Source organism: Ruegeria arenilitoris (genome assembly GCF_013030265.1).
GTDB classification, from domain to species: domain Bacteria; phylum Pseudomonadota; class Alphaproteobacteria; order Rhodobacterales; family Rhodobacteraceae; genus Ruegeria; species Ruegeria arenilitoris_E.
Genome location: NZ_WPZQ01000001.1, coordinates 111,642 through 167,713, shown reverse-complemented (window position 1 = coordinate 167,713; position 56,072 = coordinate 111,642). Strand labels below are relative to the sequence as shown.

Annotated in this window: 58 protein-coding genes and 1 other RNA gene (2 of these 59 cut by a window edge); 30 read left to right on the top strand and 29 right to left on the bottom strand. The window is 55.3% G+C overall.

What is annotated here, in order from left to right:
* Positions 1-250, top strand: partial view of a pantetheine-phosphate adenylyltransferase gene (coaD, locus tag GOX61_RS00885; protein ID WP_155147047.1) — the 3' portion only. Its footprint begins 242 nt before the window's first position; 250 of the gene's 492 nt are visible here — the last part of the coding sequence; the start codon falls outside the window, past its left edge; it ends in the stop codon at positions 248-250.
* Here coaD and gap (GOX61_RS00880) read toward each other — a convergent pair.
* The 3 genes from gap (GOX61_RS00880) to gap (GOX61_RS00870) all read right to left on the bottom strand — a co-directional run bounded on the left by gap (GOX61_RS00880) (position 242) and on the right by gap (GOX61_RS00870) (position 2,557).
* The gene (gene gap / locus GOX61_RS00880; protein ID WP_170330558.1) at positions 242-1,246 is read right to left on the bottom strand and encodes a type I glyceraldehyde-3-phosphate dehydrogenase; all 1,005 of its coding nucleotides are present in this window, start codon (positions 1,244-1,246) and stop codon (positions 242-244) included. The two genes, coaD and gap (GOX61_RS00880), sit on opposite strands and share 9 nt — an antisense overlap.
* 94 nt (positions 1,247-1,340) lie before the next feature.
* Positions 1,341-1,484 (bottom strand): hypothetical protein, encoded by a 144-nt coding sequence (locus GOX61_RS00875; protein ID WP_170330556.1) that lies wholly within the window; start codon positions 1,482-1,484, stop codon positions 1,341-1,343.
* 71 nt (positions 1,485-1,555) lie between these two features.
* On the bottom strand, positions 1,556-2,557 hold the full coding sequence (gene gap / locus GOX61_RS00870) for a type I glyceraldehyde-3-phosphate dehydrogenase (RefSeq protein WP_155147045.1): 1,002 nt from the start codon (positions 2,555-2,557) through the stop codon (positions 1,556-1,558).
* Positions 2,558-2,738: 181 nt separating this feature from the next.
* On the opposite strand from gap (GOX61_RS00870), the gene GOX61_RS00865 reads away from it, so the two are divergent.
* Both GOX61_RS00865 and GOX61_RS00860 read left to right on the top strand, forming a co-directional pair.
* Positions 2,739-3,710, top strand: coding sequence for a DUF808 domain-containing protein (locus GOX61_RS00865; RefSeq protein ID WP_170330554.1), 972 nt, complete (start codon positions 2,739-2,741; stop codon positions 3,708-3,710).
* A 70-nt stretch (positions 3,711-3,780) separates the two neighbouring features.
* A complete protein-coding gene (locus GOX61_RS00860; protein WP_170330552.1) occupies positions 3,781-4,581 on the top strand; it encodes a thioesterase family protein in 801 nt (266 codons plus the stop codon).
* A gap of 78 nt (positions 4,582-4,659) precedes the next feature.
* On the opposite strand, the gene tkt is transcribed toward GOX61_RS00860, so the two are convergent.
* Complete coding sequence (gene tkt, locus GOX61_RS00855; RefSeq protein WP_170330551.1) at positions 4,660-6,681, bottom strand: transketolase; 2,022 nt, start codon at positions 6,679-6,681, stop codon at positions 4,660-4,662.
* Between the two features lie 235 nt (positions 6,682-6,916).
* Here tkt and GOX61_RS00850 point away from each other — a divergent pair, with 235 nt between their 5' ends.
* From GOX61_RS00850 to GOX61_RS00840, 3 genes are read left to right on the top strand one after another with little or no spacing between them, the layout of a single operon-like run.
* Positions 6,917-7,774, top strand: coding sequence for a hypothetical protein (locus GOX61_RS00850; RefSeq protein WP_170330549.1), 858 nt, complete (start codon positions 6,917-6,919; stop codon positions 7,772-7,774).
* The gene (locus GOX61_RS00845; protein ID WP_170330547.1) at positions 7,774-8,169 is read left to right on the top strand and encodes a cell division protein ZapA; all 396 of its coding nucleotides are present in this window, start codon (positions 7,774-7,776) and stop codon (positions 8,167-8,169) included. The genes GOX61_RS00850 and GOX61_RS00845 overlap by 1 nt, the downstream gene beginning before the upstream one ends.
* Entirely contained in the window at positions 8,166-8,516 is a 351-nt protein-coding gene (locus GOX61_RS00840) for an MliC family protein (RefSeq protein ID WP_170330545.1), read from the top strand. Before GOX61_RS00845 ends, GOX61_RS00840 begins: the two co-directional genes overlap by 4 nt.
* A 7-nt stretch (positions 8,517-8,523) precedes the next feature.
* Here GOX61_RS00840 and grxD read toward each other — a convergent pair whose 3' ends face one another.
* From grxD to GOX61_RS00800, 8 genes are all read right to left on the bottom strand, one after another.
* Positions 8,524-8,886: a Grx4 family monothiol glutaredoxin gene (grxD, locus tag GOX61_RS00835; RefSeq protein ID WP_155147033.1), complete on the bottom strand. Its 363-nt coding sequence runs from the start codon at positions 8,884-8,886 to the stop codon at positions 8,524-8,526.
* Between the two features lie 45 nt (positions 8,887-8,931).
* Positions 8,932-9,180 carry a hypothetical protein gene (locus GOX61_RS00830; protein ID WP_170330543.1) on the bottom strand — a complete coding sequence of 83 codons (249 nt, stop codon included), beginning with the start codon at positions 9,178-9,180 and terminating at the stop codon, positions 8,932-8,934.
* A complete protein-coding gene (locus tag GOX61_RS00825; protein ID WP_170330541.1) occupies positions 9,177-9,398 on the bottom strand; it encodes a hypothetical protein in 222 nt (73 codons plus the stop codon). Before GOX61_RS00825 ends, GOX61_RS00830 begins: the two co-directional genes overlap by 4 nt.
* An 11-nt stretch (positions 9,399-9,409) precedes the next feature.
* Positions 9,410-9,646: a BolA/IbaG family iron-sulfur metabolism protein gene (locus tag GOX61_RS00820; RefSeq protein WP_155147029.1), complete on the bottom strand. Its 237-nt coding sequence runs from the start codon at positions 9,644-9,646 to the stop codon at positions 9,410-9,412.
* 142 nt (positions 9,647-9,788) lie between these two features.
* Positions 9,789-11,948, bottom strand: a complete 2,160-nt coding sequence (gene purL / locus GOX61_RS00815) for a phosphoribosylformylglycinamidine synthase subunit PurL (RefSeq protein WP_170330540.1) — start codon at positions 11,946-11,948, stop codon at positions 9,789-9,791.
* A gap of 88 nt (positions 11,949-12,036) precedes the next feature.
* On the bottom strand, positions 12,037-13,149 hold the full coding sequence (locus tag GOX61_RS00810; RefSeq protein ID WP_170330538.1) for a BamA/TamA family outer membrane protein: 1,113 nt from the start codon (positions 13,147-13,149) through the stop codon (positions 12,037-12,039).
* Positions 13,150-13,219: 70 nt separating this feature from the next.
* Entirely contained in the window at positions 13,220-15,472 is a 2,253-nt protein-coding gene (locus GOX61_RS00805; RefSeq protein ID WP_155147023.1) for a mechanosensitive ion channel family protein, read from the bottom strand.
* Between the two features lie 278 nt (positions 15,473-15,750).
* Positions 15,751-16,659: a LysR family transcriptional regulator gene (locus GOX61_RS00800; RefSeq protein WP_155147021.1), complete on the bottom strand. Its 909-nt coding sequence runs from the start codon at positions 16,657-16,659 to the stop codon at positions 15,751-15,753.
* Between the two features lie 169 nt (positions 16,660-16,828).
* Between GOX61_RS00800 and GOX61_RS00795 the strand changes: the two genes are divergently transcribed.
* From GOX61_RS00795 to GOX61_RS00750, 10 genes are all read left to right on the top strand, one after another.
* A complete protein-coding gene (locus tag GOX61_RS00795; protein ID WP_170330536.1) occupies positions 16,829-20,248 on the top strand; it encodes an indolepyruvate ferredoxin oxidoreductase family protein in 3,420 nt (1,139 codons plus the stop codon).
* Between the two features lie 78 nt (positions 20,249-20,326).
* Positions 20,327-21,205, top strand: coding sequence for a lysophospholipid acyltransferase family protein (locus GOX61_RS00790; protein ID WP_170330534.1), 879 nt, complete (start codon positions 20,327-20,329; stop codon positions 21,203-21,205).
* 8 nt (positions 21,206-21,213) lie between these two features.
* A complete protein-coding gene (locus GOX61_RS00785; protein WP_155147015.1) occupies positions 21,214-22,023 on the top strand; it encodes a glutamate racemase in 810 nt (269 codons plus the stop codon).
* Between the two features lie 95 nt (positions 22,024-22,118).
* On the top strand, positions 22,119-23,147 hold the full coding sequence (argC, locus tag GOX61_RS00780) for an N-acetyl-gamma-glutamyl-phosphate reductase (protein ID WP_170330532.1): 1,029 nt from the start codon (positions 22,119-22,121) through the stop codon (positions 23,145-23,147).
* A 7-nt stretch (positions 23,148-23,154) separates the two neighbouring features.
* Positions 23,155-23,601 carry a cytochrome c maturation protein CcmE gene (gene ccmE / locus GOX61_RS00775; protein WP_170330530.1) on the top strand — a complete coding sequence of 149 codons (447 nt, stop codon included), beginning with the start codon at positions 23,155-23,157 and terminating at the stop codon, positions 23,599-23,601.
* 129 nt (positions 23,602-23,730) lie between these two features.
* Positions 23,731-24,342, top strand: coding sequence for a holin-associated N-acetylmuramidase (locus tag GOX61_RS00770; RefSeq protein ID WP_155147010.1), 612 nt, complete (start codon positions 23,731-23,733; stop codon positions 24,340-24,342).
* Entirely contained in the window at positions 24,333-24,911 is a 579-nt protein-coding gene (locus GOX61_RS00765; protein WP_170330528.1) for a holin family protein, read from the top strand. Before GOX61_RS00770 ends, GOX61_RS00765 begins: the two co-directional genes overlap by 10 nt.
* A gap of 75 nt (positions 24,912-24,986) precedes the next feature.
* Positions 24,987-26,951, top strand: coding sequence for a heme lyase CcmF/NrfE family subunit (locus GOX61_RS00760; protein WP_170330526.1), 1,965 nt, complete (start codon positions 24,987-24,989; stop codon positions 26,949-26,951).
* Positions 26,948-27,403 carry a cytochrome c-type biogenesis protein gene (locus GOX61_RS00755; protein ID WP_170330524.1) on the top strand — a complete coding sequence of 152 codons (456 nt, stop codon included), beginning with the start codon at positions 26,948-26,950 and terminating at the stop codon, positions 27,401-27,403. The genes GOX61_RS00760 and GOX61_RS00755 overlap by 4 nt, the downstream gene beginning before the upstream one ends.
* A gap of 73 nt (positions 27,404-27,476) precedes the next feature.
* Positions 27,477-28,253, top strand: a complete 777-nt coding sequence (locus GOX61_RS00750) for an enoyl-CoA hydratase-related protein (protein WP_170331074.1) — start codon at positions 27,477-27,479, stop codon at positions 28,251-28,253.
* Positions 28,254-28,264: 11 nt separating this feature from the next.
* Here GOX61_RS00750 and bmt read toward each other — a convergent pair whose 3' ends face one another.
* Entirely contained in the window at positions 28,265-29,281 is a 1,017-nt protein-coding gene (gene bmt / locus GOX61_RS00745; protein WP_170330522.1) for a betaine--homocysteine S-methyltransferase, read from the bottom strand.
* Between the two features lie 123 nt (positions 29,282-29,404).
* Complete coding sequence (locus GOX61_RS00740; protein WP_155147000.1) at positions 29,405-29,722, bottom strand: DUF1476 domain-containing protein; 318 nt, start codon at positions 29,720-29,722, stop codon at positions 29,405-29,407.
* Positions 29,723-29,909: 187 nt separating this feature from the next.
* Between GOX61_RS00740 and purC the strand changes: the two genes are divergently transcribed.
* From purC to GOX61_RS00705, 7 genes are all read left to right on the top strand, one after another.
* Positions 29,910-30,665: a phosphoribosylaminoimidazolesuccinocarboxamide synthase gene (gene purC, locus GOX61_RS00735; RefSeq protein ID WP_155146998.1), complete on the top strand. Its 756-nt coding sequence runs from the start codon at positions 29,910-29,912 to the stop codon at positions 30,663-30,665.
* 150 nt (positions 30,666-30,815) lie between these two features.
* The gene (locus GOX61_RS00730) at positions 30,816-31,484 is read left to right on the top strand and encodes a MarC family protein (RefSeq protein WP_155146996.1); all 669 of its coding nucleotides are present in this window, start codon (positions 30,816-30,818) and stop codon (positions 31,482-31,484) included.
* Between the two features lie 131 nt (positions 31,485-31,615).
* A complete protein-coding gene (gene purS, locus GOX61_RS00725; RefSeq protein ID WP_155146994.1) occupies positions 31,616-31,846 on the top strand; it encodes a phosphoribosylformylglycinamidine synthase subunit PurS in 231 nt (76 codons plus the stop codon).
* 56 nt (positions 31,847-31,902) lie between these two features.
* A complete protein-coding gene (gene purQ / locus GOX61_RS00720; protein ID WP_155146992.1) occupies positions 31,903-32,571 on the top strand; it encodes a phosphoribosylformylglycinamidine synthase subunit PurQ in 669 nt (222 codons plus the stop codon).
* A 36-nt stretch (positions 32,572-32,607) separates the two neighbouring features.
* Positions 32,608-34,386 (top strand): sensor histidine kinase, encoded by a 1,779-nt coding sequence (locus GOX61_RS00715; RefSeq protein WP_170330520.1) that lies wholly within the window; start codon positions 32,608-32,610, stop codon positions 34,384-34,386.
* A gap of 12 nt (positions 34,387-34,398) precedes the next feature.
* A complete protein-coding gene (locus GOX61_RS00710) occupies positions 34,399-35,733 on the top strand; it encodes a sigma-54-dependent transcriptional regulator (RefSeq protein WP_155146990.1) in 1,335 nt (444 codons plus the stop codon).
* 525 nt (positions 35,734-36,258) lie between these two features.
* The gene (locus tag GOX61_RS00705) at positions 36,259-39,144 is read left to right on the top strand and encodes an Rne/Rng family ribonuclease (protein WP_170330519.1); all 2,886 of its coding nucleotides are present in this window, start codon (positions 36,259-36,261) and stop codon (positions 39,142-39,144) included.
* A 58-nt stretch (positions 39,145-39,202) separates the two neighbouring features.
* Here GOX61_RS00705 and GOX61_RS00700 read toward each other — a convergent pair whose 3' ends face one another.
* Positions 39,203-39,433, bottom strand: coding sequence for a sulfurtransferase TusA family protein (locus GOX61_RS00700; protein ID WP_170330517.1), 231 nt, complete (start codon positions 39,431-39,433; stop codon positions 39,203-39,205).
* Positions 39,434-39,538: 105 nt separating this feature from the next.
* Between GOX61_RS00700 and GOX61_RS00695 the strand changes: the two genes are divergently transcribed.
* From GOX61_RS00695 to GOX61_RS00680, 4 genes are all read left to right on the top strand, one after another.
* Positions 39,539-40,291 (top strand): cytochrome c biogenesis CcdA family protein, encoded by a 753-nt coding sequence (locus tag GOX61_RS00695; RefSeq protein WP_155146987.1) that lies wholly within the window; start codon positions 39,539-39,541, stop codon positions 40,289-40,291.
* 77 nt (positions 40,292-40,368) lie between these two features.
* A complete protein-coding gene (locus GOX61_RS00690) occupies positions 40,369-41,583 on the top strand; it encodes a hypothetical protein (RefSeq protein ID WP_170330515.1) in 1,215 nt (404 codons plus the stop codon).
* Positions 41,580-42,929 carry a cytochrome P450 gene (locus GOX61_RS00685; RefSeq protein ID WP_170330513.1) on the top strand — a complete coding sequence of 450 codons (1,350 nt, stop codon included), beginning with the start codon at positions 41,580-41,582 and terminating at the stop codon, positions 42,927-42,929. The genes GOX61_RS00690 and GOX61_RS00685 overlap by 4 nt, the downstream gene beginning before the upstream one ends.
* A gap of 74 nt (positions 42,930-43,003) precedes the next feature.
* Entirely contained in the window at positions 43,004-43,885 is an 882-nt protein-coding gene (locus tag GOX61_RS00680) for a fructose bisphosphate aldolase (protein WP_170330512.1), read from the top strand.
* A gap of 26 nt (positions 43,886-43,911) precedes the next feature.
* Here GOX61_RS00680 and GOX61_RS00675 read toward each other — a convergent pair whose 3' ends face one another.
* From GOX61_RS00675 to fumC, 5 genes are read right to left on the bottom strand one after another with little or no spacing between them, the layout of a single operon-like run.
* Positions 43,912-44,514 carry a DNA-3-methyladenine glycosylase I gene (locus tag GOX61_RS00675; protein WP_170330510.1) on the bottom strand — a complete coding sequence of 201 codons (603 nt, stop codon included), beginning with the start codon at positions 44,512-44,514 and terminating at the stop codon, positions 43,912-43,914.
* A gap of 57 nt (positions 44,515-44,571) precedes the next feature.
* Positions 44,572-44,793: a ribbon-helix-helix domain-containing protein gene (locus tag GOX61_RS00670; RefSeq protein WP_155146977.1), complete on the bottom strand. Its 222-nt coding sequence runs from the start codon at positions 44,791-44,793 to the stop codon at positions 44,572-44,574.
* Complete coding sequence (locus tag GOX61_RS00665) at positions 44,790-44,966, bottom strand: DUF4169 family protein (protein ID WP_170330508.1); 177 nt, start codon at positions 44,964-44,966, stop codon at positions 44,790-44,792. The genes GOX61_RS00670 and GOX61_RS00665 overlap by 4 nt, the downstream gene beginning before the upstream one ends.
* The gene (aroQ, locus tag GOX61_RS00660) at positions 44,963-45,487 is read right to left on the bottom strand and encodes a gamma subclass chorismate mutase AroQ (protein WP_170330506.1); all 525 of its coding nucleotides are present in this window, start codon (positions 45,485-45,487) and stop codon (positions 44,963-44,965) included. The genes GOX61_RS00665 and aroQ overlap by 4 nt, the downstream gene beginning before the upstream one ends.
* On the bottom strand, positions 45,484-46,875 hold the full coding sequence (fumC, locus tag GOX61_RS00655; RefSeq protein ID WP_170330504.1) for a class II fumarate hydratase: 1,392 nt from the start codon (positions 46,873-46,875) through the stop codon (positions 45,484-45,486). The genes aroQ and fumC overlap by 4 nt, the downstream gene beginning before the upstream one ends.
* Before the next feature lie 206 nt (positions 46,876-47,081).
* Here fumC and GOX61_RS00650 point away from each other — a divergent pair, with 206 nt between their 5' ends.
* A complete protein-coding gene (locus tag GOX61_RS00650) occupies positions 47,082-47,645 on the top strand; it encodes a hypothetical protein (protein ID WP_170330502.1) in 564 nt (187 codons plus the stop codon).
* A gap of 42 nt (positions 47,646-47,687) precedes the next feature.
* Here the strand turns inward: GOX61_RS00650 and GOX61_RS00645 are convergent, their stop codons facing one another.
* From GOX61_RS00645 to GOX61_RS00605, 9 genes are all read right to left on the bottom strand, one after another.
* Positions 47,688-48,161, bottom strand: a complete 474-nt coding sequence (locus tag GOX61_RS00645) for an SspB family protein (RefSeq protein ID WP_170330500.1) — start codon at positions 48,159-48,161, stop codon at positions 47,688-47,690.
* A 76-nt stretch (positions 48,162-48,237) separates the two neighbouring features.
* Entirely contained in the window at positions 48,238-49,491 is a 1,254-nt protein-coding gene (gene chrA, locus GOX61_RS00640) for a chromate efflux transporter (RefSeq protein WP_170330498.1), read from the bottom strand.
* The gene (locus GOX61_RS00635; RefSeq protein ID WP_170330497.1) at positions 49,488-50,303 is read right to left on the bottom strand and encodes a chromate resistance protein ChrB domain-containing protein; all 816 of its coding nucleotides are present in this window, start codon (positions 50,301-50,303) and stop codon (positions 49,488-49,490) included. The genes chrA and GOX61_RS00635 overlap by 4 nt, the downstream gene beginning before the upstream one ends.
* A 131-nt stretch (positions 50,304-50,434) precedes the next feature.
* Positions 50,435-50,866 carry an ester cyclase gene (locus GOX61_RS00630; RefSeq protein ID WP_155146962.1) on the bottom strand — a complete coding sequence of 144 codons (432 nt, stop codon included), beginning with the start codon at positions 50,864-50,866 and terminating at the stop codon, positions 50,435-50,437.
* Positions 50,867-50,968: 102 nt separating this feature from the next.
* Positions 50,969-51,315, bottom strand: a transfer-messenger RNA (tmRNA) gene (ssrA, locus tag GOX61_RS00625).
* Positions 51,316-51,351: 36 nt separating this feature from the next.
* Positions 51,352-51,714 (bottom strand): DUF4345 family protein, encoded by a 363-nt coding sequence (locus GOX61_RS00620; protein WP_155146960.1) that lies wholly within the window; start codon positions 51,712-51,714, stop codon positions 51,352-51,354.
* Positions 51,715-51,780: 66 nt separating this feature from the next.
* Positions 51,781-52,431: a hypothetical protein gene (locus GOX61_RS00615; protein ID WP_170330495.1), complete on the bottom strand. Its 651-nt coding sequence runs from the start codon at positions 52,429-52,431 to the stop codon at positions 51,781-51,783.
* A gap of 13 nt (positions 52,432-52,444) precedes the next feature.
* Positions 52,445-53,845 (bottom strand): selenium-binding protein SBP56-related protein, encoded by a 1,401-nt coding sequence (locus GOX61_RS00610; protein ID WP_170330493.1) that lies wholly within the window; start codon positions 53,843-53,845, stop codon positions 52,445-52,447.
* Positions 53,846-53,973: 128 nt separating this feature from the next.
* Positions 53,974-54,705 (bottom strand): FadR/GntR family transcriptional regulator, encoded by a 732-nt coding sequence (locus GOX61_RS00605; protein ID WP_170330491.1) that lies wholly within the window; start codon positions 54,703-54,705, stop codon positions 53,974-53,976.
* Between the two features lie 67 nt (positions 54,706-54,772).
* On the opposite strand from GOX61_RS00605, the gene GOX61_RS00600 reads away from it, so the two are divergent.
* Positions 54,773-55,582, top strand: coding sequence for a DUF2182 domain-containing protein (locus GOX61_RS00600; protein WP_170330489.1), 810 nt, complete (start codon positions 54,773-54,775; stop codon positions 55,580-55,582).
* Between the two features lie 4 nt (positions 55,583-55,586).
* Positions 55,587-56,072, top strand: the 5' portion of a protein-coding gene (locus tag GOX61_RS00595) for a DUF1326 domain-containing protein (protein ID WP_155146951.1). 219 nt of this gene lie beyond the right edge of the window; 486 of the gene's 705 nt are visible here — the first part of the coding sequence; the start codon lies at positions 55,587-55,589; its stop codon lies beyond the right edge, outside the window.

Sequence of the window (56,072 nt, the reverse complement as noted above, 5' to 3'; positions counted from 1 at the left end):
TGCCAGAGATGTCGGTGCCCAGATCATCGTACGCGGCCTGCGTGCTGTTGCTGATTTCGAGTATGAGTTCCAGATGGTTGGGATGAACCGAGCCTTGGATGATTCAATCGAAACCGTATTCCTGATGGCTGAGGCGAGACATCAGGCCATCGCATCCAAACTGGTAAAAGAGATCGCCAGGTTGGGTGGGGACGTGTCAAAATTTGTCACGCCCCGTGTCAACACTGCATTGCGCGAGAGGTTAGGCTAAAGCGCCCATCGCTGCTGCAGTATCCAGCATCCGGTTCGAAAAACCCCATTCATTGTCATACCAGGCGAGAACACGAACCAGTGTTCCGTCGGTGACTTTGGTCTCCGACAGAGAGACGGTCGAACTATGGGCGTCATGGTTGAAATCTACAGAGACCAGAGGACGATTTTCTGCGGCCAATACGCCGGGGATTTTTTCTGCGGCCTCGATGAACAACGCGTTCACTTCTTCTTCAGTTGTCGGACGGGAGACTTCGACAACCAAATCGACCACGGAAACGTTAGGCGTGGGTACGCGGATGGCCTGACCCGTCAGTTTGCCCTGAAGTTGTGGCAGAACCAGACCAACTGCAGAGGCCGCACCTGTCGTTGTCGGGATCATCGACAACGCTGCAGCACGCGACAGGTAGGGGTCTTTTCCAGCCGTGTCATGAACGGGTTGGCTGGCCGTATAGGCGTGCACGGTTGTCATGTTTCCGTGCCGAATGCCCAATCCTGCATCAAGTGCCGCTGCCACCGGTGACAAGCAATTCGTCGTGCAGGACGCGTTTGAAACCACCAAGTCCTCGGCAGTTAGCTCATGCTCATTCACACCGAACACTACAGTTTTGACAGCGCCATCGCCGCGAGCGGGAGCTGAGATCAGCACCTTTTTTGATCCGTTTTGAAAGTGACGCGACGCTGCCTCACGCGTACGGAATACACCAGTGCATTCCAGAACCACATCAACGTCTGACCAAGGCAGGTCTTCCGGATTGCGTTCGCTGGTCAAGCGGATAGGGCCGCGACCGACATCGAACCCAGCGTCACTCAGGGTGACCGTATCTTTATAGCGTCCATGAACACTATCGAATTCGAAGAGATGGGCGTTCATTTCAGGTTTGGCCAAATCGTTGATCGCAACGATCTCTACGTCTTGGCGCCCGGATTCCATTACGGCCCGCAGTACGCCTCTCCCGATACGTCCAAAGCCATTGATTGCCAGTTTCAGTGTCATTTTGCGCTCCGTCTGAATAGCCGTCCGGCTTCGGTTTCATGGTCAGTTAGCGCTAACAAAATCAGGTGAGAGAAAAAGTCAAGCAAAACCTCTGTCAGCGCCAGAAGGCCAGCCAGTCAAGAAAGTCGTACAACTTCTTTCCAAGGAACAATAAATGCTCGGTCCCATAGAGTGTGTAGTCGAGCATGAACCCGCCAAGAATTAGAATTCCGAGCCAGATGGCGAGTTGGTTGGTCATTACGGCCCCGAACAAGAAAGCCCGCTCAGATAACCTGAGCGGGCAATGCTGTTCAAGCAATCAAGCCGATGTCAGTTAAGACGGCCCATTGCGACGGCTACATCGGCCATACGAACCGAAAAGCCCCATTCGTTGTCATACCAGGCCAGAACCCGAACCATGCGATTGTCAACAACGCGGGTCTGATCCGGTGCGAAGATCGAGCTTTCTTCGGTATGGTTGAAGTCGGTCGAAACCAGTGGTGCGGGTTCGTATCCCAGAACGCGCTGCATCGGACCTTGTGCTGCATCCTGAACGATTGCGTTCACCTCTTCTGCGGTGACGTCACGCGACGCGCGGAAGGTCAGGTCAACAGCTGACACATTCGGGGTAGGGACCCGGATGGCCGATCCGTCGAGGCGGCCTTTCAGGTTCGGCAGTACTTCACCCAGTGCCTTGGCAGCGCCGGTGCTGGTTGGAATCATCGACATAGCAGCAGCACGGGCGCGGTACAGATCGCTGTGGCGGCGGTCCAGGGTCGGCTGATCGCCGGTGTAAGCGTGGATCGTGGTCATGATGCCATGCTCGATACCGATGCCTTCGTCCAATACCTTGGCAAGCGGGGCAAGGCAGTTGGTGGTGCACGAACCGTTGGACACCATTTTGTCTTCGGTTGTCAGGTCATTGTGGTTCACACCAAAGACGATTGTCTTGTCTACATTCTTGCCAGGGGCCGAAAGGAGAACCTTCTGGGCACCGCGGTCAAGGTGAGTTTTGGCTTTATGACCATCATTGAATTTGCCGGTGCATTCCAGAACGACGTCGCAGCCATCCCAATCCAGCTCGTTCATGTCGTAGGTAGAGAACATCTCCATCGGGCCGCGGCCCAGATCCATGGTGTTCCCATTGATGGATACGTCACGCGGGAAACGACCATGTATGCTGTCATATTTCAGCAGATGAGCCGAGGTTTCCAAGGGCCCGGTTGCATTGACCTTGATCACTTCGATGTCGTTGCGAGCCGATGCCGCGATGTGCGACAGGGTACAGCGGCCGATGCGGCCAAAACCATTGATACCGACCTTGATGGTCATCAGACGTCTCCAAATGCGCTTGCTTTGCAGGCCATATAGCCGCGAATTGACAATCTCAAAAGGGCAAAAGTGGCATATTTTTAAGGTGTTAGCGCAAACCTGCACCGGTTGCGCTAACGCTTGCGCTAAGCGTTGGATCAGGTAGGTTCCGAATGCGGCAGGTGAAAGGAAAGGAAGCACCATGAGCGGTTTGTTGGCCCTGTTGGACGATGTAGCAGGGATAGCCAAGGTTGCGGCGGCGTCCGTTGACGATGTGGTCGCGGCTGCAGGTAAGGCCGGGGCGAAAACAGCCGGTGTGATCATTGACGACGCAGCCGTCACTCCAAAATACGTTCAGGGATTTGCACCAGCGCGCGAGCTGCCGATCATCTGGCGCATTGCACGCGGATCTCTGTTCAACAAGATTATCCTGTTGCTTCCGGTCGCCTTGCTATTGGCGAACCTGGCACCCTGGCTGATAACGCCCCTGCTTATGATCGGTGGGTCCTATTTATGTTTCGAAGGGGCCGAAAAAATCTTTCACGTACTGTTTCCGCATGGCAGTCACGTGATCGAAGACGACATGAATGTGCGCGATCCCGGCCATCTGGAAGAGCAAAAGGTCAGGGGGGCCATCAAGACCGACTTTATCCTGTCTGCGGAAATTATGACAATTGCGCTGGCGGCCATTGAAGCTCCGAATCTGTGGATGCAGGCAGCAACACTGGCGGTCGTTGGAATCGGGGTTACGCTGGCGGTGTACGGGTCTGTTGCGTTGATCGTAAAAATGGATGACGTCGGGCTGTATCTGGCGAACAACGCACCTACACCAATAGGACGCGGTTTGGGGCGCGGGTTGGTCAAGGCGATGCCAGCTGTAATGAAGGTGCTTTCGATCGTCGGAACTGCTGCGATGCTGTGGGTTGGTGGGTCGATCATCATTCACGGAATGGAAGTGCTGGGCTTTGGCTGGTTGGGCCACCACATCCACGACTGGGCCTATGCCATCGGGCATTCCGTGTCGGATCAGTGGACTGCAGTTGTGGAATGGGTGTCCAAAGCCACGATGGACGGCATTTTTGGTCTGGCTTGGGGGATGGTTCTGATTCCATTGGCCACAAAGCTCATCGCACCGCTCCTGAGCAGCATATCGGGCGACTCTCAAAAGCACTGACGCAAGGTCACAGATGTCCAGGTCATGCCGTGTTCTTATGCTCGGCGTGACCTGAAGAATTGAGAGTCCCATGACCGAATGCACACTTTCGGACGCCCTTGATGCTGTAGAATGCAGCGAGGGGCGCGTTCAATGTCCCTTGCCGCCGAACTGGATGCAGGGACGTACGAGTTTTGGCGGATTTACGGCCGCTATGTTGCTTAACGCTGCGCGTACACAGCATCACGATCTGCCACCGCTTCGCTCGGCCCTGATCAATTTTACGGCTCCTATTGGCGAAGGGCCGTCCATCGAAACCGAGATGTTGAGACAAGGTCGCAATGTCACCACGCTGAGCGCTCGGGCCGACATTAGTGGAAAGACGGCGGCGATGGGAACCTTCTCGTTCGGTGCGGCACAACAAAGCCTTGTCTCGGTTGCGTGTCCGCCCATACCCAGCCCGGCACCAGAGGATACCCTCGGTTATCTGCCGCCCGGCGTCACCAAAGGACCGATCCCGTTTTTTAACAACTTTGATGTTCGGCTTATCGAGGGGGCGCTACCGTTCACCGGTTCAGACAGCGGGTATGTACGGGTCTGGGCTCGTCACAGAGATGAACGAATGCGGGATCGAATCGAAGGGTTGATAGCGTTGGCCGATGTGCTGCCGCCGAGTATTTTCTCGCTGTTGACAAAGCCGGGCGCGAATTCGTCGATGAACTGGATGGTGAACCTGTTGTCCGAGACGGTTCAAACCGACGACGGCTGGTGGCTGATGGAGAACCAACTGACTGCTGGTCGAGATGGCTATAGCTCGCAAGTGATGCGGATGTGGAATACGGACGGAGAGCTTGTGGTAGACGGGATGCAATCCGTCATTATCTTTATCTGACAAGTAATGCATCCATCAAAAAAAGCCCCGGTTGTGACCGGGGCTTTCGATAATTTAGTCTGCCTGCGAAACGCGGGTTTAACCCAGCAGTTCCTTAACCTTGGCCACGGTTGCCTCGACGGTGATGCCGAAGTGCTTGTACAACTCGCCAGCGGGGGCGGATGCACCAAAGCTCGACATGCCAATGAAACCAGCCTTGGCCTCGCGGCCGCGTTCACCCAAAAGCCAGCGATCCCAGCCTCCGGCGCGGACGGCGGCTTCGATGCCGACGCGAACTGCACCCGCTGGCAGAACGCGCTTGCGATAGGCTTCGTCCTGTTCAGCGAACAGTTCCATACAAGGCATGGAGACAACGCGGGTGCCGATACCTTCGGCCTCAAGCATGGCTTTGGCTTCCATCGCCAATGACACCTCGGACCCGGTGGCGATCAGGATCGCCTGACGTTTGCTCTCGGCCTCTGCCAGGACATAGGCACCTTGTGCGGTCAGGTTCTTGGCCTTGTGCTGGGTCCGTACGGTCGGCACACCCTGACGGGTCAGTGACAGGACGGAAGGGCTGTCCTTGAAGGTCAGCGCCAGTTCCCATGCTTCGGCGGTCTCAACGGTGTCTGCTGGGCGGAACACATAGGTGTTCGGCGTTGCGCGCGAGATCGCCAGATGCTCGACTGGCTGGTGGGTCGGGCCGTCTTCACCCAGACCAATCGAGTCATGGGTCATTACGAAGACAGACGGCACCTTCATCAGTGCTGCCAGACGCATGGACGGGCGCGCATAGTCGGTGAAGGCCATGAACGTACCGCCATAGGGGCGGATGCCGCCATGCAACGCCATGCCGTTCATCGCGGCTGCCATGCCATGTTCGCGGATACCGTAGTGGATATAGCGACCCTTGCGGTTTTCGGGCAGGAACACGCTCATATCCGAAGATTTGGTGTTGTTCGAACCGGTCAGGTCAGCCGAACCGCCTACGGTTTCCGTCATGATCGGGTTCACGACGTTCAGAACCTTCTCAGACGATGCGCGGGTGGCTAGTTTCGGTTGATCTTCCGACATCTGCTTTTTGAACGAGCGGATGACACCTGCCAGTTTTTTGGGAGCTTCAAACGCATAAGCGCGGTTGAACTCGGCCTGCTTGCGCTCGGATAGCTGCGCGAAACGCTCTTCCCAGGCAGCGCGTTCGGACGCACCACGGGCTCCGATGGCTTCCCATGCTGATTTCACGTTGGCCGGTACTTCAAACGCGTCATGCGGCCAGCCATAGCCATCTTTTGCAGCTTTCAGCTGGTCCTGATCGGTCAGTGCACCGTGGCCTTTCGACGTATCCTGCGCAGCGTGACCAAGAGCAATGTGGCTCTCGCATGCGATCATCGTCGGTTTGTTGGATTTCTTTGCCTGGATGATCGCCGCATCAATCGCCTTGGGGTCGTGGCCATCGATTTCGATGACATGCCAGCCTGACGCTGCAAATCGACGAACCTGATCCGTACGATCGGCGATATCAACTGTTCCATCGATGGTGATGTTGTTGTTGTCCCAGAAGACGATCAGTTTGCTAAGCTCGTGACGACCGGCAAGGGTGATCGCCTCTTGGCTGACGCCTTCCATCAGGCAGCCGTCGCCTGCGATCACGTAAGTATAGTGGTCAACGACCTTCTTGCCGTAATGCGCGCGCTGAATTTCCTCGGCCATTGCAAAGCCGACGGCGTTGGAAATGCCCTGACCCAGTGGGCCAGTCGTGGTTTCGATGCCATCAACCAGGAAGTTCTCGGGGTGACCCGCAGTTTTGGCGCCCAACTGACGGAAGTTTTTGATTTCTTCCAGCGTAACGTCGCCGTGGCCTGTGAGATACAACAGCGAATAGACCAGCATCGAACCATGGCCAGCCGACAGGATAAAGCGATCACGGTCAGGCCAGTTCGGAGCCGATGCGTCAAACTTCAGGTGCTTTTCGAACAGCACGGTCGCGACATCGGCCATGCCCATCGGCATGCCGGAATGGCCGGAATTAGCAGCGGCAACAGCATCAAGGGTCAGGGTGCGGATAGCCGCAGCCTTGTCCCAGTGTTCGGGGTTGGCAGTACGCAGCGCAGTCAGGTCCACGGGTGTTGTTCCTTTGGATTACAGGCAGATTGCGCGCTCAATACCATCCAACCCTCAAAGTGCAAGCAGAACCGGGCGTGACACGCCGTCCTTGGTTCAACAGTGGTGCTCAAGTACTTGAAAGCAAAGAGTGGGTATTTTCCGGAACATTCCGTTAGACTAGGGACGAGCGGGGCTGGATTCGATTCGGCCAACCGAGCAACAGAATGAACCTTGGTAAAGAGGTGACAGGGGCATGAGTCAGATCGAGGAACTACAGCGCCGTATAGTAGCCGCCATGGAGCGGATCGGTTCGGGCGTCGAGGCATTGGGTGAAGCGGCCCCCGCTGGCGGAAATCAGGATCAGGAGCTGCGCGCAGCACTTGATGAAGAGCGGGTCGCGAATGCTCAGTTAGAAGAACGCCTCAAATCCCTGAAAGAAAGACACGATCAGGAAATCGACGCGATGCGCGCCGATATCGAAACGCTACGGGCGCAACCGGTAGATAGCGCCGAGGCCGATGGCTTGCGTGAGCAGCTTGCTGAAGCCGCCGAAAAGCTGGCCGCAGTTGAGGCAGCGCGTGCCGAGCTGGCCGAAGCTAAAGCAGCGCTGGAAGATCGCGATGAAGTTATGGCGCTCAAAGCCGAAATTGAATCGCTGCGCGCCGAACAAGAAAACGTCGAAGATCCTGCACCGCTACGGGCAGAGTTGGAACAACTCAAGCCAATTGCGGGTAAGGCACAGGAGCTGGAAACCGAAATTGCAAAGCTTCGGTCCGAACTTGCCGACAGCGAAAGGGTCGCGGAACTAAGCGCAGAGCTGGATATGCTGCGGGCCGAACGCGCAAGCCACGGCGCGGCGATGTCTCGCCTTGATGACGATCTTCAGCGACTGCGCAAGGCAAACGATCAGTTGCGCGAAGCGGTAGAGGAACTGCGTGCCGCAGCCGAAGATGGTGTGCCGGATGCTGAGTTGCTGAATCGCGCGACCGTTGCCGAGCTTGAGGCGACACGGGCTGCACGAGCAACGGACGCAGCTGAAGCCCATGCGGTTCTGGCGCGTCTGGAGCCGTTGCTGACCCATGCCAACCTGGCTGAAGGAGAGGTGGAATAATGCCCGAGGTAACCATTCATATCGGTGGACGCGGCTTTGAAGTCTCTTGTCAGGAAGGCGAAGAGGTGTTCCTGCAATCTGCTGCCAAGATGTTGGACGACGAAGCACAGGTCTTGTCGGACCAGATCGGTCGCATGCCGGAATCACGGATGCTGCTGATGGCTGGTCTGATGCTGGCTGACAAAGCAGCGGCCAGCGAGGATCGCATCAAAACCGTCGAATCCAAACTGGCCGAAGTTGAAGCTGAACTGACAAACCTGAAGAATGCGCCTGCGCCCGAACCCGAGCGTGTCGAAGTTGCCGTAGTCCCGCCATCGGTCACCGATACACTGGCTGAGTTGGCCGCAAGGGCAGAGGCGCTGGCGTCGGTTGTCGAGGAGAAATCTGCAAAATGAACATACTGCGCGCAATCGCCTGCGGAGCACTGATGATGGTGCCCGCCACCGCAGCGCTGGCCGAGATTGATATCCTTTCGGTTACCTTTACCTGTGAAAACAACGTGCCGGTGCCAGTAAGCTATTTCAATGCATCGGACGGGTCTGGGGCAGCAGCCTTGATTGTGGACAACAGCCTGGTGGCAATGCGTCAGGTACCTAGTGGCTCGGGCATTCGGTACGAGTCGGTAGGGAGCGACGGAACCTATATCCTTCGCTCCAAGGGCTGGAATGCTACGATCAGCTATCAGGCGGCAGGATCTGCCGCCAATGAGCAGGTCATTTATCAGGAATGTACCAGCCGGTAATGCCTGATCAGGCGTTAGCCTCACGGATTTTGTCGGCTGCTTCTTTGTTGTAGCCGACACCGTTGTCGTCAAACAGGGTATCCAGCTCACCGGACAGCGTCATCTCGGTGATGATATCGCAGCCGCCAACAAACTCGCCTTTGACGTAAAGCTGCGGAACGGTTGGCCAGTCGGAATAATCCTTGATGCCCTGGCGGACTTCCTCATCGGCCAGAACGTTCACGTCAGTGTAATCCACGCCCATATAGTTCAGAACACCCGCCACACGCGAAGAGAACCCGCATTGCGGCATCTCTTTAGTGCCTTTCATATACAGCACCACATCGTTAGCTTTGACGGTTTCGTCGATTTGGGTCTTAACGTCGCTCATTTCGCGTTTCCTTAATCTTACCCGTATGCCCGGGCTGTCATTTCGTCAGAGGGATTGGCGGCTTTGCCGCGAACTCCGTTCTTCTATTTTCTGGTTCGTTTCGTGAACCTTGTCGATATCGGCAACTTTCGTCACCCCGTCAGGCTCCCAAGGTCGGCGTTTCAAAGCCTCAGGGTCCGGACGCATGTCTGATAGCCGGCGTTTGGTGTTGCGCTTCAGATAGGCCTCGATCAGGGCAGCGGCAACCACAAGCGCCAAGATTGCTCCTCCAATCCAGATGATCCAGTTACTCATTTCTTTGGAGTCATGATTTTGGCATACTCCTGAGGGTCTTTGGGGACACGAACCACAATTCCGTGTCCACCACCTCCGCCGGAGTCATAGCTCGCATTTACAAGCTGCTCGCCTTGCCCGGGTTCTATTCCACGCTCCGGTTTGGGATCTGATTTGGCTCTGCTGCGTGCCAATAGGGCCACGAGGATCACAGCTGCTAGAATTCCAGCAATGACCATCGCTGTTTGCATCACTCCGGCACTTTCGTTGTCAATGCCAGCGCATGAAGCTCACCATCGGGGCCGTCCATCTTGCCCTTTAGTGCTGCATAAACCGCACGTTGCTGCTGAACCCGATTTTTCCCGCGAAAGCTCTCGTCCACAACCATTGCAGACATATGAACACCATCATGCCCGCCGACCTGAATTTCCGCATCGGGAAAGGCTTCTCGCAGCAGGTGTTCAATTTCGTGGGCGCTCATCGGCATGTAGGTTTCTCCTGAAGGTCTTTATCAAGATGTAGAGCGATGCAGGAGCCCGTGCAAGGGTGTGCAGTGCTCTCAGAAATAGCAAATCCTGCGCCGTATATTAGGCGCAGGATTTTGAGTTTTCGCTATCTGGTGCCAGCAGTCAGGCCACGGCCTCGGCAAAGCTGGAGCGGAAGGTTGCTGTCAACTCTTCCAAAGGTGCCTCTGATGCGCCGATCTTGACGCTGTCACCGGTGAAGCGACCCACAGATACCAATGGAACACCTGCCTGACCTGCGGCGATCATCAGCGCTTCGGCCTGATCAAAATTGCAGGCAACCAGATAACGCGCCTGATCTTCACCGAACAGGAATTCGGTTGATGCGTCATCCAGGTGAATGCCGACTTTGGCGGCCTCGGCCAGTTCAAACGCTGCCAGAGCAAGGCCTCCGTCACCCAGATCGGTGCAGGCTTTGATCATGTCGCGGTTCGCGCGGATAAATTCGCCGTTGCGCTGCTCGGCCTCAAGGTCAACATGCGGCGCATCGCCGTCTTCGCGATTGAAGACTTCGGCCAGCAGGGCGGACTGACCCAGATGGCCATTCGTTTCTCCAATCACCATCGCAACGTGACCTTCGCGCACTTCATTGCCAATGATTTCATCGGTGTGAGACAGCAGACCAACCGCACCAATGGTTGGGGTCGGCAGGATCGCCTGTCCATCGGTTTCGTTATAGAGCGAGACATTGCCTGACACGATTGGCATGTCCAGAGCAGCTACTGCAGCGCCGATGCCCTGTATCGCGCCAACGAACTGACCCATGATCTCTGGCTTTTCTGGGTTGCCAAAGTTCAGGTTGTCAGTCGTCGCCAGCGGCTTGGCGCCAACTGCTGTCAGGTTGCGATAAGCTTCGGCTACAGCCTGTTTGCCACCTTCTTCAGGGTTGGCCCGGACATAGCGCGGCGTCACGTCCGACGTGAATGCCAGTACCTTGTCGGTTCCATGTACACGGATCATGCCCGCGCCCAGACCCGGCGTGCGGGCTGTGTCGGCCATAACCATAGTGTCATATTGTTCGTAGACCCATTGTTTACCGGCATAGTTTGGTGAAGAGAGCAGGGCGCGCAGACCATCGATCGGATCGATCTGAGGTACTTCTGCCAGTTCTTCAGCCTGGGGTGTCGGCACCCAGGGGCGATCATATTCAGGAGCGGTCGAGGCGAGTTTGGACAAAGGCAGATCCGCTTTGACTTCGCCGTTGTGCATGATCAGAAAACGGTCTTCGGCAATCGTTTCGCCAACGATGGCAAAGTCCAGATCCCACTTTACGAACACCGCGCGGGCCTCGGCCTCAAGCTCGGGCTTGAGAACCATGAGCATGCGCTCCTGAGACTCGGACAGCATCATTTCATAGGCTGTCATGTTCTCTTCGCGCTGCGGTACGGTTTCCAGATCGAGGCGTACGCCCAGACCGCCTTTGTCGCCCATCTCAACGGCGGAGCAGGTCAGGCCCGCAGCACCCATATCCTGAATCGAGATTACGGCACCGGTCTGCATCAGCTCCAGTGTCGCTTCCATCAGGCGTTTTTCGGTGAAGGGGTCGCCAACCTGAACGGTGGGACGCTTTTCTTCGATCGTGTCGTCGAATTCGGCAGAGGCCATTGTCGCACCACCAACACCGTCACGGCCTGTCTTTGCGCCAAGGTAGACGACGGGCATACCAACGCCAGAAGCTGCCGAGTAGAAAATCTTGTCGCTGTCCGCCAGACCGGCAGCAAATGCGTTTACGAGGCAGTTGCCATTGTATGCAGGGTGGAAACGAACTTCGCCACCGACACAGGGAACGCCGAAGCAGTTGCCATAGCCGCCAATGCCTTCGACCACGCCGTTGACCAACTGGCGGGTCTTGTGATGACCCGGCTCGCCAAACGACAGAGCGTTCATCGACGCAATCGGACGTGCACCCATGGTGAAAACGTCGCGCAGGATGCCACCCACGCCGGTCGCCGCGCCCTGATAGGGTTCGATGTAAGACGGGTGGTTGTGGCTTTCCATCTTGAAGACCACGGCCTGACCATCGCCGATATCGACAACACCAGCATTCTCACCGGGACCGCAGATGACCTGAGGGCCCGAGGTTGGCAATGTACGAAGCCATTTCTTGGAGGACTTGTAGGAACAGTGTTCGTTCCACATCGCCGAGAAAATGCCCAGTTCGGTAAAGCTCGGCTCGCGCCCAATGATCTCGAGGATCATATCGTATTCTTCGGGTTTCAACCCGTGTGCAGCAATCAGATCCGGTGTGATGGCGGGCTCTTGCATGGTCTGTCCTGTTTTCAAGGTGGCCGAGTTTGGGCGCCTTTTAGGGCAAGGGCGCGCCGGTGGGAAGGGTCAAGAGCGCGCAGCCCCTTCAGAAGCGCTGTCCGACATAGATATAAAGCTGATCTTCATCCAGATTGTTACGAGCCCAGTCCACTGAAAAATCAACCGGGAACTTCTTGGACACGCGATAACGTGCACCCAAACCAAAGGCGGAATGCGTTCCACCATCTGAAAGATCGGAAAAGCTGTCGCCGGTTTGACCGACACCACCAAACGCTACAGCGCCGATACGCTTGGTGAATTGATGGCGATACTCTACCTGCAGCGAGGCTGAGCGAAAGTCGAGGAACTGGGTCACCGGGAACCCGCGAAAGGCGTCTGTCCCACCTAACGAGCATTGATCAAAGAACGGAGTCTCTTGCGATGCCGCGCACGTTGATACTCGAGCTGCGATAACGCCATTGGGGATGGGGTTGAAGTACTTGGTGAAGTTCACGAACGACTTGGAGTAATCACCAGTAATACCCTCGAGCGTGTAACTATGTGACGCCTCAAAGTTGAGATTGAACCCTTTTGTTGGGTAGATGGTATCGTCGCGGGTATCCCAGTTGGCCACCAAGGCGGGGGTGACAATCTCCATGTTAAGAAACCGATCGAATGGCGGCGGTATCGGTGGCAAGCCTAGACCATCGGGGCTGATCGATGTGTTCAGATAACGAACCGCAATCCCTGCTGAAATATCTGGTGTGAAACCGTATGACAGTTCGAGTCGGCCAAGGTCGCCTTCCTGGGTGATCGGCAGACGCCCGATGGGAGTGAAGAGATCGTAGTTGATATTGGCCTTTGCATAGAGCGATTTGATCAGCCAGCGATTGTTGTCGAAGGCGAAATTTGCGGCGCCACCATAAGCTTCGCTGCCATTGCTGGATCGCAAAGCAGCCAGGCCAATCAGCGAAGGTTTTGAACCTTCATCAATTGTGAACAGATATCCTGCTGCAAGAGTAAGCCCGGAACCAATTGTTGGATCTGAGAAGGGAATGGGTACCACGATGACCGAGCCATTCCCAAACCCTACGGTTTCTTCTTCCTGTGCGTCATCGAAAGTATCGACATTAGGCTCAAGCGTGACCGAACCGGCAATGGTGACAGACGCGCTGCATGCAAGAATTGGCAGAACTAGAGTAATGGCATGAGGTCGCATGCACTTTACCTTATTCGAAAAGAAAAAGGGGCAGCGAAGATATCTCCGCTGCCCCTGAAAGTTGGTTGGGTCAGGCTGGTCCCTGTTCCTTGTTGACCGCATCACTTGCGGCCGCGCCAATTGCGGCCTTTTGCTGGTCGGACAGGTTTTCAGCCTCTTCTAGGCCCGGTATCGCGACGCGCACTTCGCGACGGGCAAAGTCGATGCCGTTTTCCTTAAAGGCCGCTTTGACCCGGTTGAAGATTTCCTTGCGCAGCGTGAACTGCTTACCGGGTTTGGCCATGAATTTACCGCGGATGATCATGCCGACATCGTCAAAGTCGAACACGCCCTGTGACTTGAACGGCTGGAGGAAGCCATCCTTGTGGGTTTCGTCCTCCATCATCTCGGCACCGATCTTTTTGAAAATCTTCTTCACTTTGTTCGGATCCGTGTCGAAAGGAACAGTGAATTTCAGTTTCATGATGACCCAGTCACGGCTGTAGTTGGTCAGCTTCTGAATCTCACCATAAGGAATGGTGTGAACCGGACCGCGGTGGTGACGCAATTGCATCGAGCGGATCGAGATTTTCTCGACCGTACCCGTGGTTCCGCCGACATCAACGTATTCGCCAACACGGAAGGCATCGTCGATCAGGAAGAAAATACCACCAACGATGTCCGAAACCAGCTTCTGTGCACCAAAACCGATGGCCAGACCAAGGATACCAGCACCGGCCAGCAGCGGTGTGATGTCCATGCCTAGTGCGCCCAGCGCGAGCAGGCCGAAGATAACCGCAATTGCGACCTGTGCCGTAACGCGCAGCAGCGGCAGGACAGTTGCAAGGCGTGAACCGCCTGTACCGCCGCCTTCGCCCGCTTCCTCATCGGGGCTTTGGCCTTCGGTCTCTTCTTTCGCTAGTCGGCGGTTGATCCAGAGCGAGACGACCTCATTCAGGATATAGCCGAAGGCAACGAGGATGAAGAATTGGATCACACGTCCGCCAGCATCAGTTCCGGCGCCCGCGATTTCTTGCAGATCCAGATCCCAGGCATTTGCGATCATCAGAACGATGAAGATACCTGCCAGAACACGACCGATGCGAATATAGCTGCGTTTCGTGGATTTGTAGGCACGTTCAGCGATTGCGCCATGTCCCATGATGGGCGGTTGCAAATGCCGTACCAATCCTCTGATCAGCGTGTCGAGCGCTGGCAGGATCAGCAACCAGAACATTGTCGCAAAGTGTGCACCTTCGGCGGCCATCGCGACCAGTTGCGGGTCTTTGGTGGCTGCAAGATATTCAACCACGAACCACATGACGAAGGACACGCCGATTGCGAAATAGGGATAAAATTCGGCTACCCATTCATCAAACTCGGTCCGGTCGGGATCGGTGCCGCGCATCATGTCGCTCAGACCTTTGCGTGCGGTCCAGGCAATCAGGCCGATATAGATATGGATCGATGTGTTCAGCCAGAAACCCAGTCGGGTCTCGCCCATTTCGACACCGTTGAGGGTGTTGAAGCGGATGATGAACATGGTGAACCCTATCAGCAGGAACAGACCGATCAGGTTGCGATGCAGGTATTTGGCCCAATGATCGTCGATGTTAACCAGTCGAAGTTCGGACCTTTCGGGAGCGAGCACGAAACGGGAAATTGCAGCGCCAAGCCTTGGGAACCAGATCAGGAAAAATACGAATGGAGCAACCTGTGCGATTTGCTCGGGGTTCAGCAGTTGACGACCAACAAAGACGAGCGTGTAGTAAAAGACCACTAGGCCCAGCAGTTCCCGGCAAAAACGTTTGATCAGGAACATGACTGCTCCGCGCAAATCGTGTTCGGCATCTCCCGGGACGGCTTTGATCCAGCGACGTGTCCAAATACCAACGATCTTTTCAGCGGCAAAACCTATGGCCAGCGCCAGGAAGGTAAAGCCGAACAAGGTCATTAAGCCGCTTGAGCCAAAAGCCTTGCCAAAATTGGTAATTGCTTCGATCTGCAAGGTTACAAGGGACGGCAACTTTCTGATTACATCCACCCAGGATGCAGCCATTGCTGTGGCTGTTTCGGTGACTCGCGTCACCAGACCCTTCTTTGCAGGCGCCTGAGCCTGTTTGGCCGCAACAGCATCAAGCCGTTCAAGCAGTATCGAGCGGACCTGATCGTCAGACATACGGGCGACGAGATCGTCCACCTGATCGGGCGTCAGATCATCTGGAATGGTGACCGGAGCGGGCGCGGAAGAGGAGGTGCTGGTTGATGGCACCTGTGCGAACGCTGGTACCGCGAAACAAATCGCGGCAAGCAACGCCAGCACAAGGCGTAGTGGGTGGAACATTTGCTTTCCCTCGAAGGCAGAAAATTTGTTTATTTTCCCGCATCATAGCCATACCGGGGGGAAATTCCCAGTGAAATTGGGATGGTGCGACCTTCGAAACTACAAAGTACGAAAAAAAAGGCCGAGCATTAAGCTCGGCCGTAGTCCAACAGGGAGGTATGAAGATGATGAGCGTTTCAGCATCACCGCCTTCGAGTGCTCATTTAGTTATCACTGTATGTACGTTCAAGATTTTTTCACAAACATTGGTACATGTCCGCTATGTCATAGGCGCATAGCTAGAGTTTTCCCAATTGCCTCAGATGCTTGCGGTGCGCGATGATCTCATCCTGAACGAAATCCCGGAAGGCAGCGACACGTTTAGAATGTCTTAATTCTTCGGGATAGGCTAGATAGACAGGTACATCGGCGCTTTCAATGTCTGATAGTATCGGGACCAGATCAGGAAAATCTTCGGTCACATAGTCAGGCAGCACACCAATACCCAGATTGTGCAGTACCCCCTGCAATACACCGAAATAGTTGTTCACGGTCAGCAGCGAGCTTGGGTTACAGGTCATGAGGTGTCGCACCATTGACGCGCCAGCGCCAACCTGTGGCGCTGACGGGGTCTGGCAGATCAAACGATGCTTGGCGATATCTTCGAGTGTCTGAGGCGCGCCACCATGGGTGTCCAGATAATCGCGGGTCGCATAAAGCAGCATTTGAACCGTCATCAGCCGTTTGCGCACCAGATCTGCCTGGCTGGGTTCTTTCATGCGGATTGCAACGTCAGCTTCGCGCATCGGAAGGTCCAGAACACGTTCTTCCAGCATCAGGTCGATGTTGAGATCGGGGTATTGCTCATAAAGCTTCGGAAGGCGCGGGGCCAGCCAAAGGGTTCCAAACCCGAAGGTGGTCGTTACGCGAAGAACGCCGAACACTTCGTCTTCGCTGTCCCGGATGCGCGCAGCAGCTGCATCCAATCGTTTGGACATGGCAGAAGTGGCGTCGAACAGAAGCTCACCCTGTTCGGTCAGAATCAGGCCGCGTGCATGACGGTGAAAAAGGGTGGCATCCAGTGATTCTTCCAGTGCACGAATTTGTCGACTGACTGCAGATTGGGACAGATTCAGCTTGTCTCCCGCATGAGTGAGACTGCCCGCGTCAGCTACTGCGTGAAATATTCTAAGCTTGTCCCAATCCATAACCGCAACTTTCGTTATCCTCACGCAGCCCTATATGAAAGAGGTAACAAATTCCACATTCAAACGGCGAAATCGTTACGCAATAGGGGAAAATCACTATACAGGTCAGCTTTTATGACCTAAAATGTTTACAAATGCAGCACACTAATCCGACGAGGGGAGACGTCAGATGAGTCAGCCGAAAATATCGCTCAACGACCGTTTTGATCTATCCAAAAGCCCTGTTCTTCTGAACGGGACGCAAGCGCTTGTTCGCCTCATGATGATGCAAAAGGCGCGTGACCGTGATGCCGGGTTGAATACCGCCGGTCTGGTCACTGGGTATCGGGGATCACCTTTGGGCGCGGTAGACCTTCAAATGTCGCGGGCGCAAAAGCAGCTTGCCGAGAATGACGTCACTTTTCAGTTTGGATTGAATGAAGATCTGGCGGCGACCGCATTGTGGGGAAGCCAGCAAGCCGGGTTGCGCGGAGACGGCAAGTTCGACGGCGTCTTTGGTCTTTGGTACGGCAAAGGACCCGGGGTTGACCGTTCCGGCGACGTGATGCGTCACGCGAACATGGCAGGAACCGGCAAGCATGGCGGCGTCCTGATGGCCATGGGCGACGACCATACGGGTGAAAGCTCGACTGTGTTGCATCAATCCGAATGGTCATTGGTCGATATGTATATGCCGGTGGTCAGCCCGGCGGGCGTACAGGAAATCCTTGATTACGGCATCTATGGTTTCGCACTCAGCCGGTTTGCAGGTGTGTGGGTTGGCTTGAAGACCATGAAGGATACGATCGAGGTAACCTCGGTTGTCGATGGTCGCCCGGATCGTATGCGGCTTGTCACACCCGAATTCGACATGCCTGAGGGTGGTTTGAACATCAGATTGGGTGACACGCCGCATCTGCAGGAAACGCGGGTCATTGATTACAAGCGCTTTGCGGCTGAGACTTTTTCTCATGCCAATAGGCTGGATCGCCGGGTCTGGGGCAAATCCGGGGCCAAGATCGGTATCGCCGCTGCAGGCAAAAACTGGCTGGATCTTGTCCATGCCATGTCGTTGCTGAACATCGACGAGAATGAGGCCGAACGGCTGGGGATTACCACCTACAAGATCGGGCAGACTTTCCCGCTTGATATGAAGGGGTTCCACGACTGGGCCGAAGGGCTGGACCTGATCATTATCGTCGAAGAAAAGCGCAAGCTGATTGAGGTGCAAGTTAAGGAAGCCATTTTCGACGACCGTCGCGGGCGCCGGGTGTACGGTTGGTACAAGGGTGGAGCAGGCACATTGCATCGTGAGGAGCTGTTCCCGACCCGAGGCGCACTCGACCCGATCATGATTGCGGAAAAACTGGGCGAAATCCTGATTGAGGAGGGGCGTGATACCGATGGTGTCCGTGCCGGTCTGGACCAGTTGAACGAGGCGCGCCGGGCTGACAACGCGCAAGAGATTGCGACCCGTCTGCCCTATTTCTGTTCGGGCTGCCCGCATAACAGTTCGACCAAAGTACCAGATGGCAGCCGTGCCTATGCTGGGATCGGGTGCCACTACATGGTGCAGTGGATGGACCGGAATACGACCGGCTTCACCCAGATGGGTGGTGAGGGTGCCAACTGGATCGGTGAGGAGCCTTTCTCGACCACAAAGCATGTGTTCCAGAATCTTGGCGACGGTACCTACAACCACTCGGGTGTTCAGGCCATTCGCGCAGCTTTGTCTGCAGGAACCAACATTACCTTCAAAATCCTGTTCAATGATGCCGTTGCAATGACCGGCGGGCAGGATAACGAAGGTGATTTGACGGCCGAGCGGATCGTTCGTGAGGTCAAAGCCATGGGCGTGCGCCATGTGGCGGTGGTCTACGACGAGAAGGAAGATGTGAACTTCAAGGCGTTGCCGTCAGACGTGGAAACATTTGAACGCGCTGACCTGATGAGCGTTCAGGAAAAATTCCGCGAGATAGAGGGCGTGTCTGTCCTCGTGTATATTCAGACATGTGCCGCTGAAAAACGTCGTCGCCGCAAGCGGGGCAGCTTTCCTGATCCGGACAAACGGGTATTCATCAATACCGATATCTGCGAAGGCTGCGGTGATTGCGGCGTTCAGTCCAACTGTGTTTCGATTGTTCCAAAAGAAACTGAGCTAGGTCGTAAGCGTGCGATTGATCAGTCAAGCTGTAACAAGGACTTCTCTTGTCTCAGCGGGTTCTGCCCATCGTTCGTGACGCTTGAAGGTGCAAAAATCCGCAAGGAGGCTACAACCGATCTGGACCTGCCAGACTTGCCAGATCCGTCTCTGCCGGTGATCAAGGGAACGCATAATGTGGTCATCACGGGCGTTGGCGGTACCGGAGTTGTCACCATCGGCGCGGTTTTGGCGCAGGCTGCCCAGATCGACGGCAAGGGCGCTGGTATGATGGAGATGGCTGGCCTCGCCCAAAAGGGCGGTGCGGTTCATATCCACTGCAGACTAGCCAACAAACCCGAAGATATTAGTGCCATCCGTGTGGCGACCGGCGAGGCGCACGCGTTGATCGGTGGCGATCTCGTAGTGTCGGCCGGGGCCAAGACGTTGGGTCTGACGCAAACCGGCCAGACAGGCGCAGTGGTCAATAAACACGAAATCATCACCGGCGATTTCACGCGGGATACCGAATTCAACATTCCAAGCGACCGTCTGGAATTGGCCCTCGAGGCCCGCCTGAAAGATGGGCTGGATCTGTTCGATGCCACCGATCTGGCACGTGCGGTGATGGGTGACTCGATCTATTCCAACATGATGGTCTTTGGTGCAGCCTGGCAACGTGGACTGCTTCCGGTCAGCCATGAGGCCATTTTGCAGGCTATAGGACTGAATGGTGCTGCAGTCGAACGGAACAAACGGGCCTTCGAGGTTGGTCGCTGGGCCGTTTTGCACCCAGATGAAGTAGCCAAAATCCTGAAACCTGGCGTGACCGAACTGCCGAAAACACTGGATCAGAAGATTGATCTGCGTGCGGAGCATTTGACGGCTTATCAAGGGAACCGACTTGCCAAGCGCTATCGCAAGCTTGTTGACGCCATTGAGGACCGTGAGGTCAAGGAAGCGGTCGCCAAAGGATATCACAAGCTGTTGTCCTACAAGGATGAATACGAAGTCGCGCGTTTGTTGCTGAGCAGCCGTGAAAAGGCTGCGGCTGAATTTGATGGTGACTTCAAGATGACCTTCCATCTCGCACCGCCGATTCTGGGCGGTAAGGGGTCTGATGGTCGCCCTCGTAAACGCGCCTTTGGTGAATGGCTGTCAGGGCCGCTTAAGCTGATGGCCAAAATGAAGGGTTTGCGTGGGACGCCGCTCGATATCTTTGGATACAGCGCTGAACGGCGAATGGAGCGGGCGCTGATCCGGCAGTACGAAAAGGACATGAAAGAGGTATTGCCGAAGCTTTCGCCCGAGACAAAAGACGCTATTGCAGCTCTTGGTCGACTTCCCTTGGATATCCGTGGGTTTGGCCCGGTTTTGATTGCCAATGAGACCAAGGCTGCAAAACGGCGCGAGGAATTGCTTGCGGCAATTCGGCAAGGTGGCGAAAAGCTCAAGGAGGCGGCTGAGTAGATCGTCACAGGACTGTCATGCAAGCTAGGCAAAACTGTTGAGACAACCTATGTAGCAGGCAGCAAACCGGAGACCTTTATGCCCTCGCGCCGCCACGTTGCTCGTGACATTTCCTATGCCTATTCTGCCGAAACCAAAAGCGGCAGGATGGTCATCAAGCTTATGGAAAACACAACAGGCCGTCTGCGCCTGATCAAGCGTGCGGACGGATATGAGCAAGAGGTGGCCAAGGGTCGTGACTTCTGGTCCGTTATGGTCGAACGTTATGGACTGTCGCTGGATGTGGTCGGGGGATCGCTGACGAACATACCAAAGAACAGGCCTCTGATCCTGATCGCGAACCATCCCTACGGGATTCTTGATGGGCTGATGATGGGACACATCTTGTCTCAGGCTCGTGGCGATTTTCGCATTCTGGCGAACCACGTGTTTCGCAAGGCCGAAGACCTGAACCGAATTATCTTGCCGATCTCGTTTGACGAAACGAAGGAGGCCATGAAGCTGAACCTTGAAACCCGCAAAAACGCGCTGAATTATCTGGGCGAGGGTGGGGCCATCGGAATATTTCCTGGCGGGACAGTCAGCACGGCAGCGAAACCATTCTCACACCCAATGGATCCGGGCTGGCGTGGTTTCACCGCACGTATGGTGGCAAAATCCAATGCTACTGTTGTGCCGGTTTTCTTCGATGGTCACACGTCACGCCTGTTCCAGATCGCAAGCCATCTTCATTACACCCTTCGCATGGGTTTGCTGATCAAAGAGTTCAAAAAGCGTGTTGATACACCTGTAAAAGTCGTGATCGGCGAGCCCATTGGCCGCGACGTATTAGACCCGCTGGCCAAGGATACGCGCAAGATGATGGATTTCCTGCGCAAAGCCACGTATGAGCTGTCTCCAAAGCCGTTGAAGTCGTATGACTACGGTTATGAATTTGAGGAACGGCATCGCGCCTGAAGGGGCAAATGGCAGTAGGTATCTTTGATTCCGGGTTGGGCGGTCTGACCGTCCTGGACGCAGCTCAGAAACGTCTGTCGGACGTTGATTTTCTGTATTTTGCGGACAGCGCACACGCGCCTTACGGCGTGCGTGATGCAGAAGATATCTATCAACTCACCCGCAAGGCAGTGTCTGATCTGTGGTCGCGTGGGTGCGATCTGGTGATTCTCGCTTGCAACACAGCGAGCGCTGCCGCGCTGCGCCGGATGCAGGAAGAAGGTGTACCAGAAGGCAAACGCGTTTTGGGCGTGTTCGTGCCACTGATCGAAGCCCTGACTGAGCGGCAATGGGGCGACAACAGCCCACCTCGCGAAGTGGCGGTCAAGCACGTGGCGTTGTTTGCGACACCCGCAACCGTATCGAGCCGTGCCTTTCAGCGGGAGCTCGCATTCCGTGCAATCGGCGTGGATGTTGAGGCCCAGTCCTGCGGCGGCGTCGTTGACGCGATCGAAGACGGGGACATGATCCTGGCCGAGGCATTGGTCCGGTCCCATGTCGATGCGCTGAAACGCAAGATGCCCGAGCCGCAGGCAGCTATTTTGGGCTGCACCCACTATCCGCTGATGGCCGAGACATTCCAGAAAGCGCTTGGGCCAGATGTACAGGTTTTCAGCCAAGGTGATCTGGTTGCTCAAAGTCTTGCCGACTATCTGCAACGCCATCCAAATATGCTGGGGACCGGCGAGGGTGGATTCGTGACAACCGGTAAACCGGACTTTGTCAGCGATCGCGCAACGCAATTCCTCCGACGACAAATCGCATTTGAGGCGGCCTGACTTAGGTCAAGGAAACAGCCGCATTGATTCTGTAGTTCGATGATCGTCACATCGGCGATCGATACGTATGACACTCAAATACAAAGAGGTCTGACATGACCCATAAAATCGCAATCCTTGGCGCGTCCGGCTATACCGGTGCGGAACTGGTGCGGCTGATCGCCGAGCACCCGAGTATGGAAATCGTGGCTTTGGCGGCCGAGCGCAAAGCCGGTCAATCCATGGCACAGGTCTTTCCCCATCTGCGGCATCTAGATCTGCCGGTGCTGTGCAAAATCTCTCAGATCGACTTTTCCAAGATTGATCTATGTTTCTGCGCGTTGCCGCACAAAACCAGCCAAGAGGTCATCCGTGACTTGCCCAAGACACTGAAGGTCATCGATCTTTCGGCCGATTTCAGGCTGCAGGATGCTGAGGAATACGAGAAGTGGTACGGCAACCCTCATGCCGCGCTCGAACAACAGGAAGAGGCTGTGTACGGTCTGACCGAGTTCTATCGGGAAGAAATCCGCAATGCCCGGCTTGTTGCCGGAACCGGTTGTAATGCCGCAACCGGGCAGTATGTGTTGCGGCCCCTTATTTCTGCGGGGGTTATCGATCTGGATGACATCATTCTCGACCTGAAATGTGCTGTTTCGGGGGCGGGGCGGTCGCTGAAGGAAAACCTGCTGCATGCGGAGTTGAGCGAAGGGGCCAATGCCTACGCCATCGGAGGATCGCACCGGCATCTGGGTGAATTCGATCAGGAGTTCTCCAAGCTGGCCGGGCGGACTGTGCATGTCCAGTTTACACCGCACCTGATTCCAGCCAACCGGGGCATTCTGGCGACTACCTATGTGAAGGGTGATCCGCAAAGTGTTTATGAGACGCTGTGCGCCACCTACGAAAATGAACCATTCATCCAGATGTTGCCATTTGGCGAGGCACCGTCGACCCACCATGTCCGGGGATCCAACTTCTGTCACATCGGTGTGGCTGCGGATCGGATTGAACGTCGCGCCATTGTGATCGCAGCATTGGATAACCTGACAAAAGGTAGCAGCGGGCAAGCCTTGCAGAATGCCAACCTGATGTTAGGTGAGGCTGAGACTAAGGGGCTGATGATGGCCCCTCTATTCCCGTGAGGACGGTATGAAAACACTCAAGAAACGTCGTCGTGTACAGATCATAGTTCTGGCCGTTGTTGCCTTGGCTTTGTCGACGGCGTTGATTGGGTATGCCATGCGGGACGGCATCAATTTCTTCCGTTCACCCAGCCAGGTTATTGCTGAGCCGCCACAACCAACCGAAGTGTTTCGCATCGGAGGACTGGTTGAAGAAGGCTCTATCATCCGCGGGCAAGGTGAAACTGTCCGCTTTGTTGTTACAGACGGGGGCGAGAGTGTCCCGGTATCATTTACCGGGGTGCTGCCTGATCTGTTCTCTGAAAATCAGGGCATGGTGGGTACCGGTAGCTACGTGAACGGTGTGTTCGAAGCCACGGAAATCCTTGCAAAACATGATGAGACCTACATGCCGAAAGAGGTCGTGGATGCGTTGAAAGAACAGGGTGTCTACAAAGAGGCCGATGAGGGCTGATTTTCATCTGAAATCCATGGATGGATGACCAAAGGGGCGTTGCAAGGGATAGCCCTGCAGCGCCCTTACTATTTTGGCTGTCTTAATGAAGTTGCCCGACCGTTTGCAGCGTCAAGCGGAGGTTGTTGCATGCAGACGGTTCGTCAGATCGCCCAAGGAATTGTGGCACGTGAAGGGGGATTTGTGGATGATCCCGATGATCCAGGTGGGGCGACCAAATACGGTGTGACAATTCACACCATGCGGCGGTTGGGTTTGGATCTGGATCACAACGGCATGGTAAATCGTGCCGACGTTCGCGCTTTGACACGCGATCAGGCGGTGGATGTTTTTCTGACCCACTATTATCGAAAGCCACGCATAGAACTGCTGCCCGAAACGCTGCAACCTTCTTTGTTTGACATGTATGTAAACGCAGGCGCGCAGGCGGTGAAAATCCTGCAACGGCTTCTCCGAGAAATGGGGTTTGAGGTGAACGTGGATGGCGCGTTGGGCCCCCAGACCGCTCAGGCATCTCATTCGGCCGCTGATCCAAATCCGATTGCGTTGCGGGATGCGTACGGCGTTGCAAGGCGGAACTACTATTTCAGATTGGCAGACCGCAGACCTGCATCGAGAAAATATGCGCGCAGTCGGTCTGGTGGCAAAGGTGGATGGATCAAACGGGCTGAGGAATTTCTTTCGCCGACTTACCACCTTAGCGACGCAGAGTTTCAAATGAGGGTTTCAGGATGGGATTGATTTCTGGCTTGTTAGGTTTTCTGTTCGGAAACGGGCGCAATGTCGTGCGCGAAACTGCCGAAGTGTTTCGTGAAAATACCGAGGCCGGGGCAGAGCGAAGCGCGACCATGCGGGTGCAAGCCATGACGCAATTCGGGGCAGAATTTCATACGTCCGGAAAGAGTGGCTTTGACCGCTTTATGGACGGCCTGAACCGATTGCCTCGGCCCGCACTTGCCTTGGGGACGCTGGGATTGTTCGGGGCAGCCATGGTGGATCCATTGTGGTTTGCCGAACGGATGCAGGGCATCGCATTGGTCCCCGAGCCTCTGTGGTGGCTGCTGGGGGTGATCGTCTCTTTCTATTTTGGCGCTCGGCATCAGGCCAAAGTACAGGATTTGCAGCGAGAGATCACCGCGACGATGGTCCGCGCGCCAGCTGTGGTGGCCAATCTCGAGGCGCTTGATCGATTGCGCAACGATACTCCGGGTGCTGCAGATCCGGGTCACGATGCTCAGCTAAAAATCAATATAGCGCAACCGGATGCGAACCGGGCACTCGAGGACTGGAGGCAGTTAAGGCGATCCTGAGCCGCGACACTATGTGCGCTGTTTCCGGGCGAAAGTGATTGGCGCTTGCCCGGAGACAGGATTATACCCTTGGCCATGATTACAGAGCTCGGCCACTTCGCACTGATCCTAGCCTTTTTTGTAGCCATCGTCCAAAGCGCAGTCCCCCTGATCGGGGCGGCAAAACGTTGGACTGGCTGGATGGTATTTGCTGAACCTGCGGCAATATCCCAGTTCATCCTGACAGCCTTTGCTTTCGGCGCACTGGTCTGGGCGTTCGTCACATCCGACTTTTCGCTACGTATCGTCGTCGAAAACAGCCATTCGGCAAAGCCGATGCTGTACAAGATCAGCGGCACATGGGGGAACCACGAGGGTTCCATGCTGCTGTGGGTGTTGATCGTCGCGCTGTTTGGCGCCATGGCCGCTATATTTGGAGGGGGCTTGCCGCCAACCTTGAAGGCACGTGTTCTGTCGGTTCAGGCTGCGATCGGAGTGGCGTTTTTCGCGTTTATCCTGTTTACGTCGAACCCGTTCGACCGACTGGTAGTAGCACCCTTTGACGGGCGAGATCTGAACCCTCTGTTGCAGGATCCGGGTTTGGCCTTTCATCCACCATTCCTCTATCTGGGCTACGTTGGCTTGAGTATGGCGTTCAGCTTTGCAGTCGCTGCGTTGATTGAGGGCCGCATTGATGCTGCGTGGGGGCGTTGGGTACGCCCTTGGACGCTTGCTGCCTGGATCTTCCTGACCATCGGTATCGCATTGGGGTCGTGGTGGGCCTATTACGAGTTGGGTTGGGGCGGTTTCTGGTTCTGGGATCCGGTTGAGAACGCTTCTTTCATGCCATGGTTGCTGGCGGCGGCGCTTCTGCATTCGGCGATCGTGGTTGAAAAGAGGGAAGCTCTGAAAAGCTGGACCATCCTGCTGGCGATCATTGCGTTCGGTTTCTCGTTGATCGGTACATTTATTGTCCGATCCGGTTTGCTGACTTCGGTACATGCCTTCGCGAACGATCCTGAACGGGGTGTGTTCATTCTGTTCATTCTCGTGATCTTCATCGGCGGTGCATTGACCCTGTTTGCTGCGCGCGCTCAGGCGATGGAGGCCAAAGGTGTGTTTGGCATGGTCAGCAGGGAAAGTGCACTGATTTTGAACAATATCCTGCTAGCTGTAAGCTGTTTTGTCGTGTTCGTCGGTACGATGTGGCCGATGGTTGCCGAGATGGCTTTTGACCGGAAATTGTCGGTTGGTGCACCATTCTTCAATTCGGCATTTACACCGTTCATGATTGCATTGGGGATCGCTTTGCCGATTGGCGCGATCCTGCCTTGGAAGCGCGGAAAACTGGGACGTGCTGCCTGGTCGCTGCGATATGCGTTCATTCTGGCTGTTGCGCTGGCGCTGCTGGTTTGGGTTATGCAGACAGGGCGCAGCGCTATGGGTCCGATCGGGTTGTTCCTTGGTGCATGGATTACCTTTGGCGCCATTGTTGATCTGTGGAGCCGCACGGGCCGCAATGGCAGTTTCAAGCGCTTGCTGCGCCTGCCAGGTGCTGACTGGGGCAAGGCAGTGGCACATACCGGGCTGGGTGTCACCATGTTCGCAATCGCAGGTCTGACTGCATGGGAAGTAGAGGACATTCGCGTCGTCCAACCGGGACAACCGTTTGAGGTAGGGCAATACACTTTGACCCTGCAGGACGTAAAACGCGTTCAGGGGCCAAATTATTTTTCGACCATGGCCGACATAGTGGCAGAAAAAGATGGTCGTCCGATCGCCACATTGCATCCTGAAAAGCGGGACTACCCGGTGGCACGGATGCCGACGACCGAGGCTGCAATTGACTACCGGTTCCTGCGAGATCTCTATGTCGTGATCGGTGATCAGCAGGCTGATGGCGGTTGGGTTGTGCGTACCTACATAAAGCCACTGGCGAACTGGATCTGGGGTGGATGTATTCTGATGGCCCTCGGCGGCGTGCTCAGCCTGTCTGACCGCAGGTTCAGGGTTGCGGCGGGGGCTCGTAAGTCAACCGCTTCAGGAGTACCGGCGGAATGAAACGTCTTGTCCTGATATTGATGATTGCCGCCACGCCACTGCTGGCGGTTCAGCCTGACGAAGTACTTGACGACCCCGTACTTGAGGAGCGGGCGCGTGATCTGAGCACGGGGCTGCGCTGTCTGGTCTGTCGGAACGAAAGCATCGATGAAAGCAATGCCGATCTGGCGCGCGATCTTCGTTTGCTTGTTCGGGAACGTCTGGTCGCAGGCGATACGGATGAAGAGGCGATCGAATTCATCGTTGATCGCTATGGTGAATACGTCCTGCTGAAACCCACAACGTCTGGCTCCAACCTTCTGTTATGGCTGGCTGGTCCGATTATGCTGTTGATTGCGGCGATTGTAGGGTGGAGCTTTCTGCGTTCGCGCTCAGCCAAACAAGTTTCCGGGAACGTCGACGCATTGAGCGATGACGAAAAAGAGCGCCTGCGCCAAATTCTCGAAGACTGACGCGTGGTTCCACTTTCCCTTCCATGGTAACTGCGTCAGGGTCTGACAAAGCTCTGCGCAGATGAGGTTTTTTATGGAATACGAAGCGATCCTTCTGGATATCACTGATGGATTGGCGGTGCTGACATTGAATCGGCCCGACAAGATGAATGCACTGACAACTCAGATGCGCGCCGAGATTACGCATGCGATGAAACATGCAGCGCGGCATACACGTGCAATTGTACTTACCGGCGCAGGGCCCGCGTTCTGTTCGGGACAGGATCTGGGTGATGCATCCAGCACCGGAAAGATCGATCTTGAGCGTGCCTTGCGTGATGAGTACGAGCCCATGCTCGAAGCCGTTTATGATTGCCCTGTTCCCACCATTGCAGCGGTGAATGGTCCGGCAGCGGGGGCAGGGGCTAACCTTGCATTATGTGCCGATGTCGTGATTGCGACTGAGAGTGCATACTTCCTTCAGGCCTTCGCCCGCATTGGCCTTTTGCCTGATGCCGGCGGTACATGGTTCATGCCGCGTCAGATGGGTTTTGCCAAGGCGATGGGGGCTGCATTGTTTGCGGAAAAGATCAGCGCACGGCAGGCAGATGACTGGGGTTTGATCTGGGAAGCGGTTGCTGACGCAGATTTCGCCACCCATTGGCGCAAGCGCGCAGAGTATCTGGCCAATGGACCAACCGCTGGGTTTGGTGCGATCAAACAGGCGATCCGTGGCACCTATGACAAAACGTTGCCACAGCAATTGGCGACCGAGGCGCATTTGCAGGGCGATTGCGGCCGGACACGTGATTTTGCGGAAGGTGTTGTAGCATTCTTGGAAAAACGCCCCGCGAAGTTCGAGGGGCGTTAATCCAGTAAATTTTAAGCGCGACGGCGTTTACGTGTGCGGCGTTCTGGCGCCGCCGCATCGTCGCCCGTACCGTCCGATGCCGACGAGAACGGCCCAAGCGCATCCGTGATCTGATCTAGGGTCGGGCGTTCACTACGTGGGCGGGTATCGAGTGCTTCACGCATCTTGCGCAGGTGGGTTGGCATGGTGCCACAGCAACCACCGATGATCGTCGCACCTGCATCACGGGCCATAGCGGCATAGTCACCCATAAGCTCTGGCGTGCCATCATAGTGGATATGCCCATCCACATACTTGGGAATGCCCGCATTACCCTTCGAAATGATAGGACGTTCAGTTCCCTGAGCGCCGAAGCCCAGAACCGTTCGCAGAATGTCAGACGCACCGGTGCCGCAATTTGCACCAAAGGCGATCGGTGGGTTGGGCAGGGTTTCGACCAGTTGTGCCAGATCTGCAGAGGTCACACCCATCATTGTGCGTCCCGCAGTGTCAAAGCTCATGGTGCCACACCAAGGCATATTGACCAGTGCGAATGCTTCGGCTGCGGCGCGGAACTCCTCAGGTGCACTGATGGTTTCGACCCAAAGAACATCAACGCCACCAGCTTTGAGCGCTTCGGCCTGTTCATGGAACATCTCGACGGCCTCGCTGTGCGACAAGCTGCCAACAGGTTCCATGATTTCTCCGGTCGGACCAACTGACCCCGCGACGATAATCGTGCGTCCGGCCTTGTCTGCAACCTCACGGCCAAGTTCAGCTCCGGCGCGGTTGAGTTCCGCAACTCGGTTTTGCGCATCATGCAGCTTCAGTCGTGCCGAGGTGCCACCAAAGGTATTGGTCAGAAACAGGTCGCTGCCCGCATCAACCGAACCCTGATAGAGCGCGCGGATTTTATCCGGAGCGTCCACATTCCAGAGCTCAGGTGCGTCACCTGATTGAAGACCCATATTGAAAAGGTTGGTCCCAGTGGCCCCATCCGCAAGGATGGCATCTGTGGATTCCAGAAGTTTGCTCAGCGCGTTTGTCATTGGAGTATTCCGAAAAAGAGGGCGCCATGGCCGATCAAATTTAGAGACGCCCCATGTCTCACGACCGGGGCGTCAAATCAAATTCATAAAACTCATGAAGATCATGAGGAAGGCAGCAAAGCCTTAGTCAACTTCGCTGAGAACCTGCGATTTTGCTTCAGGCAGAAGTTCGGCCATCTTGGCTCGGATCTCATCATCCGATGCCAGGCTGCCCAGATCACCAGCCACCTTGCGCACAACATCCTCGTGCCCGGCTTCTTCGAAATCGGACAACACGACGGTTTTTGCATATTCTTCGGCGTCCGCGCCGGATTTGCCCAATTTTCCTGCAGCCCAAAGGCCGAGCAGTTTGTTGCAGCGGGCCTGCGCCTTGAACTGCATCTCTTCATCATGAGCAAACTTGGCTTCAAAGGCATTTTCGCGTTCGTCGAACGTGGTCATTGGTTAGGGACCCCTTGGATAACGATTTCTTTCCTGATGATATGACTATACGTGAGGCCGGGTGCAAGAGATTTGCGCTGCGTCAAAGCCCCTCGGGCCTGCGAACTTGCGAGAAAGTGGGGCTTGGACTATGAGGGCGCCAAAGGAGAGGGACTCATTCCCACACCCCAGACTGGAAGGTTCGCTTATGGCGCGTCGCAAAAAGATCTACGAAGGCAAGGCCAAGATTCTGTATGAAGGCCCCGAGCCGGGCACGATTGTGCAGTATTTTAAGGACGATGCCACCGCGTTCAACGCTGAAAAGAAGGACGTCATCGACGGCAAAGGCGTTCTGAACAATCGTCTGAGCGAGTTCTTCATGACCGGTCTGAGCCAGATCGGCGTGCCGACCCATTTCATTCGTCGCCTGAACATGCGCGAGCAACTGGTTCGCAGCTGTGAAATCGTGCCTTTGGAAGTGATTGTGCGCAATTACGCCGCTGGTTCGATGTCCAAACGTCTGGGTATTGCCGAAGGCACGCAATTGCCGCGGCCGATTGTCGAATATTGCTATAAGGACGACGCGCTCGGTGATCCGCTGGTTACCGAAGAGCACATTGCTGCCTTTGGTTGGGCCAGCCAGCAGGATATGGACGACATCCTGAGCCTCGCACTCCGCGTGAATGACTTCATGAGTGGTATGATGTTGGCTGTCGGCATTCGTTTGGTCGATTTCAAGATCGAGATCGGTCGCGTATATGAAGGCGATTTCCAGCGTCTGATCATTGCCGATGAAATCAGCCCCGACAGTTGCCGTTTGTGGGACATTGAAACCGGTCAGAAGCTGGACAAGGACGTCTTCCGCCGCGATCTGGGCAATCTGACGGATGCCTATTCCGAGGTGGCGCGTCGTTTGGGCGTTTTGCCCAAAAGCAATGTCGCGAAACCTACACTGATCAACTGATCCGCAAGTGCAAACTTGCAATGATTAAGGTGCCGCCACTTATCAGGCGGCACTTTTCGTATTTTGTATAAGTATTTGACAGATTTGACTGTCATGCAGCATGTTCAGTGCTGACGACTAATCCGGCTTACTAACAAGGTGACACTCGGTATGAGCGAACTGTTCGACCACGCTGTGTTCTTGAAATTTCTCGCGGCTGTTCTGGCCATATTCAACCCGCTATACAATATTCCGATTTTCCTGAGTATGACGAGTCAGTGCACCAAGCCCGAGCGGCGCAGGGTGGCTTTGATCGTGATGATTTCAGTCACTTTGATCGCTTTGATCGCCGTAGGGATTGGAGAAGAGGTTCTGGCGATTTTCGGGATTGATGTTCCTTCTTTCCGCATCGCCGGAGGGATCATCATCTTCGGGATCGGCATGTCGATGTTGAATGCCGAAGACCGTCCCGCAGGTGATCAGGCCGCACTCGCCGAAGGGCAGGAGCGGAAACTCAACTTTGCCGTGGTTCCGCTGGCGATACCTCTGACCATTGGTCCGGGAACCATTGCCATCACCATCGTTTTCTCACATCAGCTTTCGGATGGTGCTGAAATGGTAACTCTGGGCTCTGCCGTGCTGATAGCTTGCGCAATTGTTGGGCTGGGATTGCTGTTTGCGGACCAGATTTCTCGGTTGCTTGGGGAAACCATGATCAATGTGCTGACCCGGATCATGGCGATTCTACTGGTCGCAGTAGCGGTTGAAATGGTTCTGACAGGCACTTTCAATGCCATCGATGCGCATTACCCGGGTCTGACCTCAGGCGCTGACGGCTGATCGACTAATGGGCTGCCTTGGCTGCGGTAATCCGTCCGTCTTATCGAGGGTTGTCCAAATACCATAAGCAGGGTATCTCCCCGCGCAACGGAATTGGCCCCGGGGCGCGGGCCGCAGGTGGAGTTGCGAAAATGAAGGCACGGGTGCATGTGATGCTCAAGAACGGGGTGCTGGACCCGCAGGGCGAGGCGGTTCGTCACGCATTGGGCGCCATGGGTTTCGACAAAGTCGAAGGCGTGCGTCAGGGCAAGGTGATCGACCTGGAACTTGCTGAAGGCGCGACCGAGGCGGACGTGGCTGAGATGTGCGAGAAGCTGTTGGCCAACACGGTCATCGAACGCTACGAGATCGAACTGGTCTGACTTTTTTCGGTCGTGATGCGACCAAACCACTGATTTGTGACCAAGGAGTGCCTGTCATGCGCGCAGCCGTCGTCGTTTTCCCCGGTTCCAACTGTGACCGAGATCTTGCGGTCGCCTTTGAGCAGGCGGGCTTTCAGGTCGATATGGTCTGGCACAAGGACGCCAAACTGCCAGAAGGCATCGACATCGTCGGCGTACCGGGTGGCTTTTCTTATGGCGATTATCTGCGTTGTGGCGCGATTGCAGCGCAGTCGCCGATCTGCAAGGCAGTTGTCGAACACACCGAGCGTGGCGGGTATGCTTTTGGTGTTTGCAATGGTTTCCAGATACTGACGGAAACCGGCATCCTGCCGGGCGCGCTTCTGCGTAACGCCGGACTAAAATACATCTGCCGCACCGTCGGATTGAAGGTGGAAACAAGCGACAGCGCATTCACCGAAGGCTACAATGCGGGTGACGTCATCGGGATTCCGATTGCGCACCACGATGGCAACTACTTTGCCGATGATGAGACTTTGGCAAGACTTCGTGATGAAGATCGCATCGCGTTCACCTACACCGAGAACCCAAATGGTTCCCGCGGCGATATCGCCGGCATCCTGTCGCACAACCGTCGCGTGCTTGGGATGATGCCGCATCCGGAACGGGCTGCGGATGAAGGCCATGGTGGCACCGATGGAACGGCGCTCTTCCGCGCATTGTCAGGTGTTTTGACACCTGCGTGACTTGAGGTCGTGGCCGCTGGGGCTTAGCTTCGGGGGATGAGTTCCGAAGTACAATCAGGCTGGGCAAATTTCATAAGCCGGTTCCGCGGTGCGCCGCTGGGCTGGCGATTGCGATTGGCGATTATTGTACTGCTGATTGCAACGGTTGCCACTGTCTGGATAACCAACAGCCTGCTGACGAACCGGTTTACTGAATCGACGCGAAACCGTGCCGAACTGCGCCTAGCGCTGTATTCCGGTAACCTTCTGAGCGAACTACGTAGAAATGCCATCGTGCCGCAATTGCTTGCGCGCGACCCGACGCTCATCGCTGCACTACAATCCAGCGATTTCTCGTTGTCTACGCAACGCCTGATCTCGTTTGTTGAAGAGATTGGTGCGGCTTCACTCATGCTGCTGGATAGCGACGGCCGCACCGTTGCCGCAACCGACCGTAACCGGTTGGGTGAGGCGCATCGTAGTGCCGCCTATTTTATCGATGCTATTCGCGCAAACTCGACGATATTTTCGGTGATCCCGCGTGAATCCGGCGGCTATAGTTTTGTCTACTCCCGGCGACTTGAAGCTGGCTCTGAAATTCTGGGCGTAATCGTTGTTGAGGTCGATCTGCAGAAGTTCGAGCGCGCCTGGGCGGGGATTTCTGATGCCGTGATGGTGACGGACAGTACAGGCACAATCATTTTGTCGACCGAACCGCAATGGCGTGGCCTTAATGAAAGCGCGGCGATGCTGCGCCAGCCGCCTCAAGGCGCCATTCAACGCGCCATTCGTGCAACGACGGATTGGACGGCTCTACCACCCGACGCTTATTTGCAGGGCGAGGCTGTGATGCGGATGGAAACCCGTATTCCTTTCCGAGGCTGGCAGATGACGTCTTTCACCACCTATTCGTCGATCCGTGAGAAGGTGAATAGTGTGCTGGCCCTCGAAATCATGGGCTTCGCGATTCTCCTGGCGCTGGCGTTTTATGCACTTAGCCGACGCACCGCTTTGCGCGCCGCTTTGTTCCAGCGTGAGTCGGCGGAGCTTCGCGCATTGAATACAAGGCTGCAGCGGGAAATTGCTGAACGCGAACGGGTTGAAAAGACGCTGGAAGTGGCCGAGCAAACACTGGCCCAGAGTTCCAAACTTGCCGCCTTGGGTGAGATGTCTGCCGCAGTCAGTCACGAGTTGAACCAGCCGCTCGCTGCGATGAAAACCTACCTCGCCGGTGCGCGCCTTTTGCTGCGGCGTAATCGTCCCGAAGAGGCGCTGGCCAGCTTCGGTCGGATCGATGGTCTTATCGAACGGATGGGCGCAATCACACGCCAGCTCAAGTCGTACGCTCGCAAGGGTGCGGATGCGTTTTCACCAGTAAATCTTGGTGAGGCACTGGCTTCTAGCCTGTCTATGATGGAACCGCAGCTGCGCCAGCGGCACGTGAAGATTACTCAGATCCTGCCCGAAGAACCTGTTATAGTGATGGGGGATCGGATGCGGATCGAACAGGTAATGGTGAACCTCTTGCGCAATGCGCTGGACGCCACCAAATCTGTAATAGAGCCGGATGTGGAAATCATTCTGGCGGCGGGCGACACCGCCGTGTTGACGGTCCGCGATAACGGCCACGGTATCGAGGATATCGAGAACCTGTTTGAGCCGTTTTATACAACCAAGCGTCCCGGGGATGGCGTTGGACTGGGTCTTGCCATCTCATCCGGGATCGTGAACGACCATGGGGGTCGGCTGACTGCGCGCAACGGACAAAACGGTGGCGCGGTATTCGAAATGCAACTGCCGATACTGGGAAGCGACGGCCTTGAGGCCGCTGAATAACGAGGAAGTACTATGGCACAGGCCATGAAGATAGCCATTGTTGATGACGAACAGGACATGCGCCAGTCGATCAGCCAATGGCTGGCATTGTCGGGATACGACACCGAGACCTTTTCCAGCGCTGAAGATGCGCTCAAGGTGTTGGGGCCGGAGTATCCAGGCATTGTTATCTCTGACATCAAGATGCCGGGTATGGACGGTATTCAGCTGCTGAAGAAACTGATGGGCGCTGACAGCACGCTTCCTGTGATCATGATCACGGGCCACGGTGATGTGCCTATGGCTGTCGAGGCGATGCGCGTCGGTGCGTTCGATTTTCTCGAGAAACCATTCAACCCGGACCGTATGTCCGAACTGGCGAAACGTGCCAGCAACGCGCGACGTCTGACATTGGATAACCGCGCGCTGCGTCGCGAACTGTCCGGCGGCACCCAGATCATGAATAAGCTGATTGGCGCCAGCCCGGTAATGGAACGCCTGCGCGAAGATATTCTGGATCTGGGGCAAGCCGATGGTCATGTATTGATCGATGGCGAAACCGGAACCGGGAAGACACTCGTCGCTCATGCGCTTCATGCTGTCGGCAGTCGTGCGGGTAAGAAATTTGTTCTGGTGTCATGTGCAGCTCTGGAAGAAGAGGCGCTGTCGAAACGGCTGTTTGGCCCGATGATGCCCGAAGATGCACAGCTACCAGCGATCGAAGAGGCACGCGGTGGTACACTGGTGCTCGAGGATGTAGAGGCTCTCAGCGATACGCTCCAGGCTCGACTGTTGAGCGTAATGAATGAGCAGGGCACACCGGCAGAAACCCGGATCGTTGCCATCTCGAATCTGCAGGAAGCCGGGAAAACCAGCGAAGACGTTTTGCGTCCTGACCTGTTCTATCGTCTGGCCGCGCTGCGGATCACCATGCCGCCGCTGCGTCAGCGCGGTGAGGATATTCTGACACTGTTCACTCGTCTCAGTGAGCAGTTTGCAGAGGAATATGGCTGCGAGGCACCTCAGGTTAGTGCTCAGGAAGCTGCGCAACTGCTGCAGGCACCCTGGCCCGGAAACGTACGCCAGCTGATCAATATTGCAGAACGGGCTGTTCTTCAGTCTCGACGGGGGTCGGGTACCATCGCATCGTTGTTGATGTCGGATCACGAAGAGATGCAGCCGGTCATGACAACCGAAGGCAAGCCTCTCAAGGAATACGTCGAAGCGTTTGAGCGGATGTTGATCGATAATACCATGCGTCGTCACAAAGGCTCGATTGCTTCTGTGATGGATGAGCTGTGTCTGCCACGCCGGACCTTGAACGAAAAAATGGCCAAATATGGCCTGCAACGTTCCGATTACCTCTGACCAACAAATCCGGAGAGGGGACACTCTCTCCGGATATTTTTTAGGCCAAACACCCCTGAAAATTAGCTCTTTGACGGCTTTTTGCTGATTTTGATGCCTATCGGCAGATGCTGATCGTGCAGTTTGCCCATTGTCTTTTCCACAGGACTGCTTTTATTGTGACGGGACGGGCCGGGCTAATTTTGCGCCCAGAAGTCCCGAATCTTTGAGTTTCGCTGCTTTGCCGCAGATGGTGATCATTCCCACAAGGCCAGGCAGACCGATTGTGCCCCTCACGGGGTATTGGAGCACCTGAGCCCGGAATACGGGCGAAAGGAATAAATGGGCGGGCTGCGGCATGGATCGCGCCTGTCGGAGAAGAACCGCGATGACGCGCGCGCAACGATTGAGTGAACGGGCAGGGGGCCAGAGCGCCAGACCCTGCCGCGCGCCGTCCGATATCGCCCTGACAAGACACCACCCCAAAAGCGCCTGTCCGCCCGGACGGGTAAGGACAACGCGTTTGGCGCGGTGCACCAAGGACACATGGCTAAGAAAATGCTTATCGATGCCACCCACGCGGAGGAAACCCGCGTCGTGGTGGTCGATGGAAACAAGGTCGAGGAGTTCGACTTTGAATCCGAAAACAAGCGTCAGCTTGCAGGAAACATCTACCTCGCAAAGGTAACACGGGTCGAACCGTCTCTGCAGGCGGCATTTGTTGATTACGGCGGGAACCGGCACGGTTTCCTCGCCTTTTCGGAAATTCACCCCGACTACTATCAGATTCCGGTCGCAGACCGCGAAGCCCTGATGGAAGAAGAGCGCGCCTACGCCGAAGCGATGAAGGCACGTGACGAAGCTGAAGAGGCGAAGCCCAAAAAGCGTCGTTCGCGTTCACGCACTAAGGCAGAGGGTGTTAAATCCGACGATCCGGTCGAAACCATGGATCCGTCCTCGGAACCTACCGGGATGGAAACCATTGATCTGGATGAAGGTGAAGAAAACGCCGATGTCTCAATTCCTGAGGGCACATCGCCCGTAGAATTGGTGGCTGAAACTCCGGTTGAGGAGCCCGAAGAGGTCACTGAAACCGAAGGTCAGGCCGAATCTGGTGAACAGCAGGAAGATGATGCTGCCGAGCAAGAAGCCGAGCCGGTAACTGAGACTGCTGAAGTAGAAGTCGAAGCCAATGCTGAGGCGGAAGCCGAAAGCACAGAAGAAGCTGGTGAATCTGAGTCCGGTGAAGAAGCCGAGGGATCTGAGCAGCCTGAAACTGCTGAAGATGAGCAGGTAGAAGCTGCTGCTGAAGAATCCGAAGGTGACGAAGCCGCTGAGTCGGAAGCTGAAGAGGTCGAAGCACGTTCAGAAGCAACGGACAAAGACGAGACAATTGAGTCTGTCGCTGATGAAGATGACAGCGAAGATATTCGTCCTCCGCGCAAACCGCGCCCGCGTCGTTACAAGATTCAAGAAGTCATCAAGGTGCGCCAGGTTCTGCTGGTGCAGGTCGTAAAAGAAGAGCGTGGCAACAAGGGTGCTGCGTTGACAACCTATCTGTCGCTGGCGGGTCGCTATTGCGTTCTGATGCCGAACACTGCCCGCGGTGGTGGCATCAGCCGTAAGATCACTAACGCCGCCGACCGTAAAAAGCTCAAGGACATTGCCTCGGATATCGATGTGCCGACTGGTGCGGGTTTGATCATCCGGACTGCCGGGGCGAAGCGTACCAAATCCGAGATCAAACGCGATTATGAATACCTGCAGCGTCTCTGGGAGCAAATCCGGGCGCTGACACTGGAATCCATCGCACCCTCCAAGATCTATGAAGAAGGCGACCTGATTAAACGCTCGATCCGCGATCTCTATAATCGCGACATTGACGAAGTTCTGGTCGAGGGCGAGGGTGGCTACCGCATCGCCAAAGACTTCATGAAGATGATCATGCCGTCGCATGCCAAGAACGTGAAGCGGTATGAAGACGCGCTGCCTCTGTTCGCACGCTATCAAGTCGAAAGCTATCTGGCGGGAATGTTCAACCCGACAGTTCAGTTGAAATCAGGCGGCTACATCGTGATCGGTGTGACCGAGGCGCTGGTTGCGATCGACGTGAACTCTGGCCGGGCCACCAAAGAAGGTTCGATCGAGGAGACCGCGCTCAAGACCAATCTTGAGGCCGCCGACGAAGTGGCGCGCCAACTGCGTCTGCGCGACCTCGCAGGTCTGATCGTCATCGACTTCATCGATATGGACGAGCGCAAGAATAACTCGGCCGTCGAAAAGCGCCTTAAAGACAAGTTGAAAACGGATCGTGCCCGTATTCAGGTCGGTCGTATTTCTGGCTTTGGTCTGCTGGAGATGAGCCGCCAGCGTCTGCGCCCCGGCATGATCGAGGCGACAACGCAGCCTTGCCCGGCCTGCCACGGCACCGGTCTGATCCGCTCGGACGACAACATGGCACTGTCGATCTTGCGTCAGATCGAAGAGGAAGGCACACGTCGCCGCTCTCGCGAGGTTCTGGTGCGCTGCCCGGTCAGCATTGCCAACTTCCTGATGAACCAGAAACGCGAGCATATCGCTCAGATCGAAGGACGCTATGGCCTTTCAGTGCGCATTGAAGGCGATATCCATCTGGTCAGCCCCGATTTCTCGATGGAGAAATTCAAGACCGCCAGCCGGATAGTGCCAGAGGCCACTGCGCCCGTGGTATCCGTAGACGCATCGCTGATGGATCTGGTGGATGCTTCGGAGGACGAGGAAGAAGAAGAAACAGTTCAGGCTGAAGAAGAGACCAAGCCCAAGCGCAAGCGTCGTCGTCGTCGCCGGAAGAAGGGCGGTGGAAACGGAGAAGGGTCCGAGGCTGCGTCAGAAGAAGGCGACAAGCCGACCGAGGCCGAAGACGCCGATGGTGGTGATGCTGCCACTGAAGAGAAGACCGACGCAGTAGAGGCTGATGCAGCACCTGCGGAAGAAGCGCCAGAGGCAGAGAAACCTGCCAAGCCAAAGAAGCGTCGTGCACCACGCCGCCGCAAAAAAGATGCAGACGCTGAGAAAGCCGAGGAACCTGCAGAGGTCGCGAATGCCGAAGCTGAGCAGAACGCTGAGGAGGCACCTGCCGAGGAAGGCGTAGAGATCGTGGCCGAGGCGGAGGTCGTCGAAACGGCGGTCTCTGAGCAGATCGAAGTGGAAGCTGAAGTTGCAGAGACTGAAGTAGAAGCATCTGCTGTGACGGAAGAACCTGCGGAGGAAACTGCGGCGCCCGTTAAAGAAGAGGTTGCAGCGGCAGAAGAACAAGCGTCTGAGCCAGAACCTGAGCAGGTCGCACCTGAAACGCCAGAGCCTGTCTTGGAGGTTGTGGCAGAAGAGCCGGTGCCAGAAGAACCAGCTCCTGCCAAACCCAAGCGGCGGGGATGGTGGTCTCTGGGTCAGTAACCAAAGAAGGCGGGCTAACAGGCCCGCCTTTTTCTTTCTGATACGCCAGTTTTATTGCTCAAGTCTTTTGGATGACGTAGATCTGATGATTACCTGTATCTTCCTGACTAATCAGCTTGTTGCCGGACTCGGTGCAATAATGTGGAACGTCGATCACTGCAGCCGGGTCATCTGCCAGAACGCGTAGCAACCCGCCAACCGGCATGGATTTCAGCCGTTTCCGGGCCTTCAGGACGGGCAGCGGGCACAGCAGGCCCAGTGCATCCAGTGTTTCAATATCACTTGTCATGCGAGTCAGATATTTCCACTTGAGGATGGTGTCCAGCATGCAACCACGAGGATGTGACCTATTGGCCCCGTGACGTTGGCGGTGCGATACCATATGTGCTGAAACATGTTCGGAATTGATATCATCGACGCGGGACTGCTACCCGCCATGTTCATTGCGATGATCGGGGGGCTGATCAGCTTCCTGTCGCCATGCGTGTTGCCCATTGTGCCACCTTATCTGGCGTATATGAGCGGGGTCACGATCAACGAGATGCAGGACGAGGCACGCGCACGGCGCAAGGCGACTTTGTCGGCGTTGTTTTTCGTGCTTGGATTGTCGACCGTATTCCTTCTGTTGGGGTTCACAGCTTCGGCGTTTGGAGCGTTTGTCCTGCAAAATCAGGTGCTTTTCGCCAAGCTTTCCGGCGCTGTTGTCATCGTGTTTGGTCTGCACTTTCTGAACGTATTCCGCATTCCGCTGCTGGATCGAGAAGCCCGGGTAGAGACCGGAGATTCCGGCGGATCAGTCTTTGGCGCCTATATTCTTGGACTTGCTTTTGCATTTGGCTGGACGCCCTGCATTGGACCTCAGCTGGGTGCGATCCTGTCATTGGCTGCGTCAGAGGCGTCGGTTGCCCGTGGAACGCTTTTGCTGGGTGTTTATGCGGCAGGGCTTGGCATCCCATTCCTGCTGGCTGCGATGTTCCTGAACCGCTCAATGGCCGTAATGAACCGTATCAAGCCCTACATGGGCACTATCGAAAAGGTTATGGGCGCGCTGTTGCTGTTCGTCGGTATCATGCTGATCACGGGGTTGTTCACCGAGTTCAGCTGGTGGTTGCTCGAGACATTCCCGGCGCTTGCAACCCTGGGCTAACATCCTGAAACAGGACGATATACGGGTCTTACCTTGGCCGCATTGCTAGGCTAGTCTGCGCGACAGAGGTCAAAGCAATGAGCAGTCAGAAAACGCAGCAAAAGGTGCGCAAACGCAGGGTATTTTATATACCTGGCTATGACCCGATTCATCCCCGCCGCTATCGCGAACTTTACCGCAAAGAAGGGCATCTGCAGTCTAAAATCTCAGGATATGAGATTGCAGTTTCTGCCAGATCCGGCGATGGGCCATATGGGTGGCACGTGACATCGCGGCAGGAGGGCGTTGATACAGAGACGGATGTCGAGGTTCTGGTCTGGTCGGATATCGTGCGGGACAGCATGGCGCGATCCATTGGGGCCACATATCTGCAACTGGCTCAAACGGCCTGGATTTATATCTCAACAGGTGTTTTGTGGCGCTTGATGAGACTACGCAAGGGTCCTGTCATTGCCGCGCTTTATCCTGTCGGAATGCTCTTGTTGCAACTATTGATCGCAGTCTTCGCCGCTTGGGGTGTTTTCGCGGTTCTGACGATGTTTGTAGGTTGGATCGCCTTATTACCTGCACTGATTGCAGCCTACGCGCTACTGAACTGGTTTCGCAAAATAGATAATCGCTTGTTTGCCTACTACCTGATGCATGACTATGCCCATTCTGCGCGCCATTGGGGGGAAACGTCTCCCGAGATGTGTGCGCGCCTGGCTGAGTTTAAATCTCTGATCGCGCAAGCCCTGAGCTCTGGTGCAGATGAAGTGCTGGTTGTCGGTCATAGCTCTGGTGCACATCTGGGTGTTTCCGTGTTGGCGGATTTGCTACGTGATCAGAAATACAAGGTGAAGGGCCCGACACTGTCATTCCTTACACTGGGGCAGGTGGTGCCGATGGTTTCGTTCCTGCCCAAAGCCGATCAGTTGCGATCTGACTTGAGCTTTCTGTCCAAGCGCACGGAGCTGACCTGGATTGATGTATCAGCACCCGGTGATGGGTGTGCCTTCGCGTTATGTGATCCTGTGTCAGTCAGTGGCGTTGCTGGTCCTGAAAAGCGTTGGCCTCTGGTGTTATCCGCTGCGTTCACCCAAACCCTGTCTCCTGCACGCTGGCAGGAACTGCGGTGGAGGTTCTTTCGACTTCATTTCCAGTACCTCTGCGCGTTCGATCGACCGGGCGACTATGATTACTTTCGGATAACCGCTGGCCCTGAAACCCTGTCTGAGAGGTTCGACGGCAGGGCGCCATCCAAGTCACGCATCGATGTCTCTGTGTCCAAATACACATCGGTGGCTGCATGACGCCCCCAAAGCCTCAGGTTCGCGCAGATAAGGTATCGCTCTGGCGCTACTTGAAGCTCTTCCGCCAGGATTTGCTCTCAGCACAACCTCAGCGACTGTATCGGGCTTGGATGGCCGAGTTTCGTACGCCGTTTTTTCGGTCATACATGATCAACCAGCCTGAACTGATCAACACGGTTCTGAAGCAGCGACCAGACGACTTTCCCAAATCGAACCGCATCAGTGAGGGGTTGCGTCCGCTGCTTGGTGACTCGGTTTTTCTGACCAATGGCGATACCTGGAAGCGCCAGCGCCGGATCATAGATCCCGCGTTTGAAGGCGGTCGTTTAAAGGACACGTTCCCGGCCATGTTGGCTGCGGCGCAGGCTTGCGTCGATCGTCTGCGCTCGCAAAGCAGCAGTGAGATCGAGTGTGAGGAAGTCACCAGCCATGCAGCCGCAGATGTCATCTTTCGCACTCTGTTTTCGGTTCCGATTGAGCATGAGATCGCGGCGCAGGTTTTTGAGAAGTTTCGCGCATACCAGAGGGAACAACCGCTTCTGAACCTCGCAGCGTTCATACCTCTGCCGCGTTGGGTGCCACGGTTTCATTCGGCTAAAACCCGCAGGAACGCCAAAGAAATCCGAGCACTCATTGGACGTCTGACGACCGAAAGGGCAGCCGCCATATCGGCGGGTCAGGCACCGGATGATCTTGCCACCAAGATCATGACAACCCCGGATCCGCAGACCGGACACCGTTTCAATACGGACGAAATGATCGATCAGGTGGCCATATTCTTTCTGGCAGGTCACGAGACCAGTGCGTCTGCTCTGGCGTGGACACTGTATCTGATGGCGCTTTATCCGGAGTGGCAGGAGAAACTGGCGGCCGAGGCGCAGATACTAGAGGAACCTTCATTTGCCACTGTCTCAAAACTCAAACTCAGCCGGGATGTCTTTCGCGAGGCGCTGAGACTGTATCCTCCGGTTCCAATGATGGTGCGTGAAACAACGTGTCCCGAACGCTTTCGAGACCGGGATGTGCCCCAGGGCTCGCAGATTGTCCTGAGCCCGTGGCACCTGCACCGTCAGGAACGCCTGTGGGACAAGCCGGATGAGTTCGACCCGACCAGATGGGGAACCGAGAATGGCAAGAAATGTCAAAGAGAGGCCTACATCCCCTTTTCGGCAGGGCCACGTGTCTGCACAGGTGCTGGCTTTGCGATGGTAGAGGGGCCTCTGATCCTGTCCATGCTCTTGCGCCACTTTCGGTTCGAGTTGATCGAAGGTCGGACACCGGTTCCAGTCGCACATCTGACTGTGCGTTCGAAAGACGGAATTTGGTTACGGCTGGTTGAGCGCTAACAAACTACCATCGCCCAACGCCTTGCTGTATGCGGTTGAAAAAAGCGGAATCATTATTGAACGGGAAAAGAGTTATGTCCAAGGCAGAACAGCGCGAGCAAATGTCCAAAGGTGCAGGTTTCATTGCGGCCTTGGATCAAAGCGGCGGTTCGACCCCTAAGGCGCTTGCGCTGTATGGCGTTGAAGCATCCGACTACAACAATGACGAAGAGATGTTTGGCGAAATCCAGAAAATGCGCGCGCGTATCATTCTGGCGGACGATTTCACCAAGGATAAAGTGATCGGCGCGATCCTGTTCGAACGCACACTGGGCGAGACAATCGATGGTCGCGGGGTTGCCGACTATCTCTGGTCGGTAAAGAACATCGTACCGTTTCTGAAAATCGACAAAGGCCTGGAAGAGCAGGCGAACGGTGTTCAGATGATGAAACCGATCCCGGGACTGGCGGAAACGCTGGCGAAGGCTGAGGGTGTGTTTGGCACCAAAGAACGCTCGGTGATTCACGAGGCAAATGCAGAAGGTATCGCTGCTGTTGTCGCCCAGCAATTCGATGTAGCGCGCGAGGTTATCGGCGCAGGTATGGTTCCGATCGTTGAGCCCGAAGTAAACATCCATTCCGAGACCAAGGCTGAGGCTGAGGATATTCTGAAAGCAGAAATCCTGAAGAACCTCGATCAGTTGGCCGATGGGCAGGATGTGATGCTAAAACTGACCATTCCCAACAAAGCAAACCTCTATGATGCACTGGCAGATCACCCGCGTGTTCTGCGCGTTGTCGCGCTGTCTGGTGGATACACGACCGAAGAAGCATGCGATCTGCTGAACCAGAATGGCAAAATGATTGCGTCATTCTCGCGCGCATTGACTGAAGGTCTGTCCAAGCAGCAGTCGGACAGCGAATTCAACGCTGCGCTGGGTGGCAACATCGACAAGATCTATCGCGCTTCTGTCTAATAAAGCCCCCCTCAAGGGGAGTCTTATTACGTTGGTTTTTGGAAGGAGCGGCGCAACTGCGCCGCTTTTTCTCTTTGCGCGCAGCCTGTTGCATGGTCATTGATCAACCCCATGGCCTGCATAAACGCAAAAACAGTTGTGGGGCCTACGAACTTCCATCCGCGTTTTTTGAGATCCTTCGACATCGCGACCGATTCAGGTGATGTGGATGCGGTTTGCGGTTCTGGCGGGTTTTCGGCCTCGTACCGCCAGACATACCCCGCGATTGACCCCTCAGAGGCGATCAGTTCCTGAGCACGCTGTGCGTTGTTGATGACCGCTTCGATCTTTCCGCGATGACGCACAATGCCTTCGTTCTGCAAAAGCCGTTCGATATCAGCATCAGAAAAATCTGCTAATTTATTGAAATCAAACGCACAAAACGCCTTACGAAAGTTCTCTCGCTTGGCAAGAATTGTGCGCCAGCTCAGCCCGGACTGAAAACTCTCGAGGCAGAGCTTTTCAAACAGGCGCTGATCATCTGCGACCGGATATCCCCATTCATTGTCGTGATACTCAAAAAACTCAGGTGCTGCCTGACACCACGCACAGCGCTGTTCACCATCCGGGCCGGTAACTGTTTTGCTCATAATGTACCCCTTTTGTTCCAATCAGTTTAGTCAGGAAAATGGAAGATCGGCAAGGGTTCAGTTCTGTTGCTGATACCAGTTCAGAATGAAAACACGAATGGCTGAGGCGAGACCGGTTTCAGGATCACGAGAAACATCAATTTCAGCCGCTAACACATTGATTGGAATGTCTTTGGTTTTCGCAATCTCGCGAAAAGCCTGCCAGAACTCATCCTCCAGAGAGACGGATGTCCGGTGACCTTTCAGGGTCAGAGAGCGTTTGATAGGACGGCCACTCATTCTTCGATCTCGTGACCGTCCAGATTGCGGTCAGATTTTTGTTTATGTGTTCGATCAAGATCTTTTTCAGCTTTTGTCCGACCGAAACGCACCGCATTTTCATCCGCGCGTTTCTTTTTTTGGGCCTTGGCCCTTTGCTTGCGAACTTGGTTGAGGTTGATCAGCTTGCTCATTTTCGGGGCGGTATGCTTTGTAACTGCACAAACAGCTCACCACGCGTGGCATCCGACAGACAATCGACCTGTACCTGCGCATCAAATTCAGGACCTGATGTTTCGGGGACTGGCGTGTGTTGGGATATCTGCTGGATGATTTCACCGCCAAGGCTGATCAAGGCGGGGCGTACTTCGTCAGCAAGGTCGCGAAACTCCGTCGGAGCCTCTGCCTCTCCATCCGTCCAGCGCGCTATCCAGCAGGTCTGGATCTCTTTGGCTGCTTCAATTTGCGCCTCAAAGAACTTGCGGGCGCTGACGGGATCAATACCTGCGCCTTGAGCTTCTTCGACGGTCTTAGCCAACACGACCTTTTCGCGCTCGATATCTTCGACGGGCTTGTCATTTGCGTATTTGAAGGCGGCAACGTCGCGCATCCACTCCAACCGCTCGTCAATCAGCCCAAAAAGCTGGGCGTCCGCCAAAGCCGGAGTGCCCGACAGGATCAGGCACACCGGCAGAGCGTTACGCAGACGGATCACTTGGGACCAATCATCTGTTCGGGACGTACAACAGCATCAAAGGTTTCTTCATCGACAAAACCGAGCGCGATGGCCTCTTCTTTCAGAGTGGTGCCGTTTTTATGCGCTGTTTTGGCTACCTTGGTGGCGTTGTCATAACCGATGGTTGGTGCCAGGGCAGTAACCAGCATCAGCGATTCCTTCATCAGCTTGTCGATGCGCGGTTCGTTGGCTTTGGTGCCCATCAGCATCCGTTCGGTGAAGCTGTCGGTTGCATCGCCCAACAACTGGATCGACTGCAGCAGATTGTAGGACATCATCGGGTTGTAGACGTTCAGTTCAAAATGCCCCTGGCTGCCTGCGAACTTGATCGCGGCGTCGTTGCCCATCACATGAGCTGCCACTTGGGTCAGTGCCTCAGCCTGTGTCGGGTTCACTTTGCCCGGCATGATCGACGATCCGGGCTCATTCTCGGGCAGGATCAGTTCACCAAGACCCGAGCGCGGGCCCGAACCCAGAAAACGAATGTCGTTGGCAATTTTGTAGCAGGAGCCAGCAACGGTCGCCAAAGCACCCGACAGGAACACCATGGCGTCATGGGCGGCCAGTGCTTCGAACTTGTTGGGGGCGGTGACAAAGGGCAGGCCGGTGATGTCGGCCATGTTTGCAGCAACAGCTTCGCCCCAGCCTTTTTGAGTGTTCAGACCGGTGCCAACGGCGGTGCCGCCCTGCGCAAGCTCATAGATTGCGGGCATCGCAGCTTCTACACGGGCGATTCCCTGACGAATCTGATGTGCATAGCCGCTGAATTCCTGACCCAGAGTCAAAGGCGTCGCATCCTGTGTATGAGTACGACCGATTTTGATGATGTCTTTGAATTCTTCCGATTTCTGTTCCAGACCCGAAGCCAGCTTTTCCAGCCCGGGCATCAGAACATCTCGAACACTCATGGCCGCAGCAATGTGCATTGCGGTTGGGAACGTGTCGTTGGACGATTGGCCCATGTTGCAGTGATCGTTGGGGTGGACTGGCTTTTTGGAGCCGATTACACCGCCCAGAATCTCGATCGCGCGATTGGCGATAACTTCGTTCGAGTTCATGTTCGATTGGGTGCCGGAACCAGTCTGCCAAACCACCAGAGGGAAGTTGTCGTCGAACTTGCCCTCAATAACCTCACCAGCTGCCTCAATGATCGCATCGGCGATTTTTGCGTCCAGCTTGCCTGTCGCCTTATTTTGCATGGCGCAAGCTTTCTTGATCACGCCCAGCGCACGCACGATGGCGACGGGCTGCTTTTCCCAGCCGATGGGGAAGTTCATGATCGAACGCTGTGTTTGCGCGCCCCAATACTTGTCGGCGGGAACCTCTAGCGGGCCAAAGCTATCGGATTCGGTGCGGGTCTGAGACATCGGTCACTCCGTCTGGTATGCAGTCGTATGCCGTTTAGCCATAGCAGAGCCAAGGCGCAATCGGCCAGTTGCGCGCACCATAAACCCAAGGGGACCAAAGGTATAGGCAGGCGGAAGCGTCATTTTTTTTGTGAACATCGGAAACAGCACCATTGTGCGCGCTGACTGCTGAGCTACAATAAACATATCGCCGTGGTGGAGGTTGCATGCGCGTTTCAGTTAGGACCCGTCCTTCGTATTTGACCGCCCTGGCGGCGATGTTCACGCTTTGGGTGACGCTGTTTGTCGGACAGGCACATGCAACCGGTATTGGGCCGTTTATCGGAGATTATGTTGGTTCAGCCAATGTCGTTGATGTAGATGGTACGACTACACCCCGTGACATGAGCGTTTCGATCCATGAAACCAGCAGCGGCTTCAATGTCAGCTGGCATACGACGACCTACAAGCATGACGGGCGGGTGAAAGAGCAAAAATTCTCGGTGGATTTTCGCCCTTCGGATCGGCCGGATGTTTATTCGGCGGCGATGAAGCGAAATGTTTTTGGCCACGAAGTTCCCCTAGACCCGATGAAAGGCGAACCCTTCGTCTGGGGCCGCATCGTAGGGGATACTTTGACCGTGTTCTCATTGTTTATCGACGAGGATGGCGGATACGAACTGCAGCAGTTTGACCGTACACTGGCTGATGGTGGCCTTGATCTGTCTTTCACACGGTTCCGCAATGGTGTGAAATCGCGGTCGGTTGATACGTTCCTTCAAAAACAATAAACCCCGCACAGGGCGGGGCTTACAGACGACTTAATCAGTCAACTACTTGCGGAAGCTATCCAGCGATACGACATCTGCGTCGTGATGCTCTTCCGGCTCGTCAGGCATCACCTCAATCGTTTGCTCGACGATGTGATCAAGCTCTTCATCTTCTTCCGTATCGTCCGGGCTTTCAAAGCGTAGGCCGAATTCTACCGAAGGGTCTACGAATGTCTTGATCGCAGAATACGGAATATAGAGCGGCTCAGGTGCATCACCGAAATTCAGTGTGATTGAAAAACCGTCATCGCCAACCTCGAGGTTCTCAAACCAGTGCTGCATAACGATGGTCATCTCGTCCGGATAGCGCTGCCGCAGCCAATCCGCGATATCAACGCCCTCCTGCCGGGTGTCGAAAGTAATGAAGAAATGATGCGCACCGGGCAGGCCGGTTTCTGCAACGCTGCTCAGAACAGTCTTGATCAGGCCACGCATGGCCGTGTGCATCAAGTTCCCATAATCAATGTCTTGCGACATGTGTCATCCTCGAAAGTGGTTATCCTCAGCATAAGGGATTTGGACGGAAACGAAAGACCGGGTTGTGCCTGATTGTTCAGATTAAATGCAGAGCTATTCCGGACAGAACCATTACGACCAAAGTGGTGGCTAAACCGGATTTCAGCCGGAAAATCAACACTGCAGCGGCGACTGTCAGGACAAGGGCCGAAACATCCAACGTAGCAAGCTCAGGAACGGGCAGGGAGATCGGACCCCATGTTAAGTCCAGGGCTGATCCGAACAGCACGTTTAATCCGAACCACACCGAGAGGTTGAGAATCACTCCGACCACCGCAGCTGTGATGCCGCGCATTGCGTTTGCCAGCCGCGGGCGTGTGGCAATCCGGTCCAGATATGGGGCTGCAAGGAAGATCCACAAAAAGCACGGTATGAACGTCGCCCAAAGAGCCACGATTCCCGCTGCAATAGCCAGCGAGGCGCCTCCGGCGATCTGACCGCTCAGCATAGCCACAAACTGGGTGACCAGAATAAGCGGGCCTGGGGTTGTTTCAGCCAGGCCCAGCGCGTCAATCATTTGATCGGTACTGATCCACTGGTAGGTATCAACAACGGTTTGGGTCATATACGCGAGAACCGCATAGGCGCCGCCGAATGTGACTACCGCCAATCGGGCAAAGAACCAACCCAGATCGCTTAGAAGTGTTTGCCCGGTCAAAGTGAGTAGTATGAGCGGCCCCAGCCAAAGGGTCAGCCAGATCGCAGCTGTGCGAATGGGACTGGTGAGTGCCGGGGAGGGGGATGATGTGGCCTCGGCAACTGAATTTCCAGACGTGACATAGCCCCAGATCGCAGCCGCCAGAATGATCAAGGGGAACGGCAGATTCAGCGCAAAAATTGCCACAAAACCCAAGATTGCAATTACACGATGTTCGGTATCGGTCAGCGCCTTGCGTGAGAGATTTCTTAGTGCCTGCACAACGATAACGATGACAGTGGCTTTGACGCCCAGAAACGCCGCCTGAACCAATGGTAGATCACCATAGGCCGCATAAAGCCCTACCAATATCGCGATGATCAAAGCACCGGGCAGGACAAACAGGCTGCCGGCGATCAATCCCCCTGCAACCCCTCGCAATCGCCAGCCCGCGTAGGTGGCCAGTTGCATTGCTTCAGGCCCCGGTAGCAGCATACACAGCGACAGAGCGCGCAAATAAGTCTGCTCATCCAGCCAGGGGCGCCGTTCCACCAGCTCCTGATGCATCAATGAAATCTGTGCCGCCGGGCCGCCAAAGGACAAAAGCCCGATGCGGCCAAACACCTGAACAAGCTCTTTAGTGGTCGGGGTCATTTTTTGCGATCCGTAGGCCAGTCGTGGCTTTCCTCGAAACCATCGCGCGCCCAGCGGTAAAGCGCATCATAGATCGCTAAACCGGATTCCAATTGCTGATGGTCGTTCCGATATTGGCGAGATAACCCGACTGAGATGGCAAGCAAGCCAGCAGCTTCGGCTGACAATTCATGTCGATTGGTGTCTGCTGCGCGAACGACGGTTGATAGTCGATCCAATGCGGGTAAACGCAGGTCAAACTCATCCAGCATCGTATCAAAGGTGCACTGTTCGCCCCGGTGACTCCAAAACACACCTTCCATATCAAACGGAGTTGCCCCGAACTGATCTACGACGCCCTGAACTTCGGTTGGAGACACAAACAAGAACTTGGCCTTTGGATCGATGAAACGCCGGATCAGCCAAGGGCAGGCGATACGGTCGATTTTCGGACGATGCCGTGTCACCCAAAGTGTATTCTCTCCGACGGGAGCGGGTACTGCGGAAACCGGAACCGACAGCGCATCCGGCATGTCCCTCCAGGCAAACATACCGCCTTCCAGATACTCTGCCGCATGACCCTCGCTCATCAACCAAGACACCAGGCCCTGGCTGAGTTTCTTACCCTTTTGGCAAATGATGACGCATGGGTTATCGCCAACCAGTTCTATGATGCCTTCGATGTCTGAGCAGGCGTGACGCACAGAGCCGGGAATAAGGCAGGGATCATCCTCAAAGTCCGGATCGGTTCGGATGTCGATCAACACCGGAACTTGCGGTGTACCGATCAGTCGCATGAGTTGTCGGGGCGTAATTGCGTTTGGGGCAGCCATAGCATGTTTCCTCGGTCATTTCCGATACATGCGAAACTTGGGCTGCCGCCTCACGGGGTGTTCGCAAGCTGACCCCATGGGGTCTTGCTACAGCGTAACCGCAGATAGGGTCAAGATTGCGTGGTTTGTGGCTATGCCCAGTCGAGCCTTTGCCCGGTCATGCAAACAGGGAGCGTATCGAGGGGAAACTGGCCCAACTGTTCAAAGAGCGAGATAAAGTCGAACTGGTTGTAGGCTTCAACCATCTTGTCACCCTTAAACCGCGCCATGACCTGCCCAGTAACCTCCAGCGGAGCCCCGTTGTCGGCCCTGAACGTTCTGACGTGCAATACGCCCGAGACCCAATCACCATCCTCAATGATCTTGGGTAGATCCACGGTTATTTCACCAAGAATGTGCCGGAAAGCCGTGACAAGATCGCGGAAATCATCTGCGCCGACCTGCATTTCGGGAATTAACCCTTCGGCCATGGTGTCAGGTGAAAAGAACTGATCAATCGCGTCGGTATTTCCTTTTTCCCAGACTTCGGAATACCACGCCCGTAATCTCTCTGAATTCGTCATCCCGGATCTCCTGTCTTTTGAGCGGAGATTGCAGAACAAGAGTGAATAAACTCTGAACCGGAATGGAATTCAGATGCAAAAAACTCAGACATTATGTAGCTAAATGCAGGTTTCTGTTGCCAGGTACCTGCGAACCCCGCCTTACGCTGCTAGGCGCAAGGGCTTAAGTTTCGGTCTTGTTACTGCTTACGCAGCAACTGCAACCGGAGCACGATTGTCGTTTGCAATTGTACTATTTTCGCCGGTAACGGTGGCAGACAGCCGAGACAAAGCTAACCCCTTTAGACGTTCGTCGATCCTATTTCGGCCCCATGATCCTCAAACGAAGGATGTTGGTGGAGCCGCCGGGTACCGCCCCCGGGTCCGATCCGCTTATTACGAGCGCGTTTATGTCCATAGTCCCGAAGGACAATCCCTATATAGGTGACGTTCCGGTCTGATGCAAATCCAGAATGGGTTACCCTGATGCAAGCATTATCAAGTGGTTATGAGGTTTTGCTGATGTTTGCGAAAATCAGCCAGGCCGCGAGCGCCAATTCGATTCCACCAAAGGTTGCTGCTTTGACAAGTGGCGGATTATCCAGCGCAAGTGATACAAACCGGCCCAATGCCGCACCGGCATAGACAACACCTAGCATGGCGTAGGCCATCGGGTTGTTGAGCCAAAGGACTGCGATCCCGGTCACAACAAACAGACCTCCGACCGACGCGCGCATCTCGCTCAGTCCCATATTGCTGTTGGTTGGGGCCAGATCCAGCGAGGTGGCAGTCCATGCAGGTGCCAGAAACCCGAACAGCCCAAAGCCAATTGTGAGCAATGCGGCAATCACATTGACGGTCGTTATCATTTTAGCCTCATGTGTTCTTAGTATCTGCCCGGAAAGAGTAATCCGACTAAAAGCAAAGAAAAGCACCTAAATCGCTGACCAGAGTCCAAGCACACCCACCAGGATCAGGCTTAGTGCCCAAATAAGCTCGAGATTGAACCAGCTGCGAGAGAGAAATTGCAGGCCAAGCCATCGGTAAACCGCATACGCAAGAACTCCGCCTCCAAGTACCATCGCGATGGTATGAACGGCAGCAACGGTTAAAACCAAAAGGCCGTTGGTGGTCATGATTTCAGAAACCGCGCGATGGCCTGCGTCTAGTTCGTCCAAACCGCACAGGCCCAGATAGATTGGCACCAACATCAAAGCCGCGCCATGCGCGAGGGCCACAAGAAACGACCACAAAGCCAATTTGCCTGGCGGGATGCGGGACAGGGCGCGGGGATGTCTTCGGACAATGGCGATGTAAAGTCCCATCGCGATGACGATCAGCGCCGCACCAATTCGGATTTCGCGCTGGTAATCCACCAGAACCGCCATAAGCGCAAAGGGCAACAGCACCCCTAGCATGGCCAGAAAATGCCCACCGGCCAGAGCGGCCAAAGCCCGCCAAAGCGCGGACTGACGCTGCTCCATCAGCGCTGCTGATACGGCCAAAGGCCATCCCATACCGGGATTTAAGCCGTGATAGGCGCCGCTCAGAACAACGGCCAGCCAGAGGCCGGCCGTTGATGTCATCAGAGATTCCAAATCAGACGGAGGGGTAGCAGAAGCTGTCCGTCGAACAGTCGCCGCCCTCCAGTCGGATTTGGTGGCTGCGATAACCATCTGGGAAGTCGACCCAGAAATTCGGATCCAGCGTCAGACCACCGTTTTCGCCAACATCAGCTTTGACCATCGCCGCGCCTCGATCGCCGGGGTAAAACTGATCGTCCCAGGTCGAGTACAGTGAGTTGGTCCAGTAGACACGCTTACCGTCCCGACTGATTTCGACCATTTGCGGGCCATAGCCAAATTCTTGCCCGTTGGGATGCTTGGTCTTTTTGACGATACCGCCGATTTCGACTTTGCCGGCCAGTTTCGGGTTCATCGGATCTGATACGTCATACTGATGCATCTCTCCGGTTCCCCAGCAGGAGACATAGAGGTACTTGTCGTCCAGGCTCAGATCGATATCCGTGACCAGTGGTGGAACGGCCGAAAAGCCCTTTAGCAAGTCTGGCAGATCGTCTGGATCAGCGGGCTGCGGATCGATGGTTATGGTTTTTTTGGCCTCAAACGTTCCGTCATCGTTGCGCCACCACGTGAATATCGCACCTTGCAGGTTGGTCGTGTCGACCACGACACCGCAGAAACCGTGCTGTTTGACCGGATCATGGGCAGGGCGAATTTCCAATGCCATCTGGTGGTTCTCACCCAGATCGATGGTCTGGATGTTGGTCCGATTACGCAAATTCCAGAAATGGATACGATGACCATATTTGTTCGACAGTAGATCCTCGGCGACGATCCCGTTTTCGAATTGCGGAGGCAGACCCCATTCAGAACTGACCATGTAATCCCGTGGTAGGTTCCACCAGAAATCATAATGCTTGTCTTGCACTCCGCGCTCGATCTCGTAGCGGCCAATGATCTCAAAACTCTCGCAATCCATGATGAAGATACCCGGAGGGCCATCAGTGCCATCTTTGCCACCGCCGCCAAGCGTGCTGACATAGATGCCCTCCGGTCCGCAATGGATCGTGTGAGGGCGGGAATACCCAGTCTTTGCAAAGACTTCTTCGGGTTCAATGATCTTGTGGATCTTGGCTTCCAGCGGGCTTTTTACGTCAATGATGTAGATCCGGCTGGATCGAATACCCGGGATAATCAGATAGCGACGTTCCAGAAACGCATGACCACTGAGCGGTGATAAGGATGAAGAGCAAGCATTCCATCCGAAATGGTGAAACTCGTCGCCTTTTTCTGGCATGATCACCTGATGAACGATTTTCCCGAATTCATCCGAAGTTGGATCGACGTTCACGACAGCCAATCCATCTGGTTGCGAAAAATCAGGACTGAGCATCAGCGTAAAAGCCAGAGTTTCAGTAGGCCCCTCCATCGCAAGCTTGGCTGATGGATAAAAGGTTGGGTCCGGTCTTTGGTTCATAACGTCCTCCCGTAAGCAATTGAAATTCAATTTTTATTGAGAGTTCCGGTCTTGATGCCGGGTGTCATGGTGCCTGCTCGAGTGTCCTTTTCGTCTGTGTCTTGCGTCAAGTTTTATCTGATCGGATCTTAGTTCGGTTTACGCCTCTTCTCGGCGACATCGCGCGCCAATTGGCGGGTATAGGCTTCAAGCTCAAGCAACGCCTGATCTACCGCTTTGGCATCCCGGGCCTCAAGCGCATCTGCAATCCGGCTGTGAAGGGCGATGATCTCTTCCCGCGATCGAGCGGTGAAGGTGATCATGTTCATCAGGGGCTGCATCGCCTCGACCGCACCGGCCAACTGATAGGACAGTACCGGATTAGCGGCACCATCCACCAACGCCCGGTGGAACGAAACATCAGATGCACAGAACGCCTCATCCGTAAGTCCGGGTTGTGACTGCCGAAAAATCTCGGCCCGCATCGTGGCCAGCTGATCGGCCGTGCGTCTTTCGGCAGATAGAGCCGCACAGGCTCGTTCCAGAGAATAGCGCGCCTCACAGGCTGTATCGAAGCTTACGGCATTCATCGACAGCAACAACGTCGAGGTCGTGACTTGCTGTGAATAAGCGTCCTCGAAGCTCAGTTTGTTAACAAAAGCCCCACCAGATGCGCCGCGCTGTGTTCGGATAAGCGACTGAGCTGCCAGCCTTTTTAAAGCCTCGCGAACGGTGGGGCGTGATACCTGAAACTGATCCGAAAGTTCGGCTTCCGAAGGCAAACGTTCGTCTACGATCAGTTCGCCTGATACAATCGCATCGCGAATAGCCTGAGCGATATGTGCCGACAGATCCGTAGGTTTAGAAGGTTTGAGTTTCATGTTCTGGCGGCCAATGTAAATTTTTATTTGTCTGACATTTAAAAGTCTGACATTTGAAAAGCAAGGGATGAGTCGGGAGGGACACTTGCATCGCGCATTGATACGCAGCGGGTTATGGCTGGGTTTCTACATCATGATCCTGTGGTCGTGGTGGATGATGTACTCGATGAGCCGTGACATGGATCTCGATTGGATCGGGCGCCCCGGACCAATGGGCGAAGCCATGAGGGCCATGGACCCCCGGATGGACATGTACATGCCCATGGCCGAGTTCGGGCCGCTGTTCTGGATGTGGGCCATCATGATGGCCGCGATGATGCTGCCGACGCTGATACCGACACTGCGCAGCTATGAAGACCTGATCCGCAGCGCCAACGGCACCCGCTCAGGATGGATCGGAGTGTTGGCTGGATATTTCGTCGTCTGGGTTGGGTTTGCAGCGCTGATTACCAGCGTGCAACTGGCCCTGTTGTTTGGCGGGGTCGTGGATATGCTCGGGATTGCTAAATCGCATTTGGTGGCCGGTGGTTTGCTTATCGCAGTCGGCGCGTTTCAGTTTACCCGCGTCAAAGAAGTCTGCCATGGAGTCTGTCATGCGCCGATGACGTATTTCCTGGGCCATTGGAAAACGGGCTTTACCGGCGGTCTGCGAATGGGCCTTGGCCTCGGCGCGTTCTGCGTTGGTTGTTGTTGGGGCTTTATGGCACTTGGCTTCGTCGGCGGCGTAATGAGCCTCTTGTGGATGGGTCTCGCGACGCTGTTCATGGTTTTCGAGAAACTCCCCCAGATCGGGCACGTCCTGACCCGTCCAATGGGGTTCCTGTTGATCGCGGGCGGCATGGCTCTGCTCATCTATCCAGTTGCATTCGGAGGATAAGTCTATGGCAAAGAACAGAAAACCGGAATCCGACAGACTGCCAATCAGTCAACGCATCGACAGCCGTATGCCAAACCCAAAGCGTCGCGAGATGAGCCCGACTGAATGGGCCATCAAGGGCGAATTGATCCTGAACTGTTCCTGTGACGTGTTCTGTCCTTGCGTGGTTTCGCTGGGTGCGCATCCTCCGACCGAAGGGCATTGTCACGCTTGGATGGGCGTGATCATCGACGAAGGACACTACGAGGGCGAGGACCTCTCGGGCCTGAATGTGGGCCTGTTGGTAGATATTCCTGGGCGCATGGGCGAAGGGCAATGGAAAGTCGCCGCTTACATGGATGAGCGTGCAAGCGGTAAGGCCTATAACGGATTGCTGCAGATTTTCAGTGGCCAGGCCGGGGGCACTACCGGTTTGTTCACCATGTTGGTTAGCGAAATCATCGGTGCTGAGCGTGCGCCGGTTCAGATCGAACGCGATGGCAACAAGCGC

Excerpts from the sequence above, each read along its gene's own strand:
- GOX61_RS00750 (WP_170331074.1), top strand. The coding sequence starts at position 27,477 with ATGGAATACGAAGCGATCCTTCTGGATATCACTGATGGATTGGCGGTG.
- chrA (WP_170330498.1), bottom strand. The coding sequence starts at position 49,491 with ATGACCCCGACCACTAAAGAGCTTGTTCAGGTGTTTGGCCGCATCGGG.
- gap (WP_170330558.1), bottom strand. The coding sequence starts at position 1,246 with ATGACACTGAAACTGGCAATCAATGGCTTTGGACGTATCGGGAGAGGC.
- GOX61_RS00765 (WP_170330528.1), top strand. The coding sequence starts at position 24,333 with ATGGGATTGATTTCTGGCTTGTTAGGTTTTCTGTTCGGAAACGGGCGC.
- GOX61_RS00665 (WP_170330508.1), bottom strand. The coding sequence starts at position 44,966 with ATGAGCAAGCTGATCAACCTCAACCAAGTTCGCAAGCAAAGGGCCAAG.
- GOX61_RS00695 (WP_155146987.1), top strand. The coding sequence starts at position 39,539 with ATGTTCGGAATTGATATCATCGACGCGGGACTGCTACCCGCCATGTTC.
- GOX61_RS00800 (WP_155147021.1), bottom strand. The coding sequence starts at position 16,659 with ATGGATTGGGACAAGCTTAGAATATTTCACGCAGTAGCTGACGCGGGC.
- GOX61_RS00730 (WP_155146996.1), top strand. The coding sequence starts at position 30,816 with ATGAGCGAACTGTTCGACCACGCTGTGTTCTTGAAATTTCTCGCGGCT.
- GOX61_RS00675 (WP_170330510.1), bottom strand. The coding sequence starts at position 44,514 with ATGAGCAAAACAGTTACCGGCCCGGATGGTGAACAGCGCTGTGCGTGG.
- GOX61_RS00795 (WP_170330536.1), top strand. The coding sequence starts at position 16,829 with ATGAGTCAGCCGAAAATATCGCTCAACGACCGTTTTGATCTATCCAAA.
- GOX61_RS00700 (WP_170330517.1), bottom strand. The coding sequence starts at position 39,433 with ATGACAAGTGATATTGAAACACTGGATGCACTGGGCCTGCTGTGCCCG.
- GOX61_RS00790 (WP_170330534.1), top strand. The coding sequence starts at position 20,327 with ATGCCCTCGCGCCGCCACGTTGCTCGTGACATTTCCTATGCCTATTCT.
- GOX61_RS00740 (WP_155147000.1), bottom strand. The coding sequence starts at position 29,722 with ATGACCACGTTCGACGAACGCGAAAATGCCTTTGAAGCCAAGTTTGCT.
- GOX61_RS00810 (WP_170330538.1), bottom strand. The coding sequence starts at position 13,149 with ATGCGACCTCATGCCATTACTCTAGTTCTGCCAATTCTTGCATGCAGC.
- GOX61_RS00820 (WP_155147029.1), bottom strand. The coding sequence starts at position 9,646 with ATGCCGATGAGCGCCCACGAAATTGAACACCTGCTGCGAGAAGCCTTT.
- GOX61_RS00805 (WP_155147023.1), bottom strand. The coding sequence starts at position 15,472 with ATGTTCCACCCACTACGCCTTGTGCTGGCGTTGCTTGCCGCGATTTGT.
- fumC (WP_170330504.1), bottom strand. The coding sequence starts at position 46,875 with ATGTCTCAGACCCGCACCGAATCCGATAGCTTTGGCCCGCTAGAGGTT.
- GOX61_RS00770 (WP_155147010.1), top strand. The coding sequence starts at position 23,731 with ATGCAGACGGTTCGTCAGATCGCCCAAGGAATTGTGGCACGTGAAGGG.
- ccmE (WP_170330530.1), top strand. The coding sequence starts at position 23,155 with ATGAAAACACTCAAGAAACGTCGTCGTGTACAGATCATAGTTCTGGCC.
- GOX61_RS00710 (WP_155146990.1), top strand. The coding sequence starts at position 34,399 with ATGGCACAGGCCATGAAGATAGCCATTGTTGATGACGAACAGGACATG.
- GOX61_RS00755 (WP_170330524.1), top strand. The coding sequence starts at position 26,948 with ATGAAACGTCTTGTCCTGATATTGATGATTGCCGCCACGCCACTGCTG.
- GOX61_RS00635 (WP_170330497.1), bottom strand. The coding sequence starts at position 50,303 with ATGGCTGCCCCAAACGCAATTACGCCCCGACAACTCATGCGACTGATC.
- argC (WP_170330532.1), top strand. The coding sequence starts at position 22,119 with ATGACCCATAAAATCGCAATCCTTGGCGCGTCCGGCTATACCGGTGCG.
- grxD (WP_155147033.1), bottom strand. The coding sequence starts at position 8,886 with ATGAGCGACGTTAAGACCCAAATCGACGAAACCGTCAAAGCTAACGAT.
- GOX61_RS00615 (WP_170330495.1), bottom strand. The coding sequence starts at position 52,431 with ATGACATCAACGGCCGGCCTCTGGCTGGCCGTTGTTCTGAGCGGCGCC.
- purQ (WP_155146992.1), top strand. The coding sequence starts at position 31,903 with ATGCGCGCAGCCGTCGTCGTTTTCCCCGGTTCCAACTGTGACCGAGAT.
- GOX61_RS00830 (WP_170330543.1), bottom strand. The coding sequence starts at position 9,180 with ATGAGTAACTGGATCATCTGGATTGGAGGAGCAATCTTGGCGCTTGTG.
- GOX61_RS00825 (WP_170330541.1), bottom strand. The coding sequence starts at position 9,398 with ATGGTCATTGCTGGAATTCTAGCAGCTGTGATCCTCGTGGCCCTATTG.
- GOX61_RS00760 (WP_170330526.1), top strand. The coding sequence starts at position 24,987 with ATGATTACAGAGCTCGGCCACTTCGCACTGATCCTAGCCTTTTTTGTA.
- bmt (WP_170330522.1), bottom strand. The coding sequence starts at position 29,281 with ATGACAAACGCGCTGAGCAAACTTCTGGAATCCACAGATGCCATCCTT.
- GOX61_RS00860 (WP_170330552.1), top strand. The coding sequence starts at position 3,781 with ATGACCGAATGCACACTTTCGGACGCCCTTGATGCTGTAGAATGCAGC.
- gap (WP_155147045.1), bottom strand. The coding sequence starts at position 2,557 with ATGACCATCAAGGTCGGTATCAATGGTTTTGGCCGCATCGGCCGCTGT.
- GOX61_RS00620 (WP_155146960.1), bottom strand. The coding sequence starts at position 51,714 with ATGATAACGACCGTCAATGTGATTGCCGCATTGCTCACAATTGGCTTT.
- GOX61_RS00610 (WP_170330493.1), bottom strand. The coding sequence starts at position 53,845 with ATGAACCAAAGACCGGACCCAACCTTTTATCCATCAGCCAAGCTTGCG.
- GOX61_RS00785 (WP_155147015.1), top strand. The coding sequence starts at position 21,214 with ATGGCAGTAGGTATCTTTGATTCCGGGTTGGGCGGTCTGACCGTCCTG.
- GOX61_RS00645 (WP_170330500.1), bottom strand. The coding sequence starts at position 48,161 with ATGTCGCAAGACATTGATTATGGGAACTTGATGCACACGGCCATGCGT.
- GOX61_RS00650 (WP_170330502.1), top strand. The coding sequence starts at position 47,082 with ATGCGCGTTTCAGTTAGGACCCGTCCTTCGTATTTGACCGCCCTGGCG.
- GOX61_RS00685 (WP_170330513.1), top strand. The coding sequence starts at position 41,580 with ATGACGCCCCCAAAGCCTCAGGTTCGCGCAGATAAGGTATCGCTCTGG.
- GOX61_RS00670 (WP_155146977.1), bottom strand. The coding sequence starts at position 44,793 with ATGAGTGGCCGTCCTATCAAACGCTCTCTGACCCTGAAAGGTCACCGG.
- GOX61_RS00630 (WP_155146962.1), bottom strand. The coding sequence starts at position 50,866 with ATGACGAATTCAGAGAGATTACGGGCGTGGTATTCCGAAGTCTGGGAA.
- GOX61_RS00600 (WP_170330489.1), top strand. The coding sequence starts at position 54,773 with ATGAGTCGGGAGGGACACTTGCATCGCGCATTGATACGCAGCGGGTTA.
- GOX61_RS00705 (WP_170330519.1), top strand. The coding sequence starts at position 36,259 with ATGGCTAAGAAAATGCTTATCGATGCCACCCACGCGGAGGAAACCCGC.
- GOX61_RS00850 (WP_170330549.1), top strand. The coding sequence starts at position 6,917 with ATGAGTCAGATCGAGGAACTACAGCGCCGTATAGTAGCCGCCATGGAG.
- GOX61_RS00840 (WP_170330545.1), top strand. The coding sequence starts at position 8,166 with ATGAACATACTGCGCGCAATCGCCTGCGGAGCACTGATGATGGTGCCC.
- purC (WP_155146998.1), top strand. The coding sequence starts at position 29,910 with ATGGCGCGTCGCAAAAAGATCTACGAAGGCAAGGCCAAGATTCTGTAT.
- GOX61_RS00680 (WP_170330512.1), top strand. The coding sequence starts at position 43,004 with ATGTCCAAGGCAGAACAGCGCGAGCAAATGTCCAAAGGTGCAGGTTTC.
- GOX61_RS00845 (WP_170330547.1), top strand. The coding sequence starts at position 7,774 with ATGCCCGAGGTAACCATTCATATCGGTGGACGCGGCTTTGAAGTCTCT.
- purS (WP_155146994.1), top strand. The coding sequence starts at position 31,616 with ATGAAGGCACGGGTGCATGTGATGCTCAAGAACGGGGTGCTGGACCCG.
- purL (WP_170330540.1), bottom strand. The coding sequence starts at position 11,948 with ATGCAAGAGCCCGCCATCACACCGGATCTGATTGCTGCACACGGGTTG.
- GOX61_RS00865 (WP_170330554.1), top strand. The coding sequence starts at position 2,739 with ATGAGCGGTTTGTTGGCCCTGTTGGACGATGTAGCAGGGATAGCCAAG.
- GOX61_RS00715 (WP_170330520.1), top strand. The coding sequence starts at position 32,608 with ATGAGTTCCGAAGTACAATCAGGCTGGGCAAATTTCATAAGCCGGTTC.
- GOX61_RS00605 (WP_170330491.1), bottom strand. The coding sequence starts at position 54,705 with ATGAAACTCAAACCTTCTAAACCTACGGATCTGTCGGCACATATCGCT.
- GOX61_RS00690 (WP_170330515.1), top strand. The coding sequence starts at position 40,369 with ATGAGCAGTCAGAAAACGCAGCAAAAGGTGCGCAAACGCAGGGTATTT.
- GOX61_RS00875 (WP_170330556.1), bottom strand. The coding sequence starts at position 1,484 with ATGACCAACCAACTCGCCATCTGGCTCGGAATTCTAATTCTTGGCGGG.